This window comes from Microbulbifer donghaiensis (assembly GCF_900129095.1).
GTDB lineage: Bacteria > Pseudomonadota > Gammaproteobacteria > Pseudomonadales > Cellvibrionaceae > Microbulbifer > Microbulbifer donghaiensis.
The window spans coordinates 461,372-519,042 of the sequence record NZ_FQVA01000001.1; the positions used below are offsets into that span (position 1 = coordinate 461,372).

Genomic DNA, 57,671 nt, shown 5'->3' on the forward strand with positions numbered 1-57,671 from the left:
CAACTGCTGGCCGGTGAATATCGCAACGGCGTCGCGACGCTCACCTTTGATCGACCCGCCGACAACGACAGTGAACTTTGGCCCCTGAACCGCTGGCCGGAACGGGAGCAGGCAGAAGAATGACAGAAGTAGTGATTCCAACCTCGATCCGCCAACCCGTCGATGCCGAGGCGCGTTCGCGCGCACTGGATATTCGCCGGAGTTTCGCCGTATCCGCCCCGGCCGGTTCCGGCAAGACCGGCCTGCTGACCCAGCGCGTACTGAAACTGCTGGCCAGTTGCCAACAGCCAGAAGAAGTGCTGGCGATTACCTTTACCCGCAAGGCCGCCGGGGAAATGCGCGAGCGATTGATCGAGGCCCTGCACAAAGCCCGCAACAGCGAGCGACCCGACAACCCGCACGATGCGATCACCTGGGACCTGGCCAATCAACTGCTGCATCGCGATACGGAACAGAACTGGCAACTGCTGCAGATGCCGCAGCGCCTGCGCATCCAGACCATTGATGGCCTGTGCCGCAGCCTCGCCAGCCAGCTGCCGATCGAGAGTGGCCTGGGGGCACCCGGCGAACCACTGGAGCAGACGCAGATCGCATTTGAAATGGCGGTCGTGAACCTGCTCAAGCATCTGGACGGCGAGACCCCGGACGGGGATCTGCAGCAACTGCTGCTGCACCTGGACAATGACCTCGGCCAGTTAAACAAACTGCTGCAGATACTGCTGGAAAAACGCGAGCAGTGGCTGGGCCCGCTGCTCAGCGTCGGCCACGAAGGCGCGCAGGATTATTTCCATTTCGCCATCGACGAACTGGTGGCGGAAAACCTCGCTGACCTCGCCAGCGCCCTGCGCGGCTACGCCGGCGAGCTGATCGAGCTGGCGCGCTATGCCGGCAAAAACCTGCAGCGAGACAATCCCGGCCACCCACTGTGCAGCTGCGCGGAACTGGACGCCCTGCCCGAAGCCGACAATAGCGCCCTACCCGCCTGGCTGGCGCTGACCGAATTACTGGTGACCGGCAAGGGCGATATCCGCAAGGCAGTCGACAAGCGCGTGGGTTTTCCGGCGGTCGACAAGAAAGACCCGGAAACCGCGCTTGCCAATGAATACAAGGCGCGCATCAAGGATCTGCTGGCGGAACTCAGCGAAAATCGGACCCTGCTGGACACCATCAACGAGGTGCGCAAACTGCCCTCGGGCCTGCAGGAAGACCAGTGGCTACTGCTACAGGGGCTCGCACAGGTTCTTCCCAAACTGGTCGCCGAACTGAAGCTGGTATTCCAGCAGCTCGGCGCCACCGATTACACCGAAGTCGCGCAGGCCGCGTTGATTGCACTGGGCAGCAGCGATGAACCCACCGACCTGGCGCTGAAGCTGGATGTGCAGACGCGGCATATTCTCGTCGACGAATTCCAGGATACCTCGCAGATACAGCTGCAGCTGCTGGAGAAACTCACCGCCGGCTGGGAGCCGAATGACGGCCGCACGCTGTTTATCGTCGGCGATGGCATGCAGTCCTGTTACGGCTTCCGCAATGCCAATGTGGGCATCTTCCTCGATGCGCGCTCAAGAGGCATCGGCGAAGTGCCGCTGGAGGCACTGGACCTGCAGGTAAACTTCCGCTCCGAAGGTGCCGTGGTGGACTGGGTCAACCGCACTTTCCTGCGGGCGTTTCCGGCCGAGGACAATATCAGCCGCGGCGCCGTGCGCTACCTGAGTTCCCATGCGTTCAAGGACACCAAATGGCCGGCGCCGGCGGTGAATTTTTACGGTTGTATCGACGACAATGCGCGCAGCCGCGAGGCGCAGCAGGTTGTCGAGCTGGTCAGGGACCTGCAGGCCAGGGACCCCGGCGGCCGTATCGCCATTCTGGTGCGCAAGAAGAAACACCTGGGCCGTGTGCTGCCGGCACTGAGTGCCGCCGGTCTCAGTTACCAGGCGCCCGACCTGGCACCGCTGGCCAGCAAGATGGTGGTACTTGACCTCCTGAGCCTGACCCGCGCCCTGCTCGACCCGAGCGACCGCATCAGCTGGCTGGCGCTGTTGCGTGCCCCCTGGTGCGGACTCCAGCTGCCGGATCTGTATACGCTGGCAAACTGGGGCAACGGCGACCTGGCACCCACCGATCCCGGCGCGCGTCCTTTGCTGTGGGCACTGCAGGAAATTGCCGACATTCAGCTATTGAGCGACGACGGCCGCGCACGTCTCCAGCGCGCTGCCGGCCCAATTCTGCGGGCCTGGCAACAGCGCGGCCGCAAACCGCTGCGCGCCTGGATAGAAGGCCTGTGGCTGGCACTCGGCGGCCCCGCAGCGGTCACCCAAAAGAGCGATCTCGACAACGTACAGGACTTCTTCCAGCTATTGGAGCGATTCGACAGCGGCGGCACCATCGCCGACTGGCAGCAATTCTACAACGCACTGGAAAAACTCTTTGCCCGCCCCGGCCAGGATGCATCGGTGCAGGTAATGACCATCCACAAATCCAAGGGCCTGGAATTTGAGCACGTGCTGATTCCCGGCCTGGACCAGGGCGGCAAGCCCGGTGGCGACCAGCTGCTGCGCTGGGCGGAATGGCTGAATCGCGACGGCGACAGCCGCTTCCTGCTCGCGCCGAAAAGTGCCCGCGGCGACAGCGACCCACTGTTCGATTATCTCCGCTATGACAACAGCGAGCGCGAGCGCCTGGAGGGTACCCGCCTGCTCTACGTCGGCTGCACCCGCGCGATCCGCTCACTGCACTTGCTCGCGTGCGTCGCGCGGGACGAAAAGAAGGGCGACCTGAAGGCCCCCGGAGCCGCCGCCCTGCTGGCCAGCATCTGGCCGACGCTTCGCGCCGATGAGGCGAGCGACTGCTGCCACTGGCTGGAAGCGGTGGAAGGCGAAGATCCGGTGCAGAGTGCGGCCGGCAACCGCGACTACCTGCTGCGCCTGCCGCAGCAGTGGCAGGTGCCGACCATACCGAAGCAGGACTGGCTGGTGCAGTACCGCATGCCCGACTATCTGCCAACGGAAACCGACGAGGCCAATATTCCCGAGTTGGGCCAGGTGGCGTTCCGCTGGCTACGCCATGCCGGCACCGTCGCCCACGAGACGCTGGCCGCGATCGCCGAATCCGACCTGCACGACTGGAATTACGAGCGCGTACAACAGCAGCGCCCGCTGTGGCAGCTGCGCCTCGGCCAGCTGGGCCTCTACGGCAGCAGTCTGGAGAAGGCCAAGACCAAGGTCGAGCAGGCAGTATTGAATGCCATCAACTGCGATAGCGGGCGCTGGCTCCTCGACAGCAGCCACAGCGAGTCCGCCTGCGAACTGGAGCTGCACAGCGGTGGCCGCCAGCTGCGCCGCTCCATCGTCGACCGGACCTTTATCGACGCAGACGGCGCGCGCTGGATCGTCGATTACAAGACCGCCGAACCAGCGGCGGAGGAAGACCCGGACGACTTTATCGCGACCCAGCTGGAGCGCTATCGCGGCCAGCTCGAGGCCTACCGCAAGCTGTTCTACGCCCGCGGCGAGCGCAATATCCGCTGCGCCCTCTACTTCCCGCTGCTGCAGAAGCTGGCGGAACTGAACTGATCCGTCGGCAAAAGGGCTCCTACAAACCAGCGCACTGTAGGAGCCCCTTTGCCGACTCCCAACTTGGCGCGAAATAGCCCTTTTGGTTACAAATGAAACCCTCGCCCTGCCCCTGACTGCTGGGTAGGATAGATGCCCCGATTTGCGCGCCACGCGCAGCGGCGAGTTGGACCAGAGTAACTAGTGAGCGCCATGACCACACAGCAGTTCGACGACTTGAATGTCGTCTCCCAGGAAGTACTGATCAGCCCCGAGCAGCTGAAGGGTGAACTCCCGATCAGCAATGCCGCCGAGGCCACCGTGGCCACCGGCCGCGCCGCGGTACGCGATATCCTCGACCGCAAGGACCACCGCCTGATGGTGGTGATCGGCCCCTGCTCCGTACACGACGTGGACGCCGCCATCGACTATGCGCAGCGCCTAAAGAAAATCGCGGACCAGGTGTCCGACACCCTGCTGATTGTCATGCGTGTCTATTTTGAGAAGCCGCGTACCACCGTCGGCTGGAAAGGCCTGATCAACGACCCCTTCCTGAACGACTCCTTCAAGATTGAGGACGGCCTGCATATCGGCCGCAAGCTGCTGCTGGACATCGCCGAACTGGGCCTGCCCACCGCCACCGAGGCGCTCGACCCGATTTCACCGCAGTACCTGCAGGACCTGATCTCCTGGTCCGCCATTGGCGCCCGCACCACGGAATCCCAGACGCACCGCGAGATGGCCAGCGGCCTCTCCTCCGCCGTGGGCTTCAAGAACGGCACCGACGGCAGCCTGGACGTGGCCATCAATGCGCTGCAGTCCACCGCCAATCCGCACCGCTTCCTCGGTATCAACAAGGAAGGCCAGGTCGCCATCATCCACACCGCCGGCAACAAGTACGGCCACGTGGTACTGCGCGGCGGCAACGACAAGCCGAACTACGACTCCGTCAGCGTCGCCGTATGCGAACAGGAGCTGCGCGGCGCCGGCCTGACACCGAACATTATGGTCGACTGCAGCCATGCCAATTCCAACAAGAACCACGAGCTGCAACCGCTGGTGGTCGACAATGTCACCCACCAGATCCTGGACGGCAACCAGTCCATTATCGGCATTATGGTGGAGAGCAACCTGAAAGCCGGCAGCCAGAAGATTCTGGAGGACCACAGCCAGATGGAGTACGGCGTATCGGTAACGGACAAGTGTATCGACTGGGAGACGACCGAATCGCTGTTGCTGAAGATGGCGGAGCAGTTGCGGGATACGCTGAAAAAACGCAGCAACTAAGCACTGCCAGACCTGTCCCCGCGTAGAGGCCGAACTGGCGGCCTCTACCCCATTTGCCGTTCGACAATACTCCCCCTTTTATCGCGCCGGTTATTGAACTGGCACAAAGCGCTACTACCCAGCATGGTTGATTTAAAAGAGAGCGAACATTAGCTCTACAAGTGCGGCACGAGTGCAAAAACGCGATACATCGCGTCCGGAGCCCACCATCGCAGAATCCCTCGATCTAAACTAGAACTATTGTCAGCAATACAACTGACTTCTCCACACCTACAAGGGCATGGTCAGTGTTACCATTGAGAAATACTATTTGCCCCTTCTTTATGGGCTTTTCGGAATCGGCTGTTTGTAGCTTGATCTCCCCCTCGATACAGTGGATTACCACGGCTCCTTTCACACTGCAGTAGCCTGCGCGATGCATATTGACACCAGCATCGATTACTAGACGCGCAAGTTCTAGTCCCTCTGTTTTTGCTATTACTTTTGACTTCTCGGTTTCTAAATCATTCGCCCAAGTCTTGAGGTCTACTACTTCCCCCGCCGAAGCATGATGTGTCGCCATACGTTTTCACCAGTTCCTGAATGTCAAATGAACCTATTTTGCGCCCCTCATACAGATCGGTTTCCCGTGACAAAGTGCGGAGCACAACGAGCAGAACGAAAAATTGTTATGAGTTTGCCGACAACAGTCGAGCTGAACCATTCTTCAACCTTGCATAAATACGGCGAGACAGACCCGACATCAAGACTCGACAGAGACGCTGTTTACCGCCGATTTAGACCTATTGTTTCGAGTCGACTAGTGTTCATGTGCGCGCTTCCCATCAAATGAGAAGTTTGGAAACTTTGATGTTGCATATATCGAGTGACAGGCTGTACAGGTCTCTATTAGGCGGTAGTAGTAAAAGGTTGAAAGATCCGCATCGTGGTTCATTGCCGCATCTTCAAGTTTCATTGCCTGAAGATGAAAATAGGAGTCCATTCTCTTAAAGTGTTCAGGCAATGAACTGGCGAGCTCCTTCTTCTGATCCGGAGTGATCTTCTGATTAAGAATGTAGCTCCCCCTTATCTGCGCACTCGTATCTGCTACAGTTTCCCAATCAGCCGTTGCTATACCCACAGGTATTATCTGAACAGCGCCGAGAAGTGCGCGCATTTCAGCGCGTAGTAATTCCATGAGTTCAGGTGATAACTGAATATTATCTTTCTCCGCAGACGCTTCTTTTGATGTATCAGCCCCCACAGCAAAGGTCAACACGGTAAGAAAAAAGAAGATAATACGGCTCATTTTAACCATAATCACGCTGTCCCGGCATCGTCAGACACCTCTCTTTCTGTTTCGGCTAGACTTCTTTCTTCTTCTGCGCTGGTCGACCCGACCCAGGCAGCATCAATAAAAGCTGCAACATTCTACCCTCAAGTACTCTGTATTTTTCCCACACTTCATCAGTGATGCTTGTAACCACGCTCCAGCTCTACCAAATGCGGCAATAGTTCGGAGTGTTTTTGCACATGAAAAATGAAACGCGGGACGTCTCGCTCTGTTGATTGCGCCATGAAAGGCTCACCCCAGAAACTTAGCAGTGCTTCGGTTTCGCCGCTGTGCGCACTTTCAGCCAGAATAAATGAAATGGTTTTACTCAACCTGCACCAATGGGGCTCCCTCACCTTTGGGTGTCCTGAACAAGCTAGAATCCTTGGCTGCACCACCTCCGTCCATAAACTTTTCTGACTTTCATCCAGAACAAACTGTATGGAGGTGATCATAGGGTTCTCTACCGCAGATCTTAGTAACGAATCAAATAGCGGTTCTGGTCTATACATCGATAGACAGACATTGAACCAAATGGCATCACCTGCCATTTGGCGAGAAAACCGCTCACTCTCGGACCGCAACTCGCGCGGACCGACAAGAATCACATCGGGCGCCCTAATCGCCGCCCGTATTTTGTCAACCGTGTTTTCAGTCCGTTCGACTTGCTCGGCGGTAATTTCATTATTCCTTGTATGACGCATAAAGTTGATAAACAAAAGTCCCAGCAGGGCAAGTACGATAGGGAATATGACGTGCTCATCCACAATGTGGAGTAAATGTAAGACGATAGCGATAACGGCCGCAAGAATACCCGCTATCGCATCCCATTCATAACCCAGTAGTTTCTTAAGTTTCACTATTTGCCTAACGTTCAACGTTCGTATCGGATCATCCTGAGCCTGTTGATCATCGAGTTTTCCAAACTACTTGTTTTTAATTATTCGTAAGAATGGCATTACCAGAAGTAAAACCTACAACTTAAGACGTCGCACAGCACATATACAGGAAATCCTAATTAGAGTAGAGAAATAAAGCGAAGTGAAAAGCTGATAAAATTGAGCCTACTTCAGCAGCATCAAAAAGCTATCCCTCTGTCCGGGTGATTGACGCTTAGTATATCCTCGGCGGTTATGCATATTCGCGACAACCTGTACATCACGGGCCCCGATTTACAACTGATAGTCGATGCATTGCAATTTTTTGTTGATGCAAACTTGACCGTCGATATCACCAATCCCCCAGACCGTCCACCTGTTTGATATCACGCTGGCCCGACCACTCCGGATTCACTGCGAAGGCAATGGCCAACCCGTGTACTCGCAGCGATTTTCAATCTAACGCGGCCTGCTTAGGATAGTCCTAATGGAGTATGGGATAGAAATACAGCCTGCTCCGAAGGGAATGGCGGGAAACACCTTCCATCCCAGGTTTTCGAAGAGTTGCAGGTCAACCAGTCCAACGACCTGCCATAATGCCGCCGCATGGACTGGAACTACGCGACAAGCTAACGGTGCCGTTTAGCCGCCCTTGATGGCCAAAGCGACATAGGAGAAGACACCGTAGACTTTCGAGTGAAGCAGCTTGCTAGGCGCAAGATCCTGTCAGTGGGGGTGTGGGGCAGATTGGGGGTGTGGCCCCTTCGCTGACGACTTGGTTGCCGCCTCCCATAGTCCCTCTACATAGTGGACGTAGGCCACATACGCTTGGACATGGCGACGACCCGCCACGACATCGTCTGGATCGAAGTCTTTGTGGGTCATTGCAGTATGAAAATGCTCGTGCAGACCCTTGCGGATTGTATCTGTGAGGAGCTCCTCCACGGCCTCTTTCGAGCCACTATCGAGCGCTTTGTCGGCTGCAGGAATGGCGGGACCAAGGTCACGACCTGCCGCTTTCAAACCGGTATAGGGCGCACCTTCGGACCCACGATGGACGCGGACAAGAGTCTCAAAAAAGAACGTATCTGCCAGACTCATTGCCCTCGGCCCGAGTTTACGGACAGACAGCGTGTGATCGAAAGCGCGACGAATTTCCGGTTCATCGTTCTTTGGAACCCATGGCAGTACCAGATTGACGTTACCTGTATCGAGTGCTTTCTTCGCGAGTGTTACTACCGGCCCGTCCAAGGCATCGCAGTGGGCTGTGGCCGGGCTAGGCAACAACACCAATGTTATCAACAGGCTGAAGAATACGGTCGGCACCAGATAAGCTGGTCTGTGCGAAATCATGTGTTTTTCCCTTCGGATTGATAGCCCCGCGGTAACTAGCGTTGCCGTTTTCGGCCGAAAAATCGCGCCGCGACCTGGCGGCGACATTAGCTTTCTGGCGGGATGTAATACTAACTTTGTTGAAGTGGCGCTAAAGCTCGCACTATAGAGTTTTAAGTGGGTATGTGGGATACCACCAAATGGTTATCAGGACCCCGACTGGAAGTTCCACCCAGGGTGAAATACCGTTTGTTCAGGGGGCTTGATTTTCCAAGAGCGAAAGATCATGTAAGAATGCCCGATGCGGTTACCAGACAAGCTTTCTTCTGACATTTATGACACTCTGATTTGCTAAGAACGGCACCGAGCGGCGTAGAGTTTTACAGGAGAACATTCTCGATTGAAGCTCAACAACTTTTTCCTGCAAATAGAGTTAAAAAGGGGCGACATTTCCGCCCCCTCTTCACTTGTCTAGCAATAATCTAAAAAGCAACGCCAACGAAAATCGCAAGCGTCAGCAGTCCCCGCGCGTTCTGATTCAGCCATCTGGGCATTGACGATGCCGCTGATTAACCAGCACCGTCGTCGGGTAAACACACAGTACCGGTGCTATATCGCGGCTTCCGCCGCCAATTCGCCGGCGCGCGCATGCAGAGCAGACCGCTTTTCCTTTCAGCATCGTCGCGATGTCCCGCGTTATCCCTATCCGCTCACCAAATATTCGATCAGCCGCGAAAAACCAAAATTTGGCGTGTTTTGAATCGAAGAAGGCGCGTTGCTTACCCTGTGTGCGACCTGGGCCTATTAAGCTCAATTATCTTTACTGCTGCACTCGTTATTCACGGGAGGTGACTTCAATGCTGAAAAGAATCCTGTCCCTTTGGTCCATCACGGCAATTGTCGTGGCGACACTGGCCGCACCGGAGCCCACAATAGCGCAGGAAGAGCCCCCACTGGCAGGTATGGATAACCCGGAGGGGCCACACGCGCTGACTCGGAATCAGCCGAAGTCGAACCAGTTCTGGTGGCCAAACCAGCTGGACCTGTCACCGCTGCGGGACCACGGCGCCGCGTCCAATCCGCTGGGTAACGATTTCAACTACGCCGCGGCATTCAAGAGCCTCGACTACAGCGCATTGAAGAAGGATATCGAGACCGCCTTGAAGACCTCCCAGGACTGGTGGCCCGCCGATTACGGCCACTATGGTCCGCTGATGATCCGTATGGCCTGGCACAGCGCCGGAACCTATCGCATCGGTGATGGCAGGGGCGGTGCCGGGGGTGGCCAGCAGCGCTTCGATCCCCTGAACAGCTGGCCGGATAACGCGAGCCTCGATAAGGCCCGGCGCCTGCTCTGGCCGGTCAAGGAGAAATATGGCGATGCGATCTCCTGGGCCGACCTGATGATCCTGACGGGCAATGTGGCGCTGGAATCCATGGGCTTCAAGACGTTTGGCTTCGGCGGCGGTCGTGTGGATGACTGGGAGCCGGATCTCGTCTACTGGGGGCCTGAGACCAAAATGCTGAGCGCGGACAAGCGCTTTAAGGGAGACAAGCTGGACAACCCGCTGGCCGCCACGGTCATGGGCCTGATCTACGTCAATCCGGAGGGGCCGAACGCCAGTGGCGATCCGATGGCCGCCGCGGAAAGGATTCGAACGTCTTTCGGGCGCATGGCCATGAACGACGAAGAGACGGTGGCGCTGATCGCCGGCGGTCACGCTTTCGGCAAGAATCACGGCGCCGTCAAGGCCGATTGCATAGGGCCCGAGCCCGCCGCCGCGCCCCTCGAGGAGCAGGGGTTTGGCTGGAAAAACAAGTGCGGCAAGGGCAAAGGACCCGATGCATTTACCAGTGGCCTGGAGGGCGCCTGGACCGTGACCCCGGTCCAGTGGAGCAATAACTACCTGCAGAACCTGTATAACTTCGAGTGGAAACAAATCAAGAGCCCGGCTGGCGCGATTCAGTGGATACCCAAAGAGCCGAGCGCGGCGAACCTGGTACCCGACGCGTTCGATCCCCAGAAGCGGCATGCGCCGGTCATGCTGACCACCGATCTTTCACTGAAGATGGATCCCGCCTATCGCAAGATTTCCGAGCGGTTCAAGGACAACCCGCAAGAGTTGGCGGATGCATTCGCCCGGGCCTGGTTCAAACTGACCCACCGCGATATGGGGCCAAAATCACGCTATCTCGGCCCGGAAGTGCCCAAGGAGGATTTGATCTGGCAGGATCCCGTGCCCGCCGTGGATCACAAACTGATTGATGGCGGGGACGCCGACCAGCTTAAGGCGAAAATCCTCGCATCCGGATTGACCGTGCCGCAGCTGGTCAGGACTGCTTGGGCATCCGCCTCCACCTTCCGCGGCAGTGATCTGCGCGGGGGCGCAAACGGCGCGCGCATTCGCCTGCTACCGCAGAAAAACTGGCCGGTGAACGATCCCAAGGAGCTGGCCGCTGTCCTGAACAAGTTGGAGTCCGTCCAGTTGGATTTCAACAAGTCCCTGTCTGGCGGCAAGAAAGTCTCACTCGCCGATGTCATCGTATTGGGCGGCTCCGCCGCAATCGAGCAGGCCGCGCAAAAAGCGGGGCACAAAGTGAAGGTTCCGTTCAACCCGGGCCGGACGGATGCAACACCAGAAATGACGGATGCGGCATCGTTTACCTATATGACGCCGACAGCAGACGGCTTCCGGAACTATTACGGTGGTGGTAATACCATGTCTCCTGCGCAGGCGTTAGTCGACAGGGCCGACCTGCTGACCCTGAGCGTGCCTGAAATGACGGTGCTGGTCGGCGGCATGCGTGCGCTGGACGCCAATACCGGGGGTTCGAAACATGGCGTGTTTACCGATAGCCCGGGGACATTGACCAACGATTTCTTCGTCAACCTTCTGGATATGTCCACGGACTGGCAGAAGTCTGCAAAAGGTGCCGGTATCTACGAGGGCCGCGACCGCAAGTCCGGCCAGCAGAAGTGGACCGCTACACCGGTGGACCTCATTTTTGGCTCCAACTCGGAACTCCGCGCGGTGGCCGAAGCCTATGCGATGAATAGCGGTGAAGAAAGGTTCGTCAATGACTTCGTGAATGCGTGGGTCAAGGTAATGAATCTCGATCGCTTTGACACGCCCGAGGCACGGAGCAGGTAGACACCAACAGGCGAATTACTTTCTCGCCAGGAGCCACGGCGGCTGGCTCCTGGCGCGTGTCGCGAGTGACTAAAATCAATTGAAATACATTGAATACCATCGTTAAAAGCCATCGTTAACTGCTGCCAACCACCCTCCCTTCCCTCGCCAGATTTACGTCCATGCTTTCTGGAAAATCGGGAAGAGAACGACTGTGGAGCAACACAGTATCAGAGTATCGGTGATGGCCTACCTAATGGTGATCAAGTCTGCGCTACAGCGCGGACTTCTACCGCGGCGAATCTCTGAAATCGACGATAGACCGGCGCTGCGCGATCTAGAATTCTGTATTAATGCGAAGTTTTGCCTGCCGTCCTTTGCCCGGGCGCCACCCAACAACCCATGTAACTGTTCGCTGCGTCGATGGTTGCAATGGAGTACAGGTAATGGAAAATCCATCCGGACCTTCTAACCGGTAGTCACCACATGCGTCTCCCTGATTGCCTCGGCGCGCCCTATCCGCGGCTGGCACTGTACCTGCCCCACCGCCCGAACGACTTGGCGCAGCTTTTAGATGCGCCCAGTGCCTCGGCTCTTATCGCTGCCAACTCAAACCATTGGCGCAAGATAGTGACCTTGCTCGCGAAGATCGCGAGCCCCGTTGCCGACGACTGGCGCAACTTCAGGGATCAAGCGTTGTTCCAACAGACGGCCCTCTGCTTTGCACCGCAGCTCAGCGACACCGCCGCGTGGCACTGGATCGGTGGCAAGGACAATCTGCAGCGTTTCGCTAATTTGCACCACAATGCGCAGCCTTTGCCCAACAGCCCCGAGGTTCTCATCGATCCGGAGAAGCAGCTACTGCTTACTCCCTACCCTGATTATCGGCAACTCAGTAATGCGTTAGTGGCGCAAATCCGCACCGTCTTGGATGACGAGGGCTTCTACAGGACCTAAATCCCCCGTAGCGTAATTTGCCGGGGAACTCGCGAATCGGAGGGACGGAACAAATTTTACTCAGCCAAATCTGCGCCGATATTCACCGGGCGTCATACCGGTGATCTGTTTAAAGCTTCGGCGCAAGCTGGTGTCATCGGCAAATCCAAGTTCGTCGCTGATCGCATAAATTGATTTGCCCGTACTGATGAGAAGGTCGCTGACCTGGTTGAGCTTGATCAAACGTAATAATCGGGAACAGCTATGCCCGGTCATGGTGGCAATCTTGCGACTCAGAGTACGGGGAGTTGTTTTTAGGTGCTCCGCCAGTGCTGTAGCCGTCATCTCGGTGTAGGAAGCCTGCTCCACCCAATAGAAAACGTCCCGCAGGAATGTGTTCTGTTGCATCAGCTGGGGCAACTCTCGAAAGGGCGTGTTCCGCTCGAGCGGACGCGGCAATACCATGTATTGCTGGATGTCGGTGGCGATATGCTTCCCGCAATGCCGCTCTATCAGCGACAAGGCCATCGGGAGATAGCCATTAACACCTGCCGCGGTCGAATTGCGACGACTGTCCATGAAAGTGCTGTTGATTTGCCAGCGAACTTTCGGAAAACGCTCACGAATTGACTGCAGTAACCACCAGGTTGTTGTGGCGACCTGGCCGTCAAGCCTCCCCGCCCTGGCCGCGAGGTAAACGCCGGTGCAATAGCTCATTACTGGGATACTTCTATCCAGCCTGGCAATGGACTGAACCAGAGCACTATCCTCTTCGGTGTGGATATTGGAACTGTCGCGCCAGGCACCTGGTATCAGCAGCCCGTCTATTTTCGCCCCACCCAACCTGACGGAGGGTAGCTCCACGCCGTTGGCGCAGGAGACCGGCGCCCCCTGCTCACTTAGCCAGCAGAATTCAAATTGCTTTGTACCCGTTCTGGTATTTGCCGCCAGAAGCATATCCGAGAAAGCAAACAGCCCCGATGGAATACAGCCGGAATACAGAAGCAGACCTATTTTCATGGGCACCAAAAATGTCTGTTTAATGTCAATTATTGCCATGCTAGCAACTGCAGTGAATTCCTACAATGCGGGCCACCACTGAGGAGAGCACTATGAGAATCACGCAGCTACGCAATGCCACTGTTGTTGTAGAAGCCGGTGAACGGGTAATACTGGTTGACCCCATGCTGGCCCCAAAGGGAGCCATTCCACCCCTGAAATATTTCACTGAAACACGACGGCGGAATCCGCTCGTTGAACTACCAGATAATGCGGCAGAGCTACTGAATCGTGTCACTCACTGCCTGATTACGCACTGCCAGAAAGGACATTTCGACCACCTCGATCGAGCGGGCACCAAGTGGCTGAGAGACCGCAGCATCCCGGTTTTCTGCATGCCGGGGGATGCGGCATTCCTGGCGAAGAAAGGGCTGAATGTCTCACCACTGAAACAACAAAATGCAGAACAGGCTTTTCTGGACGGCACCATCATCCCCGTTCCGTGCCGTCACGGCAGAGGGATCGTAGGCAGCCTGATGGCACACGGCTACGGCTATTTCATCAGCCTGCCCGGAGAGCCCTCTTTATACATTGCCGGCGACACCATACTGACCGCCACAGTGGAATCCTGCCTGCGCAATCAGCGGCCGGCCATTTCGGTGATGCCTGCCGGTGGTGCCAGATTCGATATGGGCGGAGACATCATCATGGGAGCCGATGACGTTGTGAAAGCGAGTCGAATCAGCCCGGGAATCGTCATCGCCAATCACCTGGAAGCATTGGACCATTGCCCGGTAACCCGAAAAGAGCTGGAAAGAATGCGCAACGCGGAAAATCAGGCTCACAAACTGGTGATTCCTGACGATGGGGAGACGATGGAATTTGCCGCAGGTTGAGGGCCCGAGGGGGGCAGACTGCTCAAGTTGGTAGGGAAGCAGTCTGAAGCAGCCTAATGCCGCAACCATAGCGGATACGTTTGCGATTGGGTGCAGATATCACCGCATTGGTGACAAATGCACTTCCAAAACAGCTGGAACCAATCGCCACACACTGTTTCTCCACCCTAACCAACCCCAGCGGTGTGGCGACTATCCCTCGACAAATCCTCGACCAGTCCTCGACTGGCCGGCACTACCAAATAGCCGGAGCTACCGATAAGAACCGATACGCACGAGTGCACTAAAAGTTCAGCATGCGAGAGCGGCGCTGGGTTTGCGCTCTGAGACTGTCGGGCAGATCCCAGGTCATAAAATCCCGGATCGCATTACTGAGCTGATCGGGATTCACATGCACTTCTTCGAAGTAGCGGTTATAGACCGCATTGGGGCGATTCTCATCCAGGAACAATTGCGCAAATCGGCTGAACTGTGTCTTGATTTCCGGTGCTATATCGACATTGACATAGGCGCCGTATGTCGTTTCCTGCGGCTTTTGCGCGAGTGCCATCAGCTTCTCGCGGACCTCTCGGTTTGTTTTCTGGCTCCACTCACCGTTTCTGCTCATGGTCAGTACATTCAACATATCCCTGACCGTGCAAGTGGCTTTGGCATCGCGAACGGCTTTTAGACTGCTGGCGGTGGTGCTGCCCTCTCTGCGCTTCTTGCCAAGATCCTTCAGAAAGGCCTTGTAGGCATTGCTGAAGTTTTCCGCCCCGCGCGCGATGATCGGGGTATGAATGCTGGTCGCGAGCCTGTTCAGATCCGCGTTAGCCTGCAGGCCGGCGCCGGTTTTGCGCTTGTGGTTCCAGCTTTTCAGATGTGGGTAGAGGCTGCCTATTCCCGTGGTATGCCCTTCTGCCTTGAGCATCAAATAGGTCCGATCATTGGTCTCCTGCCACTGCACCAACAACTCTTCGTAGCCAACCAGGAACTTCCAGCCGCTGTGTGCCGATCGTCCAGACTTACTCAGGTGACTGCTCTTGCGTGTGGGCAGTTTTTCAAAGCCCGTTCTGACACTGGCGGCCTCGCTGGACGTCATACGCAAGAAATAGGTGCCCTTTTCCATTGGCTTGTAGATCCAGCAAGCGACGTAGAGCGCCTGGAAATCTGCAACTGACCAGGCATGTCGATTTTGGCCCTTGCTCTTCCAGACGCTGTGAATGTCGTGCTGTTGGTGGAAGTGCGTATCAAAGTAAGTACAGAAATCGCCATAGCTTTGGAAATCCGGCCCAAAGAGTCGGCGGCTAAAATCACTTTCGATAAGAAGATAAAGAAATTGGCTAATATCAGATGGACTGTTGGGCATAGCTCTCATCCCTGGTTGAACTGTTGCCGGATGTTTATTTTTACGACGAGAAATGTCAGATACAGAAGTGCGTCACCGACTTCAAAATCGGCAACTCTGAATCGCGACTCAAAATAACCCCGATGCTATTTAGTGTCCACAAAAAAGATTGTCGACTAAAACCAACAATAACTGGATATGAGTTTCCGCCGGTTAGACCGCCATTTGATTGAAAAAAAGAAATGCGAACCCGACAGCACTGAGTATGAATCTGTACCAATTAATACTCCGGCACGCCCCTGAAATTCGATTCCGACCAGAGAACTGAGCAACCGCGGCCAATATCGCCGGTTCACTGCAGATAAATGGGAATAGAGGCGATACCGTCTATTCCGCTTTTCACCAGAACAGGATTCTAACGAGCAATGAATAGGGTACTACTCACGGGATTCGAAGCTTTCGGCAACACACCGGTCAATCCCGCCGAAGCAGTGACGCGAGCGCTGGACACCGCGAGCATAGGGGGCGCTGAAGTAACCGGTATCATCGTGCCAAACAATTTTTTTGAATGCATCGATGTCGTGCGCAATGCCATCGAAGAGATCGGGCCACAGCTGGTCGTAATGATGGGCGAATACGGCGGCCGTGCCACTATCACGGTCGAGCGCATCGCGCAGAACTATAACGATTCGACGCGCTACCAGTTAAGAGATAACCGCGGCGTGGCGCTGCAGGGCGAATTGACGGCACCCGATGGCCCGGCAGCTTACCGCAGCACCCTGCCCCTGCGCGCAATGGTCGAGGCAATGCGCACTGCCGGGATCCCCGCCGACATATCTGATACGGCGGCCACCTTTTGCTGCAACCACCTGATGTACGGCATTCTCCACTACCTCTCGAGCAATGCACTGGATATTCCCGCAGGCTGGATCCATCTGCCCCAACTGCCCGAGGTCGCGGCCCTGCCGGAGAACCTGGGCACGCCGAGTATGTCCCGCGAAACCGCGACCAAAGGTGTCTGCACGGCAATAGCGGCGGCGCTAAAGAATCCACGGGATGTCGATGTGCCTATTTTGTCACGGCTGCAGATCTGAGCCTGTGTGCCATCCTTTACCGCCCGAGGGATGCCCCTTTTCGCCGCGCAACCGCTCACCGCACACAAGCCACCGACAGCCGCTCAAACTTTGAACTCCTCTGTCGTCTTTTATATCCTGTCCGACTGAACATTTGCGACCGCGCCTCTGCGGCCACATCTTTCTACAGGTTAAATGATTATGAGAACAAAATTTCGAGGGCTTGCGGTCGCCGCGCTGGTGCTGTCTTCCGGGTCCGCGGCCTGGGCGAGCGAAGATCCCTATATGTGGCTCGAGGAAGTCGATGGCGAGCGCGCTATCGAATGGGTCAAAGAACAAAACGCCAAAACCAGTACCCATCTGGAGCAGGGATCACTGTACAAGTCGCTCTACGCCGACGCACTGGCGGCACTGAATGCCGAAGACCGGCTGCCGGAAATCACGCAGAAAGGCGACTGGCTGTACGAGAACCACCACAGTAAAGCCCATCCCCGCGGCCTCTACCGCCGCATCTCCGCCGATCAGTTCAACCGCGGCGGCGAGCGATGGGAAACCGTTCTGGATATCGACGCCCTGTCCAGCACCGAGGGCAAGAAATGGGTCTTCAAGGGCATGAACTGTGAAGACGATGCCCAGACCCGCTGCCTGGTGGCCCTGTCCGCGGGTGGCGGCGATGCCGTCGAACTGCGCGAGTTCAATGCGCGCGACAAGAAATTCGTGAAGGATGGTTTCTTTGCCCCGGTCGCCAAGCAGTCGGCGATTTGGCTCGATGCCGATCGTCTGCTGATCGCCAGCGCCCTCGGCGACAACGCCGCGACCAGCTCCGGCTATGCCCGCAGCACCAAGCTGTGGCAGCGCGGCGAACCACTCGCCAAGGCCAAACCCATCATGGAAATCCCGACCGACTCCGTATGGCTGCGCCCGATAGCGATCGGCAGCGGTGATCAGCGCTCGGTGATTCTGAGTGAGGCGCTGGATTTCTGGAACAGCCGCGTCTTCGCCTATCGCGACGGCAAGGTCGTACCGCTGCCGTTGCAGCAAAGCGCCGTCATCGAGGGTGCCCTGGGCGATGAGCTGGTGGTGAAACTGAATAAAGACTGGGAAGTCGACGGCAAGAGCTGGCCGCTGGGCAGCCTGGTGCTGGTTTCCCAGGACGCGCTGCTCCAAGGGGAAGCTAAAGTTTCCGCACTGGTAACACCGAGCAAGACCGAAGTGGTCAACTCCGTCGTCGTATCCGAGGCCGGTGTGCTGGTGACTATGCTGGACGACGTCAAGGGCCGGGCCTATTTTTATCGCCGCGGCGACAACGGCTTTAACAGGTCCGCGCTCGCATTTCCCGATAACGGCCAGCTGGCGATCGCAACCTACGACGACGAAAGCGGCAATGCCTACCTGACCTGGGAAAACTTCGTCACCCCGCCGACCCTGTACCGCTTCGATACGAAGGCGGACAAGCTCGACCGCCTGTTGGTGCAGTCGCCGACCTTTGACGGCAGCAAGTTCAAGATCGAGCAGTACTTCGCCGAGTCTCGCGACGGCACCAAGGTGCCCTACTTCGCCGTCATGGCCAAGGACGTCAAGTTTGACGGCAGCAACCCGACGCATATCTTCTCCTACGGCGGCTTCCGCAATGCGCTGCTGCCGTCATATTCCGGCTCCTATGAACCGCTGAATGGTGCCTACGGCAAGCTGTGGCTCGAGCGCGGTGGCGTTTACGTGCTGGCCAATATCCGCGGCGGCAGTGAATACGGGCCCGCCTGGCACGCCGCTGCGCTGCGCGAGAACCGGGTGAAATCCTATGAAGACTTCGCCGCGGTGGCAGAAGACCTGATCGCACGCAAGATCACCAAGCCCGAGCGCCTCAGCATCGAGGGCCGCAGCAACGGCGGCCTGCTGGTCGGTGCGAGCATGACGCGCCGCCCGGATCTGTTCAATGCGGTGATCTGCGGCGTACCGCTGCTGGATATGAAGCGCTACCACAAACTGCTGGCCGGCGCTTCCTGGATGGGTGAGTACGGCAACCCGGACACCGATGACTGGAACTTCATCAAGGAATACTCGCCCTATCAGAACCTGAAGGCGGAAACCGAGTATCCCTCCGTGTTCTTCTTCACCTCCACCCGCGACGACCGTGTACACCCCGGCCACGCCCGCAAGATGGCAGCGCGGATGAAGGAGATGGGCCAGAAAGTGGAATACTTCGAAAATCTCGAGGGTGGACACAAAGGCAGTGCAACCAACGAGCAGCTCGCCCACCGCGTCGCGCTGATGTACGCGCACCTGTGGACCGCGCTCGACTAGAGCGCGTACCGATCCATCCGGCGGAGCCGAGCTTTCCGGCTCACTCCGCCGGACCTTCTGTAGCGAATCGGCCGCAAATATTAGCGGCCTCAACCCGCCATTTTCCCTGTCTCAACCCCTGGCAATATCGGCCAGTCGGTACGGCTTTGCTTGATTTGCGCAATGCCGAAAAAATCCCGAAGGCGATGGCAGGAAGACTGGGGTTTCGGCGATATGGGCACTTTCAGCTATAGAGTCACTGCCCGGTTACCCTGTCTATTGTTATCGATTTGAGTGCCGGTAGTACTGCCACAATTAACGGTAGCGACCTCTTCCGGAGTTTCCCGTTGAACACCCCAGTCATCCAGATTAGAACATTGGTGTCGATAACGACCAACGCCACAACAGAAAATGGACGTTTAGCGCACAGGAACTACATTTGATCGTGATCCATTGGTACGATGGGGGCGCACCCCGTTTTCAGAATAGGAATAATAACGATGAAATGGATTCTGATTTTGGCCGCCGTGTTGTTCTCATCCATTTGTCATGCCGCGACACTAAGTTATGCTGACAGCTTGACCATTGATTCCGCCGCGCTGGCCGAGAAGCGCGAGTTCTATATCAAACTGCCCGATTCCTATAGCGAAAACCCGCAGCGGAAATACCCGGTCCTTTATGTCCTCCACGGTCAGTGGGACACACTGCCCGCAGTGGCCACGCTCACCCTGCTGGACAACGAGATTCCGGAATTTATTGTGGTCGGAGTGCAGAGCCGAGGCCCGGAATTGCGCCCGGCCTCCGATGAGGCAACCAGTCGTCAAACACCGTTTGCGCGTTTCCTGGATAAGGAGCTGGTGCCCCATATCGAGAAACACTATCGTGTGGCCCCTTACAAGATCCTCTCCGGGCACTCCAATTCCGGCCGCTTCGTGATGAACAGCTGGCTGGATGACGGCAAGGACTTTTCTGCCTATTACGCCTTCAGCCCCTCCATGGAAGACGGCGTCATTAACAGCCGCGCCAAGGCGATTCCGAACCAGATACTGAGAAAACGTGCCCCGCTGGCAGTGACTATCGCCAGCGAGGGCGATCATATGCAGGTGCCGTTTACCGAACTCGCTAAAGAACTTCTGCCCCCAAGCCTTGGCAATACCACCTTCAAGCGCTTCCCCGAACAGACCCACAGTACCAGCCGTCACGCATCGCTCATGTTCGCACTTCAAACAACCTTTTCGGGCTGGACACCCTCGTACCAGGTCAAGGTCGGCGGCTTCGCCGGACTCAAACAGCACTACACCGAACTTAACGAGCGATTTGGCTTTTATACTGAAATTCCATTGGAGACCCTGCAGCGACTCAGCGCCCACCACGGCATGTCCGACGCCGAGGATGCGGACGAGAATCTGGCACTCATCATCGAATACGGTATCGAGCAGAAGGCCGACAATGCCGAGGCATTTATCGAGGTCGTGGATTACATGAACAACAATGATCTCAAGGCAGGTGGGGCCAGGGTGCTCAAAAATGTCTGCAGAGTTGTGCCTTCGAACAAGGCCTGTCAACTGGCGAGTAAATCCGCTCGCTAGCCGTGTGAGGGGATGGGATTGAAATCCGGCTCTGGCACATATACATATTGCCGAAACGACTCCGACGGGAATTCCGGATGAACAACACTTCCACTATACAGTTGGTCTGCCCTGAATGCGGCACCATCAATCGAGTACCCGCACAGAAGCTGGACGACCGCCCCCTGTGCGGCAAGTGTCGCAACAGGCTACTGGCAGGCCAGCCCATCTATGTAAGCGACCAGAATTTCCGTCGCTTTATCGACAGGAGCGGCCTGCCGGTGGTCGTTGACTTCTGGGCACCCTGGTGTGGCCCCTGCCAGCAATTTGGCCCTGTCTTCAGCCAGGTGGCTGCGGAGGTGGCTACCAAAGCGGTCTTTCTAAAGCTCGACACCCAGGCCAACCAGCAGAGTGCAGCAGCTTGCCAGATCCGCTCCATTCCAACACTGGCGCTGTTCTATGGCGGCCGCGAAATTGCGCGCCTGTCGGGTGCTCTGCCCAAGCCCCAGTTTCAGCAGTGGCTATATCAGCAGCTTGATACGCTGCAGTGACGATGTACCATCCTCGTTAACCGGCAAAAGGAGTTTGCCGGTTCAGGGAGAAACAATAGATAGGGAAACACATGGAAGTGAACTTCGTCAGACTTATCCTCGAACCCTCGTTTGAGTTTCCGGTGACGATTACGTTAAACCTGGATACCAACGAGTTCATCGTGGAATCACTGTCGATAATCCAATCGCGAGGTTACGAACAAGGCGATTCTCGGATAAAAGTCACCGTCGACGAGCAGTTTGTCATTCGCGTGCGCGAAGAAATTGATGCGCTCTTTCTGGAACCCAGCCAAGTCCCTGCACGTTTCGGTGTGGATGGTACTACCTGGCGCCTGGAGATTCAGTGGCACGGCCACCGTCATAGGCGCGAGCAATGGTGTCCGGATTCTGGCGCCCTGTATGACATCGGAACATTACTGCTAGACAAGGCCGGGAAATATGTGCGACTCGGCTCCCTGTGCTGAAGATAGCGTGCGGGGCCAATTCGCCGGCTCCCGCGATGAAGGCACAACCCTAAACTGTAGAAAGCCTCCGAAAAACACCTCATCCCCTCGCGCGCCATAGATCTGCCATCCTCCTGCGATGACCTGGAAAAAATGGACATGCCGGCCGACGATATAAAAGTCCCGTTGCGCGAAATCAGTGCGGACAACCGGGGCATCCGCGGCGGCCGAGCGGCCTCTGATATCGACCTCGGCTTCAAGGTGGACGTCTGAATATTTGCGCCGGCCCACGGATTCAGTAGCGTCCTCCACGGGATGACAAATCGGTATAATGCCGCCCATGTCAGAGTTACCCATTCACGCCGCCCTGCCCGAACTGCTGTCCGCCCTGAGTCGACACAACAATGTCGTCCTGCAGGCGCCGCCAGGTGCGGGCAAGACCACCGTCGTGCCGCTGGCACTACTGGACAGTGACTGGCTCGGCGAGCGGAAAATCATCATGCTCGAACCGCGACGGCTGGCCGCACGGAGTGCCGCGGCACGTATGGCGGAACTGCTCGGGGAACCGGTGGGTGAAACTGTCGGTTACCAGATACGCGCCGAGCGCAAGTCGAGCAAGCACACCCGTATTCTGGTGGTCACCGAGGGTATTCTGACCCGCCTGCTGCAGTCCGACCCCGAGCTGGCCAGTACGGCACTGGTGATCTTCGACGAATTTCACGAGCGCAGCCTGCAGGGGGATCTGTCCCTGGCCCTGTGCTTGCAGTCCCAGGACTACCTGCGCGATGACCTGAAACTGCTGGTTATGTCGGCCACACTGGAAACCGAGGCTGTCGCCGGTCTACTTGGCGATGCGCCGGTTGTCACCAGCGAGGGGCGCAGCTTCCCGGTACACATCCACTATCTGCCGCACCAGCAGGTACCGGACGACCAGCGCCAGCTGCCCGCCCTGATGGCACGCAAGATCGTCGAAATGATGGACAGCGAAAGCGGCAGTCTGCTGGCCTTCCTGCCCGGCGTCGGCGAGATCAAACGGCTGGAGGAATTACTGCGCGCAACACTCATTAGCCGCGATGATATCGATATTGCGCCGCTGTACGGCGATCTCAGCAAACAGCAGCAGGACGCCGCAATCGCACCCTCCCCGGCCGGCCGCCGAAAAATCGTGCTCGCCACCAAACTAGATCAAGCAATTGACAGCTCCGGTATTCGAACCCTGAGGCTCAGGAGAAGACGCAAGAAGCCCCAGCCATCTAGCTAGCCGATACGGTACTGAAAATAAATTTCACAAAAATGTGATTTTGTAGGTTGATTTCCCCGACTGAACCCCCATTTGGTTTCTTGCCACTTAACCAGATAGGACTTTCAACTCATGACCGATACCAGCTTTCGCGATCTGATGTACAACGCTCGCCCCAGCTCTACCGCTGATGCAGATGTAAAAAGAGCAAATGCTGTCGCAGCCGCCCTTGAAATAATCAAGGCCCGAGCAACTCAAGCTACAACACACGGCTGTCATTTAGATGTTGAATTCGATAACTTGGCGGATTACGCGACCAAAATCCAGCAGGCGCTGGAAACGAAGTAACCGTCCAAAGAGTAGAAGCGAGCCGCAGCCGGATGCTTGGGGAAGTATGCATTGCACACCTCGCCGACTGCGGTCGCAAACGCCATTCTGAAGGATTCAATCCAACAGTTACAGATGCTTGGCGCCAGAGTCCACTAGAGTTTGTAAATCACGAGAAGACGCAAGAAGCCAACACCTACCACTCCCCTGTAATCAGAGCTACAATCATATACTGTACATGCATACAGTATCCGGGTGGCTTATATGAAATACAGGCAGATCGTCATCGATGACGAAACCGTCTTATTAAGGCGCGTCAAGGGCTACTACGAGATCCAGCTACCAAAGTACTCACGTTACTGCGGCCAACTCTCCCTCCCCATTGGCCCTGACCTTAGGCACAGGCTCACCATTCAAATAATGAGTATTCGCGGTATCAGCCTAAATCATGATTGGTTAGAAAATCGCCACAAGTAGTTGCGAGGGGGGAACTCTTCTATAGATTGGCTAGCTCTCTAATTCGACCTTTGACGGCATTAAACCTACTTTTCAGCTCAACATTCTTCGCCTTCCAACGCTCTTTATGATCTATCGGCATTTTCCCCTGTTCAAATTTTTCTTTAGAAAAATCCTGAGCAAGAGAAGTATTTTTAGTAAATTCCGTTACAAAGGCAGCTAGCTCTTTTTCGATGTCAGGAAAATACAGTGTAACGGTTGCTTCTAATATGTCTATTGGTGGCCAACTCTTAATCATTGGCTCACCGTCAAGAAGGCACTGCGCTCTATATTCCTCAAGCCACAACACGCTTTTATATAAATATTGTAGAGCTTCTTCGGCCTTTACCCGCAAAATCTCGGTTCTTTTTGCTCGCTGTTGAAGAAAGTTAACCCCTAAGCTACCCGCGATACCAATGGCACCGCCAGCAGCAACAGGTATCATCGCCATAAAGGCTTTTGCAAGCTCACTTACTTCTTCCGCCATCAGTTACTCTCATTCTTTCCGCAAGCCAAGCAATGCAGATACGGGCCATATCTACCTACTTTCTGATCAACCGTGCCCCCGCAACGTGAACACAGATTCTCTCTTCCAGACCACCAGCGCCAAAGTCGGAAACTCGAATAGATCCCAGTCAAAATAGTTGCAGCCACTAGAGCCAAGCCGCCCCACCCAGCAATCCAGATTGAGCCACTGACTACTTTCTTAAACATTGGCGAATCACCGAGCACCCCCGGAATAAATTCACCAAAGACAAGTATTACCACTACGGTACCAACAAGCAGTCCCAAGGGCCACTTGAATAGCCCCAATAACATCCTGTTTTGCATACTATCCTCGCGCCTTAGCCGGTGCCGATATTGACGCTTGACAATATATCATCAAGCTACTTCTCTGGTTCACTCGGTTCTACCAAATTAACTTCAATGAGAGCCGTGAAAGTTTCTAGCTCTTGTTGACTCAATTGGAGAGCGTATTTCTCCGCTATGGCCATGAACCTTTGGACATAGATTACGGCTACCGGCGTTACTATCGATCAGCGCAGCCAGAGTAAGAGCCAATGACCGTGACAATGCTGTGATTGCCTGAGAAACCGTAGAATCAATTCTGGGAGATAGTAAGGTGGAGTGTACTGGGGGCAGCCTATCTGATCGAGTGGCAAAATATCTGTAAGCCCACCCACCAATAGCCTCTGAGATCGGGGCTATAAATACACACAATGACCGACTGGAACATAAGCTGTACGGAAAGAAAGAGTGTACACAAAACAACCACCCGATTATTTAATGATCATCTTGATAGATTTGGTCAATCCATAGTAAATGTAATAGCACTTTATGTCATAGATTACCTGTGCTAGACATGAAATAATATGTGGAGTCTGGGGATAATCCTCAGATTTACTAACACACTGGTGGCTTATGGCATAGATACACAATTTGATTACTTAAACGGGGGAAGCTCCGTGTACCACATTGTTGAAGAAAATAGGCCAGCCAAGTAGTGCTGGATTTTTTTTGTTCTAAAAAAGGGAGAAACAGAATATCTGTGAAAAATAATGAACGTGTAAAACCGATTAAAAATATCTACTTGAGGGAGTCTCTACTCTCTCAGTTGAGCAAAGTAAGAACTATTACCGGGGATTCACCCAGCATGATTATTAACGAAGCCTTAGAAATACATTTTAACCACATCTTGCAAGATCAAGGAGAAAAAATTGACACAAGTAGAAGTACAAGCAACACATAAAAATCTATTTAGTTTACCCGCTAAAGAGATATATTCTGAAGAATTTGTCTTTGAGTGGTATGGAATAGGTGATTGGGCCTACCCAATGATCTACACAGGCGACAGCACAGATATTGATAGCCTGCTAGGGGAATTGGTTGCTGATACTGGGGTGAGCCTAAAAGGCAAACGAAAAGAAGTAGTAACTGCCCTGTTGTTGAATCTCATTAATGTGCACGTTTACTATCAAGGCGAACGGGCGCTAACTGTTTTCACTGACTACCACAAGCTGAAGAAAGGTACGGAGTACCACGATATATTTCCTGTCTCTGGTCGAATTATGGGGGAATTGGTTCATCAGGTAGCGCAATCAGGAGTAGTCCAGTATAAGAAAGGTATTCCGGGGCATGGCTCTAAGCTGAAGCTCACTGAGGATGCCTTTAGCTGTTATATGGAGGCGCTGAACCTCAATAACCTGTCTGCGGCACTCCCTACCCCTGTTGTGTATAAAGATGATCAGGGACGCTTTCTGACGGCTTCTAACACCACCGCAAGGGATGCTAAAGGATCTTTGATCACTAAGGTAAATGAGTTACTCGCGGACACTGACATATCTTTAAATGGGCAATCATTTGGCCCTACACAGAAGATGCTACAGCGGAAGTTTAGCAATAAGGCATGTACGGAGAATGGTAGGCTTTGGGGCGGTTATTGGCAGTCTGGCATTGAGAGCGAAGATCGTTTGAAACTGTTGATCAATGGCAATCCCGTGTGTGAAGTGGACATTAATAGCACTCATCCCCTTATTGCGTATGCTATGAGCGGAATGGATCACACAGCGTTTGTACATGATGCCTATTGGTGCGAGTTGCTGTCGGGTGGTCATGATGAGCAGAGGAAGCTGGGGAAGCAGATAGTATTGGCTCTCTTCAATGCAAACAGTACAGATAGAGAGAGCATAGTGAGGGAAGTTGCCGGGGTTGTCCGTGATCAGAGAGAGGATAACGGAGAAGGCCGGGAACTTGAGATTCAGTGCTGTCGTTACATTCCAAAGAAAGAAATGAGTGAGCGGTTCAAGCTGGAAGAAGTTATTAACAGTTTGATTGATAGGAACAGCATTCTGTTTGATAACGGTTGGTTTGGGGGTGAAAGCTGGAAGCGATTGAACAAGATTGAGTCTGACATTCTGTTAGAAGTGATGGGGCATTTTGTGAGGCGTGGTATTCCCGTGTTACCTGTTCATGATTCTATTGTCATTGAGCGTCAGTATCAGGAAGAACTAATCAAGGTGTATCAAGATGCAATCTGTAAGGTATTGGGTAGGGAGTTTAGGCACCGGGATAAGCTGGTGTCCTGTTCATTAGGATGATAGGGATAGTCATCCGATACTAAGTGAACCCTGAGTATAGCGTGGCGTTATCTACCAGACGCAGAGTGGCGTCTATATAAGGCCACGATACTAAGCTACCCAGTAGAACTACCCATATACCTACCCATAAGACCCCCCCCCTTCCATATACACAACATTTGGCCCTTTTTGAGCTCTAAGCCATTGCTTTATAAGGATTTTTACCTTCCGAAAATGCTCCGATTCTGTACGTTCTTGGTGGGTGAGAAAGTCACTGAGTGCAGGTGAGAGGCATAGTAGCTAATAACACTTGTCGCTAACCCTCCATATGCAGAAAAAAACAGCCTAAATCGGGCTACAGCCCCCGTCATTACTCACTTTCAGCTTCCGAAAATACTACGGATGGCCCCTTATTGCATAACTAAAGGAGATGAATCATGAAGAATCCAAACGCCAAACTCGCCGCTCTCTGTCGATACCTGGCACTGAACACTGAAACACCAGCTCACTACGTCTCTACCTTATTCCGAATTCCAGAACGTGAAGTGGTGAAGATCAAAGGCCGAATCAAGGTACGCCGAGAGAATCAGTTTTAAATAGCCTTAGAAAGAGATACAGCGCTTCTAGCCTTTTCCCGGTACGTTGGGATGGGTAAAACTTCAATGCACTAAAAACCTATAGATTTTCTTATCTCACATTCCAGTCTCCATTTCATACAGGTGGGAGCTTGCTAAACAAACACTTCTCTCCCTCCTCCTGCCTGCTCCTCCTCTTTCAATTTTAAAGACTTGGTTGACGATTATTTGGTCAGGTTGATATCTCCTATTTTTAGCTATTGATTAGGATGGAAACCCTAGTTATCTCTAGGGTCTACCTCTCTAGCCTGATAAATATCCAGCATCTAGCCGTACGGGCTGGGTATCCTTCCGGTGGACTGAAAAACAGGGGGAATTAATAAGTGTTTTTTACAGGACGAAATGCGTCTCAGATGGGAAGCTACTCCCCGGGAGCGAAACGGGAAGCAAGATATGGCGGGGGCTTAGAGCGAATTGGAGCGTATCTCCCGCTAGCTTCCCACTCTTGCTGTTACTGCCTGTTTTTTGTTCATCGTTCGATCCTGAAAGTGTTAAAACCTCCATTGCGATATGTTATATTTTCCCTGTCGGAAATCAGGGGGGGTTATGTAATGATCAAATATGTAATTTACTACCGAGTCAGTACGAAGCGACAGGGGGACAGCGGCTTAGGTTTGGCGGCACAGAAGCGAGACATTAATCTCTTCCTCGAAAACTACTCTTCTACCCCTTATGAAGTGCTCCAGGAATTCACAGAGATTGAATCGGGGACGAATAGCGATAGACCGGAGCTACAGAAGGCAATCAAGCTGGCTAAGGCTCAGAGGGCTATTCTGTTGGTTTCTAAGCTGGACAGACTGAGCCGCAAAGTATCGTTTATCGCTTCTCTACTCGATGACAAGAAATTGGAATTCAAGGTGGCTCAGATGCCGCACGCTGATAAATTCCAACTACACATCTATGCGGCTCTTGCTGAACAGGAAAGGGATTTTATCTCTACTCGCACCAAGTCAGCATTGAAGGCCGCTAAGGAGCGTGGCGTAAAGCTGGGAAGGCCAAACGGTACAACTACTGAAGCGAACATGAAGAGACAGAAACACGCTCAGGAAGCCGCTCAGAAGCTTTCAGGCATACTTAAGCCAATGATTGGCAATTACTCCCTGCAAGAAATGGCCGATACTCTCAACAATGCTGGTATCCAGACAGCCCGAGGTAGCGAGTTTAAGCCAATGACTGTTAAGCGTGTGTTAGATAGGTTAGAACTTGTGCCGAAATGAAGAGTATGTAACAACACATATACTCTTCTATGCCAGAGAGCCTTTCCCCTACCAACAGTGGGGAGTGGCTTTTTTATGCCTGTTGATATTTCAAAGTTATAAATACCGCCAGAAGGATGGCTATCCGCCCCATCTAGCAGCTACGCACCGGCATCAGAGAAGTCACCCTATGATATTTCTGATAGTGATATTTGAGATACAGAACCCCATCATTACCTCCCTATTTTAGGGAAGGGTAAAAATACAAAAGGGGCCACAATGGCCCACGCCGATAAATTCCAGCTTCACATATACGCCGCACTGGGTGAGACTTTATCAGCGCGAGAACCAAGAACCAAGGCAGCGTTAGCAGCTGCTAAGGAACGTGGAGTGAAGTTAGGGAGCCCCATTGAGTGTTGCTAACAAAACCAGACGTGAGAAGGCTAAGAAAGCGACTTCACCACCTAAACTGGTGTCCGGGTTTAGTAGACCACTACACAAAGGACTATTGGAACCCATTGTAGGTCATCACTCGCTAACTTCACTAAACCCAAACACGTCATAATCCACAGATCCGTTGCTCTCCTTCGTATAGACGGTAACTATATTAGCCGTCGTTTCAAATGTTACTTTTGAATCTGAAGGGTGCACTCTCATTCTGCCACCGTTAAAAGACCAGATTATTTTATTCCCGCTGATATTACATTTTCCTGTCCATCTTGTGTTATCGCGCTGGCGAATATATGTAAGATGAGCCACATCTCCATCAACCTTATCTAATCGTATAAGTTTAGGGGACACCGCGTTAACAGCAGCAAAACCAGCTTTGCACACATGAGCTTTCGTAAATGGAGGGGTGATAGCATTAGAAGATGACGCGGAAACTGAGGAGCCATTATTAAAGATCTTGGAAGCAATGATAATAATTAGAATAGTTCCGCCAAAGAATTTAATATTGAAACTTCTTGTTTCTTCTTTCGTCCAACCACCTTTAGATTTCTGTCCCTCTATTGTTGAGGATTCAGATAGTTTGGCGGAATTGTTGTTCGTTGGTAGAGTAAAATCAACAACTATTTCGTCAACATCTTGAGACACCCAAGGATTATTACTCCCTATTCTATATTCATTATTTGAATTCAATTCAGATGCGATTTCTTCACTACTTTTACCTTGTTCGTAAAGATCCAGTATTTTTGCAATTTGCTTATTAGCGCCAGAGTGTTCTACATATATTGGGGTGACCGCCGCACTACAAAAACGGCATACTTTAGCTTTGCGCTTGATCGTTTCAGCACAATATGGACATTCTCTTTGATCCATAGAGGTATTTCCATGTTGAATTGATGGCTCAATACTTAAGAATCTATAGTTGAACCTAATAAAGTGCACATCCTTGTGCGGAATAAAGTATTACCGAGTATTACAGGCTGGTGCACAATGCTTGCAACCGTCCGCCTTGTAAGGTGACCAAGTTAATTTACTGTCTGCTTCCTTTACAGCTAATTTACAGTTGCCGTGATAACCAAGATCAATGCGATTTTCTACATCGGGCAAACAACCATTTGCCTCATCTACATTGTGTACTTCGTGGGCAAAGTCGCTTCCGTTGTAGTCTTGGTATGCATTGCGATTAACAATGAATTTAGGCATGGGAAAAATCCTCTGTTGATCATTAAATGTCTCAACGAGGAATAGGAGAACTTGGCTATATCGCAGACAGGAAGTGCAGTCTGTGAACCTCAACACCCAGATTTCGGCCACCTATTCGGGTTGAGCATTAACTGCTATAAACTACGAACAGTGTCACAATTTTATCCTGACCGAATGCCTGAGTAAACATCCAGTAATGTCGTTGATCGATTATCGCCTAAATCTTAATCCATGAGTTCCCCGAAAAGGTACGAGCGTTCTGCTATGGCGGTCATCGTGTAATTGCGTGTAATGAGAACAGTCAAAAATTCGGGAATGCGCTGAAATTTCTATATCTCCAAATTCACCGCAGCCCCTAACTCCAAGCTAAAAGCCTTCCTTGTGGTTTCCTGTATTATCATTATTGTTGTATTTACTACTTTTCTAATGGTTCGCTTGAGTAGAACTTTGCCCATACAGGAAAATGATCTGAGACTTTCTTCGATGAAACTGTGTCAATATCCCAGTCTCCGGTAAAGTACACAGACGTTTCTGGTGTCATCACTATGCGATCATAAGCACAAGCAGTATTTGCGGAGAAATTAGTATCAGCGTCATGGGGAACGATCCATTCAAAACTATCGAGAATTACTGATCCAATAAAGTCATCCGGCTCAGCATAATCACAAGAAGCATTAAAGTCGCCAAGAACTATGAAGTCCGTTTCTTCAGGAAGATGAGTCTTCGCATAACTAACACTATCAGGGAGCGCAAGAATTTCCGATACAGCCTCATCGGGATTTGTGTGAACTGTTATCAGAGCAAAATCAAATTCGCCATTTTTGGCTTTAAACCGAGCGATATAAGGCTCTCTTTGGAAGTGGTCATTCTGTGAGTCATTGTACAGCCCAACGTCCTCTAGGACTGAAATGGCATCCTTGTTATAGAAATACGCATATTGCTCTACCCCTGAGCCCTGATCGTCCGGCTGTAATCCTCCTCGCTCACTAATTACAAAATCGTAGTTTGATCCATCTTCATTTATTGCGGATTTAAAGGCTGGAGCCACTCGCCCCTGAATGTCTCTGATCTCTTGAATTGCGACTACATCATATTTTCTAACAATACTTGCCAGCTCTTGCATCACTTCTGGCTTGCCGATTTTTGTCTTTCCGAAGATCTGAATATTAAAAGTTGCTATCGTGATGGTATTTTCAGGCAGCTCTACTAACTGAGTCCACCGCTTACTAACAAAGCCGCGACCACCGGTATCCAAGGTAACTTCATAATATCTAGGTACTGATCTAATAAAGTTCAGCTCTTCTCCGGGGTATAGACGTCCAACTACTGGGCAATCTCCACAGCTTCCTGATCGAACATTTACCCACCGAGTTACATCGTCAATAGGGGCGACAGATTGAGCCCAAACGGTTTTAGAAGTGAGGAAAAACAGAAAGATCAAAAGCAACTTCTGATTTATCTTGGTCATCTTTATTACTTTTTATCCAAGGTTGATGTTATACAGACTATCGTCTAGTAAGTCTTTTTACGGCCACAACTGTTTGCCAAATTAATATACCAAACGCAACATGAATAATTAGACTAAAAAATTCCATCCCTTCATGTAAAAATTTTGAAAATGGACCTAGGTGGCGTGCCCAGCCATTCACATGGGTGAATATCCAATCTATTGACTCACCATCAGTTGGGAGAATCTTATAAAGCCAATTATCTTGTTGACCTAAAACCAAACCATAATAGATTAAAGCTAGCAACATCATTAACCAAATTGGCCGCACATAGTTTTGGCCAAAGGCTGATATCTTTTCATTCATCGAAAGTATTAGTTTCTCTCTCCAAGTTCCATTCTTAGTAACTTCCTCTTTGTATTTCTTCATCTCAAAGGCAAAGTACTTATTGGCCTCAATATGATTCCCAATACTGTCAAAGGAATCTTTTATTATGCGATAAGTTTCTCTTTTCGTATCGTCGCCAAATATTTCCGCATTTAGGAAGTTCGGCGCCTCTTTGAGATTTGCATCTTCAAGGCTAAGTCCACCGAAGAACTTCGTATTCCTAAAATTTATGAAGCTTAGGAATGTAACATGCCTAAAAACAGCTTTGCTGTCTTGGTTTTTTGACAGCTTACTACTCTCTGCGCCACTGTAATCCAAGCCAAACTCACACTCCTCAAATGCTGCAAAATCATCAAATATGCTCTTTCGTGCATCAAAAAATAAAAATTGTGACTTATAGAAATCAGCAAGCTTTAGAAAGTTAGTATTGTAAACCCTAATTTTTTCTACCCGATTTTCTTTAAATTCAACCTTACCCTTAAATTCAGTGTCGGTGAAAGCGGCAACCAACAGTGTCTTACAATTATTGAGCGCAAAACGATTTAGAAACGTACAGCCAGAAATTTGCAAACTATGCAGTTCGGCATCTACATCTGATGAATTTAAAAATAGCTCATCACTAAATGTCGATCCGGAGATGTTTAGATCTCCTTCAAAGCTGCAGTCACTAAACAGCGGACCATCAATGTCTCCTTCACCCAAGTGCACAATTAGGACATCTTTTCTAAAGTCACAATCACAGTAGATGGCTTCAAGGGGGTTCACCAGGATTTCGACGGGACGTATAAACCAGTCACAGCAAAACGTACACTGATCAAAATGAATCTTAGTGTTCTGATGGCCAAAGTCTTGCATGTAAAAATTGCAGTGCAAGAGGTGAACCCCGTAAAAATTCATTAGACGCTGCGCGAGATGTATTTTGTAGCCAGAATCTAGATTTGGAAATGATAACCCTTCTACTTCAAGGATAGACTCATTAACTATTTCCTTGAGTCGCGCTGTAGCGGGCGTAGACCTGCCAGCAAGAATTTTTTCAATTGTTTCCAATGAGAATTCCGATACTGGCGCATCGACTTTTATGATCTTTGCGCATTCTCTATATAGATAGCTGCAAAACGCTTCGTAAAATTGCCTTTGATATTCTTCTTCACTGGGGTCGCCCGGCCATTTGTCTTTCCTGCAGTGTAGGATGCATGTATCTTCATTTAAGTGAACTGGCCGCTGGCAGTGCTCTTCAGCACACAGCTGAACTGTTGGTGCAGCCTTATTATTAGACTTTAATTTTTCTTCTTGCATCTATCCCTCCCCCAATCCACAGCAACCAGAGTGAGCATCTATAGTACAGCTTGAACCACTGCTGAAATTACCACCCCTAAAACTACCCCAGTGATGAGAGTTAAGGGTCGCAATGATTCCATAGAATGAAGCTTGCTTCCTAATTTTGTCAAAGAATTTAAGACAACCTCTTTGAATCTTTCTTCTCGATCTTTCGATTCTATTTCCTGAAAACGTATATCACTGAGCGGGAAGCAGTAGTCTATGAATTCGGTATCTTCGGCATCTTGAATGCCTCCCAATCGTCCTTTAGCTCTTTTCCATCCAACCCGTTCTGCTTCTTCAATCAGAAACTTCATGTCGATAAATGAGTCAAAAGCGTTATGTTCAACCTGAACAATATATGCTCGGAAAGTATTCTCTTCTATGTCCCACTCGATATCATGTATGGTGAAGTAATTAGTATCAGATACGATTCTCATTCCTTTCAGCGGTTGAAATCTGAGTGTAACACTGCCTCTATAGAGTGTTATGTAGCGATCCCTATCTACACTCCATATGTGAAGAACAAGAACACCGGAAAACTCATTGGTTTGTTTAAGCTCTGCTTCTGTTTCCATTATTGTTTTCGTCCATTGAGTTAGATTGAAGATTAGCTGGTGCGCCTATATTGGCAGCTTCATTAGCGGCATTGGCACTTCTAACCAGTGGGCTAATGCATATATGCCCATCACTGTTAAACCAACTATTGCAGTAGTAAGGAAGCGATATAAAACAGCGCGACGATGTGCCTTCGACTCAGCCCGATCAAATATTTTCTCTTCCGAAATTATACGTTCATATATACCGTGCAGCCTTCTATAGTTGGACTCCAGCTGTCGAAAGTCATTTGCCCAGCCATTATGAGTATTAGTCTTTCCATCCAAAATGTCCTGAGGGGTGATGCTATTTCGAATCAACTCATCATGAAGCTTTTTCAGTACAAAGCTTGATGAATTGTTGAAATCAGTTGGTGTAGAGATTCTTATGACTGCTCTATCTGGCAAAAGGTCTACAATCTTCTTCTGTAACTTCTCTGCCTTATCTCTGAATGGTATATTTGTCATACTCTCTCCCCCTATCTATTCCCCACTTTTCTAAAGGGGCTACAAGCCCACTTCTACAGTAGTTCCAAGTTCCAAACTGAATGTATTACGTGTAGCTTCCTGCATTATCAGGCTAGGCAAATCATACCCTTCCAGCTCTTCAGGAGTACACAAAATCCCATCTTTGTTATAGAAATTAATCATTATTGCCCCCTTCCCTTTCAGCGTTATCGTTAGCTGATCCTTATGTTTCAAGTGAAGAGATTCCATGTACTGCTTCAAGAATCTGTTGAACTTCAATCGGCTGTCATAGCTGGACAAATCAAGATCACTGATATTCGTATCTATTGGCTCTACAGTCTTAGCCTGTGTCCTAAGCTCCGATATTTGAGATTGGATCGATTCTAGTTCTGTCTCTATCTCACCCACCTTCCCCATAATAATTTGAGTGGCTCTCTTCCCTTCTGTCATTGCAGCTAGCTCAATCTGCTTCTCTAGCTGAGTGTTCAATGAGTCTTGCTTTATAGAGAGTCCCTGAATCTCAGCTTCTATCTTGTCTGTGTCCGTACCATTTACAAGCTTGCTGTAATCCAAGCCGGACAGAATAGATATCAGGTTATGCTCTAAAACGTCATAAGGGAAGCTAGGTTCACTACATCCCCTACCCCCTCTTAGAGCATCCTTGCAACGTAAGTATTTATTCCTGTTACCCGCTGTGCTGATGTTCGAGTTATAAGCCATGATCCCGCTACAGGCTCTACAAAACACAAGCCCCTGAAACAGGTTAGCGAAATTACCCTTTCTACCTGCCGTAGCTTTCTTGAATGTCTGCTGTGTTGCATGGAATAAATCAGGATCAATCACACAGGGATAGTAGTCCTCCACCACTGCCCCCAGATCCTCATATATCCGCTTCCCGTGCTCTTTCCGTACTGTCTGAGGCTGGTAGTGCCCTATCACCTTAGGCTCTGTCAGGTAGCTTCTGATAACGGTACGCGACCAAGGCTTACCAGTGAAAGACAACAGCCCTTCCTCATTAAACACTCTGGCTATCTTGTCTGGCCCCATACCATCGTGATACTTCATCTCAAACATACGCTTAAGAAGCTCTACACGCTCTGGGATAGGTTTAAATGTCTTTCTATCCTCACTCAGTTCTAACCAAGCTGGGGCCACTTGTGTTCTTTTCTCGCCGCCAGTGATAGCTGTCTTACGTTTAGCGTCTATCGCTTTCTTGATTCGTTCTGACTTTTGGTCACTCTCTAAGGCACCAAGATAGAAACCGATTGTAGCTATTAGATCAGATAAATTATTCCCATCATCTGCATAGAGGATCAGGCCAAAGCGCACTAGGGCTATATCTATCCCATATGAGAAGATTTCATTTACTAGTTTCTGGCCTTCCCTGATTCCCAAACGCGACAATCTATCTGGCGCTTCTACAACAAGTAAACTATCGGGAGGTATCTCCCCCGTCCTACACGCAGCCAGAAACGAACCAAGACCAGCATTCTCCTGTATGTTTGCCCCTGAGAAGGCAGATACCCCACTGTCAGTAAAGGAGAGGTCTGACAGGGTATACTCTGGATATCTGGACAGGAACTCTATAGCGGCTTGCTCCTGTCTCTCTAAACCTTGTCCGCTCAACTGTTTCTCGCTGGAAACACGTGAATATAGAAACGCCTGCTTAGTTGTTTGATTTTTAGCCATATGCGAAAACTTCGAATAGATGAACGTTTCCTAGGTACTGACTCTGATGACTGGGAATATGAGATATATGACCCAGAGACAGCCACAGAGGAAGACGGTTATGAATATGAGTACGACCTATCCCCAGAGCTGCTAGAGCGAGAGATAGATCTTACCTACCATAGGCGGAAAATTACACTAGCAACCAACGTGGCGGAGACCAGCCTCACGATTGAGGGGATCCGCCTGGTAGTGGACTCCGGGCTGATGCGGGAGTCGCGCTTCGATCCGAACACCGGCATGAACCGCCTGGTAACCACCAGCATTTCCCAGGCCTCCGCGATACAGCGCTGTGGCCGCGCCGGCCGCCTGAGCGAAGGCTTCTGCCTGCGCCTGTGGAGCGAGTCCCGCCAGGATGGCCTGGCCAGCAAGAACACCCCGGAGATACTGCTCAGCGATCTGGCGCCGCTGACCCTGGAACTGGCGCAGTGGGGCGCGACCGATACCGGCGAGCTGCGCTGGCTGGATGTACCGCCTGCCGCTCCATTCGCACAGGCCCAGGAGCTGCTGCAGCAACTGGGCGCACTGGATGGCAATCACCGCATCACCGGACATGGCGCCGCCATGCTGGCACTGGGCACCCATCCGCGCCTGGCCCATATGATGATTCACAGCCTGGCGTTGGGGCTCGCGCACGAGGCCTGCCTGCTGGCAGCGCTGTTGTCGGAGCGGGATATCTTCCGCGGCGAGGCGCGCTGGGACCGCGACATTCAAAAGCGAATGGAGGTTCTGCAGGGCCAGGCGAAAGATGCGGGAGCGGACCGGGGCGCGGTACAGCGTATCCGCCAGCAGGCAAAAACCTGGTTGGCGCAGCTGGAAAAATACGCCGGTGCGGACAAACCCGTCGACGCGGACGTGACAATCGACGAGCTGGATCGTGTCGGCATACTGCTGGGCCTCGCCTACCCAGATCGCATCGCACAGAACCGCGGCGACCGCGAGCGCCGCTTCCTGCTCGCCAGTGGCCGCGGGGTGCATTTCTCCCACGAAGACGAGCTGGCGCTTGCAGGCTACCTCGTTGTAGCCGAACTGGACGGCCAGGGCCGCGACGCGCGCATTCAACTGGCCGCGCGTATTTCCGAAAATGCCCTGCGGGACTACTTTAGTGATCTGATCGAACAGTCCGAGTCGGTGCGCTGGGATGACAAGGCCGGCCGCGCCGTTGCCAGCGAGCGCACCTCGCTCGGTCGTATCGTTCTGGAAGAGCGGCCGGCAAAAAGCATCTCGCCGGACATGCTGAGCCGCGCCCTGCTCGACGCCGTGCGGCAGAAGGGCTTGCAGGCACTGCCCTGGACCAGGGAGGCAAACGGGCTGCGCGCGCGAGTGCAGTTTCTGTCGCTTATCGCCGCCGAGCAGCCGGACCTGCTGGCGGATCTCCCGCTGCCGGACTGGAGCGATGCGACACTGCTAGCCACTATGGAAGACTGGCTGCTGCCACACCTGCAGGGTTGCAGCAAGCTGGATCAGCTCAAGCAGCTGGACCTGCACAGCATCCTGCAGAGTCGGCTCGACTGGTCGCTACAGCGGCGGATAGAAGAGCTGGCGCCAAGCCAATTTCAGGTACCGAGCGGCTCGCGCATACAGATCAACTACGCAGAGCAACCGCCGGTCCTGGCCGTGCGCCTGCAGGAGATGTTTGGCCTCGCGCAGACACCGGCAATCCTGCACGGCCGCTATCCCCTGATGATTCACCTGCTCTCACCTGCCCAGAGACCGGTGCAGGTTACGCGCGATCTCGCCAGCTTCTGGGCCAACACTTATCAGGAAGTTAAAAAGGAATTGCGCATCAAGTACCAGAAACACTACTGGCCCGACGATCCTCTCACCGCACAGGCGACCAGCAAGACCAAGAAACGCATGGGCTCGCCGTAATCCCGATATCACACTGCCGGTTGAGATCCGAACGACCCCCATCGTTTTCACACCGGTGGATCAAAGTGCTGTCTATGCTGGAAATGGTATCGAGCCCGCTTCAGTGCCGGCCACAACTTTTCAGGAAAAGCTTTATGCGTCGGACTCTGCTCGCCGCTCTCGCTGTTACGGCGTTGTCTAATTACGCACTTGCCCAGTCGGCCACCGGTGGCAACAAGGTGACAGTACTGACGGAAGGTTACGTCAGGCCGATCGAGGGGCGCGAATTTATCCCGGGAAAAAGTGCCGACGGCGCGCGCAATGTCGCGGGCACGGTGGTGCTGGTCCGGGGTGAAGACGTCACGCTGGTCGCCGATCCCGGTATGGTGAAAGACCGAACGAACATACTGGCTGCACTAAAAGAACAGGGGGTGGCGCCGGAGGATGTCACCCATGTGTTTATCAGCCACCACCACCCGGATCATACGGTTAATATCGCGCTGTTTCCCAATGCCGAAGTAGTGGATTTCTGGGGGCGTTATCGCGATGACCTGTGGCAGGACCATGCCGATGGCTACGAGCTCGCTCCGGGCATCAAAGTCCTGCGCACCCCCGGGCACACCGACGAAGACGCTACTCTCCTGGTGGAAACGGCCGACGGTACCTATGCCCTGACACACCTGTGGTGGTTTCCGGATATGACTCCGGCGCAGGACCCTCTCGCGTCGAGCCAGGCCGACCTCGACAAACATCGCCAGCAGATTCTGGAGATCGCCGACTGGATTGTCCCGGGCCACGGCCAGATGTTCAGGAATCCGCAGAAGTCGGGGCGTTAACCCAGGATCCCGCGACGTCAGCGCCTGCAAGACTTCAACTCAACCCGGCGAAGTGGACAGATCCGCCAGTTGCCGCCCAACGGCAACCTTGCTAACTTCCATCAGACCGGGTTTTGTTACTGGAGATGGATTTTGAGACGAGCCCTCACCGTTCTACTGCTCCCGCTGCTGTTTATCGGCTGCGATTTCGATGAGCTTCCCGAATTTCCTGTCGGACGCGCGATCGACGTCCAGCAGGAGATGCGCGATTTCATTCGGGCTATCAGCCTCTATGCCAAAGGTATCGACCAGGAGTTCCTTATCATTCCGCAGGGTGGCGTCGAACTCGTCACCATCAATGCGCGGGAGAGCGGCGCCGCCGATTTCGACTACATTGACGCGGTTGACGGGCTCGCCCAGGAAGCCCTGTTCTTTGGCTTTAATGGCATCGATCAGCCGACACCAGTTACAGAGCAACTTCGGCTACAGACTTTCCTGGATCTCGCCAGGGACAACGGCAAGGTCGTTCTGGTAACGGACTTCGCCACAAGCCAACGCAATATCGACGACTCCTATGCGCTGAACGAAGAGGCCGGCTACATTTCTTTCGCCGCCGATCAGGCCGAACTGGACGACATTCCCATCTATCCGCCGCAGATTCACAACCGCAATCTCGATGATATAGACCGCCTAGCAAATGCCCGAAATTTCCTCACGCTGATCAACCCTCGCCTCTTCTCAACGCGCCAGGAATTTGTCGATGCGATCAGCGAGACCGATTACGACATCGTCATCATCGATTTTTTCTTTAATGGTCTGGAATTTACCGAGGAGCAGATCGCGCAACTGAAGGTGAAGGAAAATGGCGGCCGGCGGCTGCTGATCGCCTATATGAGTATCGGCTTTGCACAGGACAACCGTTTCTACTGGCAGTCCTTCTGGTTCAGCAACCCACCCTCATGGCTCGAGGATGAGGTCCCGGGATTACCCGGCAACTACCAAGTAAAATACTGGCGGAGTGAATGGCAGGACATCATCTTCGGCAATAGCGACTCCTACCTTTTCCGGATTATTGATACGGATTTCGATGGTGTCCTGCTGGACAATGTCGATGCATTTGAGCTCTTCGAAGAAGCCGACATTTAACCGGAACTAACGCACAGACCACCCAGGCCAGGCTTATATCCGGCAAAGCCAGGCATCTACTGGGCACGCACAAAAAAGGCGAACCTGTGGTTCGCCTTCTTGCTTTGACTGCCTTGGGACGGCGATCAGTAGTATGCCTGCGATTTGTCCGAATGGTCGGTGATATCCTTCACACCCGCCAGCTCCGGCACCTTCTCCTTCAGGGTCTTCTCCACACCCTCTTTCAGGGTCATGTCCACCATGCCGCAGCCCTGGCAGCCGCCGCCAAACTTCAGCACCGCATACATATCCTCGGTGACCTCCACCAGGCTCACCTGACCGCCGTGCGCGGCGAGCCCAGGATTGACCTCGTTGTAGAGTACGTAGTTGATACGATCCTCGATCGGACTGTCATCGGTGATCTTCGGCATGCGCGAATTGGGCGCGCGGATGGTCAGCTGGCCGCCCATCTTGTCGGAGGAATAGTCGACCCGCGCGTCATCCAGGTACGGAACGCTGCGACCCTCAAAATAGGCCTTGAACCCGTTCATCTCCATTACCACATCGTCCTCCTGCTCCTCGCCGGGACGGCAGTAGGCAATGCAGGTTTCCGCATTCGGGGTACCGGGGTTGGAGACGAACATGCGGATAGCGATACCTTCGCAGTCCTGCTTCTCCAACAGCTCGCGCAGGTACTCCTGGGCGGATTCGGTGATGGTGACATTCAGTGCAGACATAACGATTCTCTAATAACCGAGCAAATAACCGAGTTTCCTTGTCGGGTATTTTACTCCCTGTTGCGGTCAAGTTAAACCTGCGCGATAGCGGTGGCATCCTGCCGGCCCCAGCGCCCCTGCCATCAATCCCCCGCCGGCTCCTTCACAAAGCCCAGCAGCGTCTCGGCCGTCTCCTCTGATGACTGCGGATTCTGCCCGGTGACCAGCTTGCCATCGACGACCACATAGGGATGCCAGTCGTCGGCCTTGGAAAATTTACCGCCGTTGGCTTTCAGCATGTCCTCCACCAGGAACGGCACCACGTCGGTCAGCTCCACGGCGGCCTCTTCAGAATTGGTGAAGCCGGTGACGTTCTTGCCGTGCACCAGCGATCTGCCGTGCACCTTGGTGTGGCGGAATACGGCGGGGCCGTGGCAGACAGCCCCCACAGGCTTGCCGGCCTTGTAGAACGCCTCGATCAGCCCGATCGAATGCTTGTCTTCCGCCAGATCCCACAGCGGGCCGTGGCCACCCGGATAGAAAATCGCATCGTAATCGGCTTCAGTGACATCGGCGAGCTTCAATGTATTCGCCAGCGCCTGCTGGGCATCCCCGTCTTGGCGGAAGCGCACTGTGGAGGCCGTCTGGAAGTCCGGTTCGTCGCTCTTCGGGTCCAGCGGCGGCTGCCCGCCCTTCGGCGAGGCCAGGGTGACGTCGGCACCCGCATCCTTGAAGATGTAATAGGGTGCGGCGAATTCCTCCAGCCAGAAGCCGGTTTTCCTGCCGGTATCCCCCAGCTGGTCGTGGGACGTGAGAACCATCAAAATCTTCATCGCTGTCTCTCCTGCGCTGATAGATGTAACAATAAGATCAGTCGTCGGCGCCGACGCGCACGACCAGCTTGCCGAAGTTCTTGCCCTCCAGCAGGCCCATAAAGGCCTCAGGCGCCCGCTCCAGGCCCTCGACAATTTCTTCCCGGTATTTGATCTGGCCACTGGCCAGCCACTCGCTCATCTGCGGGAAAAATTCCCCAAAGCGATCCTGGTAATCGATGATGATGAAGCCCTGGATCTTCAGTCGTTTGACCAGTGCCTGGCCCATCAACAGGCCCATGCGGTCGGGCCCTTCCGGCAGGGACGAGGCGTTGTACTGCGACACCAGGCCGCATACCGGAATACGCGCAAAGGTATTCAGCAGCGGCAGCACCCCATCGAGCACCTTGCCACCGACATTTTCGAAGTAGACATCAATGCCATCGGGACAGGCCGCGGCCAACTGCGCGTCAAAATCGTCCGCGTAATGGTCGATACAGGCGTCGAAACCCAATTCCTCCACCGCGAAGCGACATTTTTCCGCTCCGCCGGCGACGCCGACCACGCGACAGCCCTTGATCTTGCCGATCTGGCCGACAGTCGCGCCCACCGGCCCGGTCGCGGCTGCGACCACCAGGGTCTCGCCGGCTTGCGGCTGGCCGATATCCAGCAGCCCCATATAGGCCGTGAAACCGGGCATGCCCAATACTCCCAGAGTGTAGGAAGGATGCTGGGGATTGCGTCCCAGGTTCACGAGGCCGGTGCCGTCGGACAGGGCGTAATCCTGCCAGCCGCAATAGGCCAGCACCCAGTCACCCTCGGTAAAGTCAGGATGGCGCGATTCCACAACCCGGCTGACAGTCCCGCCCACCATGACCTCGCCCAGCTGCACCGGCTCGGCGTAAGACGGCGCGTCGCTCATGCGCCCGCGCATGTAGGGATCCAGGGACAGGTAGACGCTGCGCAGCAGCAGTTCACCATCGGCGGGGGCCGGCAGTGCCACCTCTTCCAACCGGAAGTTTTCTGACGTCGGTGCAGCACTTGGCCGGGATGCCAGCACAATGCGTCGGTTTTTATCACTGGGCTGATTCATTACTCACTCCTGGTTGGTCAAAGACAGACTAGCCGCGAACGGCATCCCTACATGGCGCGCTATTAGACCAGTCGTCTAGTCGCACCTTATAAAAATACCCGCTGGATGGCGGGTAGTGAATATCGGTTTCAGGTCAGGCGGAGCAGGTCCCTGGTAGTTGCCATCGCCTGTTCCATGGCCTCACCGCTGCGGTGGAGTTTGGCCAGCAGGCTGGCGCCCAGCCACAACTGGTACAAGCGGGCGGCCGTCTCGCGGGCATCCAGTGACTGCGACAGCGAGCCGTCTGCCCCGCCCGCCTCGATACATTCGGCGAGACGCGCGATGATGCGGTCAGTGCCATCGCGCAGTGTCAGGCGCATCGGCTCGGACAAATCGGCGACCTCCGCGCTCAACTTCACCACGAGGCATTTCTGCTCGTCGCAGGGCTCACAGTAGTCCTTAAGCCAGTCCCGCCAGTAGCGCATCAGCTGCTCCGCCGCGCTGCCGCCCTCGCCGGAAAAGCAACGATCCATATCTTCCAGATACCTGCGGAAGTAATCCTCCAGCAGCGCCTGGCCGAACTGCTCCTTCGACTTGAAATAGTGATAGAACGACCCCTTGGGCACGCCGGCCGTATTCAGGATCTCACTCAGGCCGACACCGGAAAAACCCTTGATAGACATCACCTGGTGACCGATATCGAGCAGGTGCTGGCGTGTATCTTCGTAGCTGGATTTCATGGCGGGCATCCTATCGAATACTAGACCGGTCGTCTAGAACAATTAGTTACCACCATATTCCCTGCAGCAGTTGGGCCGAAACCGACCACAAATCACTTTGATAGTGTCCCCGGGTACATGTGCGCCAGGATGAGTAGCCACAACAGCAGGGTGATCACCGAAGCGGCAGAACTGGCCGAGATTATTGCGGCAACGCGCGCTGGGTGCTGCTGATACTTAGTGGCCAGCACAAAGGTCGTCTTGCCTACCGGCACGGCGGCGCAAACGACGGCCGAGATTGTCATGATGGGGGTCAGGTCGACCAGGAAAGCCAGAAGCAGTACCAGAACCGGCAAGACGATCAGTTTCACCAGCGAAACACCGACGATCGCACTTAGGTCCTTGCCAATGTCCTCGACCTTAATCGACAGACCGATGGCAAAAAGCGCGCAGGGAGTCACGGCCGCGCCCAGGAGGCTCAGATACTGCTTGGCGACCGCGGGGAGCGACCAACCGGTAGCCGCGTAGGCAACGCCCAGGAGGGTCGACAGAATTACCGGGTTCAGTAGCGCGTGCCGGACACCGGATAAAACTCCCGAACCTGCACTCGAACCCGACTCCGTCGACTGCGCCCGCTCGAGCAGCACCGTAGTGACCAGAATAACGACGATCAGGATTACCGTCGCGATGGCTGCCGGCAACACAGCCTTGTGGCCGAAAACCGAGTGCAGCACCGGTAACGCGACGAAGGCGGTGTTCGAGAAAACCCCCATAACCGACAGCATCGTCGCATCGCCCAGCGACTTATGCCGCCAGTGCCGCAAGTAAAAGAACCCGATGGCGAAAAGGATCGCCACCGCCCCGCCAAAACTGACGTAGAAGCCCGGGTCCAGCAGCCTCTTCATCGACTCTTCGGCGAGGATTGAGAACAGCAGCGCCGGAATGGCGACCCAGAACGCGAACTGTATCAGCACATCAGCCGTGCCATCCGGCAGGATCTTGAAGTGGGCGAAAACGATACCGGTGACAATGATTGCGAATATGGGAACCAGGAGCCCTAAGATTTCCACCGATACACCACCTTTCCCCAGTCTCTGATTGGGTGTCCCATCCGCCATGCTGCTTCATGACGGTCCCCAGCTTCCACCGGGCGGCTAGCGTCTGTGCCCAGCGCGTGCACAGTCTTCCGGCAGGCCCGGGCACCCGTGTGATGGATTCAAAATAGTGCGTGAAACCGGGTCCAACCAGCCGATTGTGCTAAGATTCCCGCCCTCTCGCCTCCGGCAATAGTTAAAGGTAGTCCCATGTCCCAGCAGTCCCGCAGCCAACGCCTTCAACAGCTTCAAACCGCGCTCGAGCAGCGTATTTTGATCCTGGACGGGGCCATGGGCACCATGATTCAGCGGGAGAAGCTGGAGGAAGCGGACTATCGCGGCGAGCGCTTCGCCGACTTTCACCAGGACCTCAAGGGCAATAATGACCTGCTGAGCCTGACCCGGCCGGAACTGATCGAGCGCATCCACCTGGACTACCTCGAGGCCGGTGCCGATATTATCGAGACCAATACTTTCAATACGACGCGACTGTCCCAGTCCGATTACGACCTCGAGGACCTGGTACCGGAACTGAATCGCGTCTCCGCCGAAATCGCCCGCCGCGCGGCGGATGCGCTCTCCACGCCGGAAAAGCCGCGCTGGGTCGCCGGCGTGATCGGCCCGACTTCGCGCACCGCGAGCATCTCCCCGGACGTGAACGATCCGGGCGCGCGCAACGTGACCTTCGCGCAGCTGGTGGACAACTATGTCGAGGCTGGCCGCGCGCTGATCGAGGGCGGCAGCGACCTGATCCTGATCGAAACCATCTTCGACACACTGAATGCCAAGGCGGCCATCTACGCGCTGCAACAGCTGTTCGAGGAACTCGGCTTCGAGCTGCCGATCATGATTTCCGGTACTATTACCGATGCCTCCGGCCGCACCTTGTCCGGCCAGACGACCGAGGCTTTCTACTATTCGGTGGCCCACGCCAAGCCCCTCTCCGTGGGTCTGAATTGCGCTCTCGGCGCCACCGAGCTGCGCCCCTATATCGAGGCGCTGTCCGGGGCCTGTGCCCAGCACGTGTCCGCTCACCCGAATGCCGGTCTGCCGAATGAGTTCGGCGAATACGACGAGACGCCCGAAGAGACAGCCGCGATTGTCGCCGAGTTTGCGCGCAGCGGCTTTATCAATATTCTCGGCGGCTGCTGCGGCACCACCCCGCAACATATCCGCGCGATCGCCGACGCGGTGGCCGACATTGCGCCGCGCAAGCTGCCGGAAATCAAACCGGCCCTGCGCTTGTCCGGTCTGGAACCCTACGTCGCCGATGAAAACTCGCTGTTCGTCAATGTCGGCGAGCGCTGCAACGTGACCGGTTCCGCGGCGTTCAAGCGCCTGATCCTGAATGAAGACTACGATACCGCCCTGCAGGTCGCCTCCACCCAGGTGGAAGACGGGGCCCAGGTGATCGACTTCAACATGGACGAAGCGATGCTCGATTCGGTCGTCGCCATGCGCCGTTTCCTGAACCTGGCCGCCACCGAACCGGATATCGCCAAGGTGCCGTTCATGGTGGACTCGTCGAAATGGGAAGTTATCGAGGCGGGCCTGCAGTGTATCCAGGGCAAGCCGATCGTGAACTCCATCAGCCTCAAGGAAGGCGAGGAAGACTTCATCGAGAAGGCGCGCCTGTGCCTGCGCTACGGCGCCGCCGTGGTGGTAATGGCGTTCGACGAGGACGGCCAGGCGGATACCTTCGCGCGCAAGATCGAGATCTGCAAACGCAGCTACGACATTCTCGTCGACAAAGTCGGCTTCGCGCCGACGGATATTATTTTCGACCCGAATATCTTCGCCGTCGCCACCGGTATCGAGGAGCACAACAACTACGCAGTCGACTTTATCGAGGCCACTCGCTGGATTCGCGAGAACCTGCCCGGTGCGAACATCTCCGGTGGCGTATCCAATGTGTCCTTCTCATTCCGCGGCAACAACCCGGTGCGCGAGGCGATTCACTCGGTCTTCCTTTACCACGCCATCAAGGCCGGCCTGAATATGGGTATCGTCAACGCCGGCATGCTTGAGGTGTACGACGAACTCCCAGAAGAGCTGCGTGAGAAAGTTGAGGACGTGATCCTGAACCGCAGCCCGGACGCCACAGAAGCGCTGCTGGACATCGCGGAAAAATACCGCGGCGACGGCAGCGGCCAATCGCGCAAGGAAGACCTGAGCTGGCGCGAGCTGCCGGTAAACAAACGCCTGGCGCACGCGCTGGTTAAGGGCATCAACAACTATATCGTGGAAGACACCGAAGCCGCCCGCGCAGCAGCCACACGCCCGCTGGACGTAATCGAAGGCCCGCTGATGGACGGCATGAACGTGGTCGGCGACCTGTTCGGCGAGGGCAAGATGTTCCTGCCGCAGGTGGTCAAGTCCGCGCGGGTGATGAAGCAGGCGGTCGCCTACCTGCAACCGTATATCGAGGCGGAGAAAACCGAGGAGAGCAAGCCCAACGGCCGCATTCTGATGGCCACGGTGAAAGGTGACGTGCACGATATCGGCAAGAATATCGTCGGCGTGGTATTGGCCTGTAACAACTACGAGGTAATCGACCTGGGCGTGATGGTGCCCTGTGAGACGATCCTGCAGACAGCCAGAGACAAGCAGTGTGACATTATCGGCCTGTCCGGCCTGATCACGCCGTCTCTCGACGAGATGGTACACGTGGCCGCGGAAATGGAACGCCAGGGCTTCGATATCCCGCTGTTGATCGGCGGCGCCACCACATCCAAGGCACACACCGCGGTAAAGATCGATCCGCAGTTCAATCGCAACCAGACAGTCTATGTGGCAGATGCTTCCCGCGCGGTGGGCGTAGCCAGCAGCCTGATCTCCGACGAATTGCGCCCGGCGTTCGTGCAGGGTGTGCGAGAAGAATATGAAAAGGTCCGCACCCGCACCGCCAACCGCAAGCGCAACGACACCCGCCTCAGTTATCAGGAGGCACTGGGCGCGGCACCGCAATTCGACTGGCAGGGCTACAGCGCAGCGGTGCCACTGAAGGCCGGTGTCACCGTGATCGAGGATTTCCCACTGGAGAAACTCGTCGACACCATCGACTGGACGCCCTTCTTCATCTCCTGGGATCTGGCCGGCAAGTTCCCGGCGATCCTCAATGACGAGGTGGTCGGCGAAGCGGCCACCGATCTGTACAAGAATGCCCAGCTGATGTTGCAGCAGATTATCGACAGGAAACTGCTGCGCGCCCGCGCCGTGTTCGGCCTGTGGCCGGCCAATAGCGAAGGCGACGACATCATCGTCTACAAGGATGAGAGCCGCACCGAGGAACTGGCGCGGCTGCACCATATGCGCCAGCAGATCCAGAAACGCGGCGGTGACGGCCAGTGTCGCTCACTGGCGGACTTCGTCGCGCCGGTGGACACTTTTAGGGCTGATGGCTCTCGCGTTGCCGATTATGTGGGCGGTTTCGCGGTGACGACAGGACTGGGCGCCGACGAGCTGGCGGCTGAGTATGAGGCGAAGCACGACGACTACAACGCGATTATGGTCAAGGCGCTGGCAGACCGGCTGGCGGAGTCCTTCGCGGAATACCTGCACAAAGCCGTACGCCGGGAATACTGGGGCTATGCGCCGGACGAACAGCTCAGCAACGAAGAGCTGATCAAGGAAGCCTATCAGGGAATCCGCCCTGCCCCCGGTTATCCGGCCTGCCCGGACCACTCGGAAAAGGCGACCCTGTTCAAGCTGCTGAACGCCGAGCAAAATGCCGGTGTGAGCCTGACGGAACACTTCGCCATGTTGCCCGCGGCCTCCGTCAGCGGCTGGTATTTCGCCCACCCGCAGGCCAAATACTTCAATGTCGGTAAAATAGGCCGCGATCAGTTACAAAGCCTGGCGGAGCGCAAAGGAGTCAGCGAGCAGGAACTGGAGCGCTGGCTGCGCCCGAATCTGGAAGACTAATATTTGCGTATGCGCTAGCAAGGGACACAAATCTGTGGGAGCCTGCTTGCAGGCGAATAAGGCCTAGCTCCGGAGCCTTTCGCCTGCAAGCAGGCTCCTACAAAGCGGAAGTGAGAGTCCACATGACGGAAAAAGAACAGCCCCAAAAACCCTCTTTCGGCCAGGTGGTGCTGAGCACCCTGGCCGCCGCCATCGGTGTGCAGAGCAACAGGAACCGGGAGCGGGACTTCCAGGGCGGCAGTATCAAGACCTATATCGCCGCCGGCGTGATCTTTACCACCCTGTTCGTGCTGACGCTGGTACTGGTCGTGAAAACGGTACTGGGCAATATGGGTTGATCGCTATTTGCGTCGGCGCGCCAACAACAGGCGCAGCCCGGATACACCTGAACACCCAAAGTGTGGCGGAAAAACGATTCTGAAAAGGGGGAGTCCCGCCCGGTACCGCTCAGCTCCGGGTCCGGGGTAAATTACTGAGTGGCTACCCAGTAAATGCAGGTCACAACAAAAATGGCCACCAGAGCCACCGCGGCAAATGCATCCGCCGCGTTGTCGTCTTTATTGGATACAACTACTTCTTCACTCATCGAAATACTCCGATTGCTCATTATTGTTATTCAAAGTAGATGGACCGTGCGGAACGGCAAGTCAAGTAGAGCAAATCCGGATCTGTGGCGCAAGCGACGCCCTCTCAGCAATTTCCCCGACTTATAACCAATAGTTACAGCTATAGCGAAAAATATTGTTATTTTTTGCATAAGGCCGCTGGTATGTTAGGCGCCACCGGAGACTTTGCGGAGCCCTGCCCTGTCTCCTCGATCAGCGCAAAAAGGCAATGGAATCAAGCTGTTATGTATCGATATGACGACCGGGACCGCGCCATCATTTCCGATCGCGTTGCCCAGTATCGCGGCCAGACCGAACGCTACCTGGCCGGAGAACTGAGCGAAGAACAATTTCTGCCGTTGCGCCTGCAGAACGGCCTCTACATTCAGCGGCTGGCGCCGATGCTGCGCATTGCCGTGCCCTACGGACTGCTGAACAGCACCCAGCTGCGGCGCCTGGCGCGTATCAGCCGCGACTACGACAAGGGTTACGCCCACTTCACCACCCGCCAGAACCTGCAGTTCAACTGGCCACAGCTGGAAGACGTGCCCGATATCCTGGCCGAGCTGGCCGAAGTGGAAATGCATTCGGTCCAGACCAGCGGCAACTGTATCCGCAATACCACTTCGGATCCCTATGCCGGTATCGCCCGCGACGAGATCGCCGACCCGCGCCCCTACTGCGAACTGATCCGCCAGTGGTCTACCTTCCACCCTGAATTTGCCTTCCTGCCGCGCAAGTTCAAGATCGCCGTCAGCGGCTCCGAACAGGATCGCGCCGCCATCCGCCTGCACGATATCGGCGTGCAGATTGTGCAGCGCGGAGAACAAATCGGCTTCCAGGTTCTGGTCGGCGGCGGCCAGGGCCGCACGCCGGTCATCGCCGAGCAGATCCGCGAGTTTCTGCCGGAGGAAGACCTGCTGTCTTATCTGGAAGCGATCGTCCGCGTCTACAACCAGCTGGGCAGGCGCGATAACAAGTACAAGGCGCGCATCAAGATTCTGGTGAAGGCGCTCGGCGCCGAGGAATTTGGCCGCCGCGTGGAGCGGGAGTGGGAGCAGATCAAGGATGGTGTCGACCGTCTGACTCCGGAGGCACTGGCCTGGGCTAAAGGCTTCTTCACCGAACCCGCTTACCAGGCCTTTGACGGCACTGCCAGCGATGCCGCGCTGCAGGCCCAGGCCGAGAGTGACAAGGCGTTTAGCCGCTGGCTGGAGCGCAACAGCTTCCCGCACCGGGTGCCGGGCTACCGCGCCATCAAGCTGTCCACCAAACCCACCGGTGTGCCGCCGGGGGATGTCACCGACCGCCAGCTGGAAGCCATTGCCGACCTGGCCGACGAATTCAGCTTCGGTGAGGCGCGGGTCACGCACGACCAGAACGCGGTGCTGGCGGATGTGCAACAGGACCGCCTGCTCGAACTCTGGCAGGCCGCGCGCAAACACGGCTTCGCGACACCCAATATCGGCACCCTGACCGATATGATCTGCTGCCCCGGCGGCGACTACTGCTCGCTGGCCAACGCCAAGTCCATACCGGTGGCGGAAGCCATCCAGCGCAAATTCGACGACCTGGATTACCTCTACGATCTCGGCGACCTGAACCTGAATATCTCCGGCTGCATGAACGCCTGCGGCCACCACCATGTCGGCCATATCGGCATTCTCGGCGTGGACAAGAAAGGCGAAGAGTTCTATCAGGTGCAGCTGGGCGGCAGTTCCTCGGAAAATGCCAGTTTGGCCAAGGTGCTGGGGCCCAGCTTCTCGCGCGCGGAAGTCCCCGAGGTGATAGGCAAGATCCTCGATATTTACGTTAGCCAGCGTCAGCCGGAAGAACTCTTTATCGATACCTACAACCGCATCGGCCTGCAGCCCTTCAAGGAGAGCGTCTATGCCAAAGCCAGCTAACTCACCGCAACCGGAGAACCCTGCCCAGGTAATCATCGACGGCGCGGTAATAGAGAACGCCTGGCGCCTGCTCCCCCAGGCCGACGACGACGTGGAAATTACCGCCGACTCCCTGGCGCCCGGCAACGTGATCCTGCCGTACAAACTGTGGCGCAGCCTGCGCGATGATCTCGCGGAGCGCGCCCACGAAATCGGCGTGTGGCTGGACAGCGACGAGAGTGCCGAGCTGCTCGGCGAAGATGCGAAGTCGCTGCCACTGATCGCGGTGCACTTTCCCGCTTTCGCCGACGGCCGCGGTTTCAGCACCGGCAGGCTGCTGCGGGAACGCTACGGTTTCGAGGGCGAACTGCGTGCGGTGGGTGCCTTTATGCGCGACCAGCTCACCTATCTGCGCCGTTGCGGCTTCAACGCGTACGCCTACGAGGGCCAGCAGCCCCTGGCGGGCCTGCTGGAATCCCTGCGCGACTTCAGCGACAGCTATCAGGCCGCGCTGGATCAACCGCTGCCACTATTCCGCCGCCGCGGGCTCGCTTAACACACCAAGACTTTCACACCCATCATTCCTGCGCAGACCGAGACCCGGCCTGCGCAGGGATGTCGCGTCCGTGCAGCTCCCAGCGCCCTTGGGACTGGATTTCCCCCGGCCAAAACGTCAATATGCCCGCCGTAAACGAACGATGGCGAGCCGCTCACTTTTTCGGCAATTGCCGGGCGCCCCGCCCAATGACCAGCGAGAGCTCAGACAAGCGATGACAGTAAAAGTCGAATCCGTAGACAGCCTATTGAAATCCAGCGGCCGCGAGGGCGACAAGACCCGCGTACAGGGCTGGATCCGCACCCGCCGCGATTCCAAAGCCGGCCTGTCCTTCCTGGCCGTGCACGATGGCAGCAGTTTTGACCCCATCCAGGTGGTGGTCGAGGCCGGCCTGCACAACTACCAGTCGGAAGTGCTGCGCCTGACCACCGGCTGCGCCGTGGATATCGAGGGCACCATCAAGGCGTCCGAGGGCAAGGGCCAGGCCATCGAGCTGCTGGCCAGTGAAGTGCATGTGCTCGGCTGGGTCGAGGACCCTGACACCTACCCGATGTCACCCAAGCGCCACACGATGGAACACCTGCGCGAGCACGCCCACCTGCGCCCGCGCACCAATGTCAGCGGCGCCGTGGCCCGCGTGCGCAACTGCATCGCCCAGGCGCTGCACCGCTTCTTCCACGAACAGGGCTTCAACTGGGTGCACACGCCGATCCTCACCGCTTCCGACTGCGAGGGCGCCGGCGAGATGTTCCGCGTCAGCACCCTCGACCTGGAAAACCTGCCGCGCACCGACAAGGGCGACATCGACTTCAGCAAGGACTTCTTCGGCGAGGAGAGCTTCCTGACCGTGTCCGGCCAGTTGAACGTGGAGAGCTATTGCCTGGCGCTGTCGAAGGTATACACCTTCGGCCCGACCTTCCGTGCGGAAAACTCCAATACCACCCGCCACCTGGCGGAGTTCTGGATGGTGGAACCGGAAGTGGCCTTCGCGGACCTGGCGGATATCGCCGACCTGTCCGAACAGATGCTGAAATACGTATTCAAGGCGGTACTGGAAGAGCGCCCCGATGATATGGCCTTCTTCGCCCAGCGCATCGACAAGGACGCCATCAGCCGGCTGGAAAACATCATCGACAATGACTTCGCGCGCATCAACTACTGCGAGGCTATTGAGATCCTGGAAAACTGCAAGGAGAAGTTCGAGTTCCCGGTGTCCTGGGGCATCGACCTGGCCTCCGAGCACGAGCGCTACCTGGCCGAACAGCACTTCAAGAAGCCGGTAATCGTCATGAATTACCCGAAGGACATCAAGGCCTTCTACATGCGCATGAACGACGATGGCAAGACCGTGGCAGCGATGGACGTGCTGGCGCCGGGCATCGGCGAGATTATCGGCGGCTCCCAGCGCGAAGAGCGCCTGGAGAAGCTGGACGAGCGCATGGACGAGATGCACATCCCGAAGGAACACCTGGACTGGTACCGCGACCTGCGCCGCTACGGCACAGTGCCGCACGCCGGCTTCGGCCTGGGCTTTGACCGTATCGTGGCCTACGTGACGGGCATGGGCAATATTCGCGATGTGATTCCCTTCCCGCGCACACCGAAGAACATCGCCTTCTAAAAATAAGCCCCGCGCCGCGGGGCTCAGACTACTGATAAACCAGCAATCCGTTCTGAGCTGGTGCGGTGGCGGCCAAGCACTAGGACGAGTATTTCGAAACGCTGTGAATACATCCCTGTAAGCTCCGGCGGCGACGGTCCGGCCGCTCTAGGTATTCGCGGCGCCTTCGGCCCTGTCGCCGACGGTTCGAAACACTCGTCCTGGCACTTTGCCTTAACTTTTGACTGCATTACTTTGTCAGCAACCTGAGCCCGCACCGCGGGGCTTTTTATTTTCCGCAGCGTCCGCCTGCCGCGCAAAACCTAACTGCCGCCAAATACGGCCATCAGCGCGATCAACACAACCCACAGCAAAATCAGGTACCACTGCACCGCCTGATTACCGGAATTCTTGGAAGCTTTCTGTTGCGGCTGGATCTTGGCTTTCACCTTGGCGTAATCGAAGGTATGCCGGGTCAGTTCCTCCCCCTGATAGACCTGCACCTCCCGCGCACCAGCACCGAGCGCCAGTTCCTTGAAAGCCCGCACCTCGACGTCTGTCAGCCCGCCCTGGGTTTTCTCCATCGGCTGCAGTACAACGATCGGCGAAGGCGTGAAAAGTGTTTGGTCGGTGAGCTTCTTAAAAATGTGTTGCAACAGCTTTTCGCCGGCAGTGAAATCGCGCAGCAAGGAACGCGGGTGGGAGAAAGGGTTGATCACTTCGATATTTTTGCCGGCTACCGAGGAAGCGCGATTGCCAACCGCGACGACAATGCGCCGCCTGTTGCGCTGCTCTATGGCAACCAGCGGAGATTCATCGAAAATTTTACCATTCTCGATATTGGTCACCCTGATGCGCTTCTCCCAGATCTGCACATACAGTGTGGTCCCCAGCTGACCGACGAGTTTATTGAGCACGCCAAGCTCCCTGCCCGGTTATCTCCAAAAAACTACTGGCTCGAATTGACTTCAATCCCCGTACCGGCAGGATCCGTGAAAAATACCTGGCGCAGGTCACCGCCGGGTACATGTGTCTTGGTATAGCTAACACCCAGTGATTCCAGCTCGTCGACCACGGCCTGGAGGTTCTCCGTGTGGAAAGCGGTGTGGTCGAGATAGCTGGGCGCTTCTGTCGCAAAGCGCACATTGCTTTCCACCAGGTGTACCAGCGGCCGCTCGCCCGCGTAGAGCCAGAATCCGCGGCGCGCGAAGTCCGGCCGGAAACCTTCCTGCAATCCGAGTACGGCACAATAGAAGTCCCGTACCTCCAGCAACAGCTCCATCGGCGCGCTGATATTGATGTGATCCAGCCGCATGGGATGCACTCCAGTAGCTATTAGCTATTAGCTATTACTTTGGTCTGTTACCTTATCGGCCCGCCGCTTCGCGGGACGAATCCAATTTCGCCCGGGCCTGCGCCGCCTGCTCCAGCATGGAATCCAGCTTCGGCCGCCGATACAGCGTGCCACCAGAAATGACGCTGTCGATATCCTGCGTCGCCCGTATATCTTCGAGCGGGTTTCGGGTCAGGACCACCAGATCGGCGCGTTTGCCCTCCGCAATACTGCCGTAATCGCGCCACTGCCCCATAAACCTGGCGCCGTTTACCGTGGCGGCCTGCAAGGCCTGCAGTGGACTCAGCCCGGCCTCCTGAAACAATACCAGCTCGGTGTGCAGCGCCTCGGCGGGATAAACATAGGTGTTCAACGCCGCCGAGTCGCTCCCTGCCAGCAGCACGACACCGGCGTCAGCCAACAGTGGCAACTGGCTGGCAATCAGCTGGTAGCGTGCCTTGCGGGCCTCGCGTTCCTTGTCGCCCTCGCCCGCCATGCGATCGATACGCCACTGGTATTTGCTCATGAACCTCTGGGTCAGGTAGCGCTGGAAAGCATCGTCGCTGTGGTCCGTTTCCGCGAGATAGGCCAGCTGCCGGCCGCCAATCAGTGTCGGCGTGACGGCGACACCTTTTTGCGCCAGCATCCGGTAACCCTCGATCGCTTGCCGTTGATCAAAGCCCGCGCGGTAGCGCTCTGCTGCCACCTCTTTCGACAATTCGCCCGCACGCACTGCTTTGGCAATGGCCGCCTCGTCGGCATTGCCCAGGCGCAGTACATAGGATGCGTGCTCGATACTCGACAGGCCGGCATCTGCCAGTTCACCGATACTCACGCCATAGGGTACGTGTGTGGACACGAGATGCCCGCGGTGGTTCGCCTCGGCGACAGTGTCGATGAACAGCTGCGGATCCATGGTGTTTTCGGTGATCTTGATGAAATCAACGTTCATCTTTTCCAGCTTGTCCATACCCGCCAGCATAGACGCGCGGTCACCGACTTCGAGATCGCCTTTCCAGATAGAGTCTATGCCCTCAAACTTTTGCCCGGCGGTGAAAATGCGCGGACCGAGCCGCTTGCGCTCCGCCACTTCCGTGCGCCAGTTCAGGACCTCCGGCGCCAGGTCACTGGCCGCATCGCGCACTGCGGTGATGCCGTACGCCAGATACACCGGAAACAGCAGCGCGTTGTCTTCGATCAGGTCCCGACCTTCAAAGTGGACATGCATGTCCCACAGGCCCGGTATCAGGTAGTTGCCCCCCAGGTCCACGACCTCCTTTGCGGCGACCTCTGCCTGTTGCGCCGCCGGCAAAATTGCCGCAATTCTGTTGCCTTCAATCAGCAGCAGTTGTCCGTCGCGCACCTGCCCCGATTCCACGTCCACCAGCCGGAAATTTTTCAGCAGCAGGTCGTAATCCCGCTGCGGGCCATCGGCAGCCAGGGAAAGAGAGGCAAGAAAGCCGGTAACAACAAAAACAAACTGGAAAAGGTTGCGAAGCATAAATTCCCTCAATTCTTAAACCGGGCCCATGTAACCGGGCCTCTCGTTATTCGACACCACCACTCTGACAGCCGAGCCTGGAACTGTTTCAGACAACGCCCTTACCCTGCAGCGCCTCGATTTCCTCATCGTTCTTGCCCAGCAGGTTTCGCAATACCTCTTCGGTGTGTTGGCCCAGTACGGGAGGACCCTGCTCATAGTCGAGCTGGGTCCTGGAGAATACCACCGGGTTGCGCACCGTCTTTACCTTGCCAGCGGTCGGGTGCGCCTGTTCCAGCACCATGCCCCGGGCCTGAACTTGAGGGTCCGCAAACACTTGATCGAGGGTATTGATCGGGCCGCAGGGCACGTGGGCATCGCTGAGTTTTTCCAGCCACCAGTCGGAATCCCGTTGGCGTGTTGCCGCCTCGATTTGCGGGACCAGCTGCTCCCGTGCCTGTACCCGCGCGGCATTGGTTGCATAGGCCGGGTTTTCGGCGATTTGCTCGATGCCGGCGATATGGCAGAAGCGTTTGAATTGCTCGTCATTGCCGACTGCGAGCATAAAGTAACCGTCGCGGGAGGGTACCGCCTGGTAGGGCACGATGTTCGGATGGCCAGTGCCCTGGCGCACAGGGGCCTTACCGGAAGTGAGATAGTTCTGTGCCTGGTTGGCGAGCCAGGCCACCTGGGTGTCCAGCAGTGCCAGGTCGATATGCTGGCCGTCGCCGCTTTGCTGGCGATGGATGACCGCCGCCAGCACCGCCGATACGGCGTACATGCCGGTCATCAGGTCGGCGACGGCAACACCGACCTTCTGCGGGCCGGCACCGGGCAGGCCTTCCGGCACGCCGGTAATACTCATCAGCCCACCCATGCCCTGAATCATCGCATCGTAACCGGCGCGATTCTTGTAGGGGCCGGTCTGCCCGAAGCCGGTGATGGAACAATAGATAATGCCGGGGTTGATCGCCCTGATGGAGTCGTAATCCAGGCCGTATTTTTTGAGCCCACCCACCTTGTAGTTTTCCAGCAGAATATCGCACTGCGCCGCCAGCTCTTTTAACAGCTGCTGCCCCTCTTCCGTGGTGATATCCACGGTGACGGATTTCTTGCCCCGGTTGGCGCTGAGGTAATAGGCGGCATCGGCGGTATCCGCGCCCTGCTCGTCCTTCAGGTAGGGAGGCCCCCAGTGGCGGGTATCGTCACCGCGCTCGGGACGTTCGATCTTGATCACCTCGGCACCGAAATCGGCAAACACCTGACTGGCCCAGGGGCCGGCCAGAATTCGGCTGAGATCGAGTACCTTCAAATGCGCGAGCGGACCTGCCATAACTTCCTCGTCTTGGTCTTGTGCGGGTTGAAGCCCCGGGCAAATTTTGCGGCAGACTATCAGATTTGACCGGTCGGTGCTCGACTTGGACACAATAGAAAATGCCCGTACACTGACGCCAATATTAGAAGAATAAGGAGCTGCGGAATGACCGCCGCACAGACAAAAAAGTTTGCGTCCTTTAGCGACTTTTACCCCTACTACCTGGAAGAGCACCGCAACCTGACCTGCCGCCGGCTGCACTTTGTCGGCACCACCATCGTTATCGCACTGGTTGTCTCAGCCATTGTGACGGGCAAGCTGCTGTTAATGGCTGCCGTGCCTGTGGCGGGCTACGGTTTTGCCTGGGTCGGCCACTTCTTTTTCGAGCACAACCGGCCTGCCACCTTCAAACATCCCTTCTACAGCCTGTTGGGGGACTTCGTCATGTTCAAGGACATGCTGATTGGCCGCATCGATCGCTAACCCTTGGGCTTTGCCAGGCCAAACTTGCGCAGCTTGTTAGCCACCGCGGTATGGGAGATACCGAGGCGCTTGGCCAGCTCCCGGGTTGAGAGTTGTTCGGCGACCAGATCGCCGAGCAGTGCCCGCTCCAAGCGTTCCATCATTTCCCGATAAGTCA

At 55.0% G+C, this 57,671-nt stretch carries 49 protein-coding genes (2 of these 49 running past the window's edge); 25 read left to right on the plus strand and 24 right to left on the minus strand.

Annotation, left to right across the window (positions count from 1 at the left end; genetic code table 11):
- From BUC36_RS01935 to BUC36_RS01945, 3 genes are all read left to right on the plus strand, one after another.
- Positions 1 to 123, plus strand: partial view of a PD-(D/E)XK nuclease family protein gene (locus BUC36_RS01935; RefSeq protein WP_073270911.1) — the end only. Its footprint begins 2,577 nt before the window's first position; 123 of the gene's 2,700 nt are visible here — the last part of the coding sequence; its start codon lies off the left edge, out of view; the stop codon is at positions 121 to 123.
- Entirely contained in the window at positions 120 to 3,572 is a 3,453-nt protein-coding gene (locus tag BUC36_RS01940; RefSeq protein ID WP_073270912.1) for a UvrD-helicase domain-containing protein, read from the plus strand. The genes BUC36_RS01935 and BUC36_RS01940 overlap by 4 nt, the downstream gene beginning before the upstream one ends.
- 192 nt (positions 3,573 to 3,764) lie before the next feature.
- Entirely contained in the window at positions 3,765 to 4,838 is a 1,074-nt protein-coding gene (locus tag BUC36_RS01945; RefSeq protein ID WP_073270914.1) for a 3-deoxy-7-phosphoheptulonate synthase, read from the plus strand.
- A gap of 226 nt (positions 4,839 to 5,064) precedes the next feature.
- Here BUC36_RS01945 and BUC36_RS01950 read toward each other — a convergent pair whose 3' ends face one another.
- The 4 genes from BUC36_RS01950 to BUC36_RS01965 all read right to left on the minus strand — a co-directional run bounded on the left by BUC36_RS01950 (position 5,065) and on the right by BUC36_RS01965 (position 8,381).
- Positions 5,065 to 5,400, minus strand: a complete 336-nt coding sequence (locus tag BUC36_RS01950; protein ID WP_073270916.1) for a cupin domain-containing protein — start codon at positions 5,398 to 5,400, stop codon at positions 5,065 to 5,067.
- Positions 5,401 to 5,637: 237 nt separating this feature from the next.
- Positions 5,638 to 6,135, minus strand: a complete 498-nt coding sequence (locus BUC36_RS01955) for a hypothetical protein (RefSeq protein ID WP_143186851.1) — start codon at positions 6,133 to 6,135, stop codon at positions 5,638 to 5,640.
- 149 nt (positions 6,136 to 6,284) lie between these two features.
- A complete protein-coding gene (locus BUC36_RS01960; RefSeq protein WP_073270920.1) occupies positions 6,285 to 7,010 on the minus strand; it encodes a hypothetical protein in 726 nt (241 codons plus the stop codon).
- A gap of 744 nt (positions 7,011 to 7,754) precedes the next feature.
- Positions 7,755 to 8,381 (minus strand): DUF6448 family protein, encoded by a 627-nt coding sequence (locus BUC36_RS01965; protein WP_073270922.1) that lies wholly within the window; start codon positions 8,379 to 8,381, stop codon positions 7,755 to 7,757.
- Between the two features lie 941 nt (positions 8,382 to 9,322).
- On the opposite strand from BUC36_RS01965, the gene katG reads away from it, so the two are divergent.
- Complete coding sequence (katG, locus tag BUC36_RS01975; RefSeq protein WP_073270927.1) at positions 9,323 to 11,512, plus strand: catalase/peroxidase HPI; 2,190 nt, start codon at positions 9,323 to 9,325, stop codon at positions 11,510 to 11,512.
- Between the two features lie 465 nt (positions 11,513 to 11,977).
- Entirely contained in the window at positions 11,978 to 12,448 is a 471-nt protein-coding gene (locus tag BUC36_RS01980) for a DUF6942 family protein (protein WP_073270929.1), read from the plus strand.
- 60 nt (positions 12,449 to 12,508) lie between these two features.
- Here the strand turns inward: BUC36_RS01980 and BUC36_RS01985 are convergent, their stop codons facing one another.
- Positions 12,509 to 13,486, minus strand: coding sequence for a GlxA family transcriptional regulator (locus BUC36_RS01985; RefSeq protein WP_084535476.1), 978 nt, complete (start codon positions 13,484 to 13,486; stop codon positions 12,509 to 12,511).
- 53 nt (positions 13,487 to 13,539) lie between these two features.
- Between BUC36_RS01985 and BUC36_RS01990 the strand changes: the two genes are divergently transcribed.
- Positions 13,540 to 14,322, plus strand: a complete 783-nt coding sequence (locus BUC36_RS01990) for an MBL fold metallo-hydrolase (protein ID WP_073274433.1) — start codon at positions 13,540 to 13,542, stop codon at positions 14,320 to 14,322.
- A gap of 283 nt (positions 14,323 to 14,605) precedes the next feature.
- Here BUC36_RS01990 and BUC36_RS01995 read toward each other — a convergent pair whose 3' ends face one another.
- Positions 14,606 to 15,670 (minus strand): hypothetical protein, encoded by a 1,065-nt coding sequence (locus BUC36_RS01995; protein WP_143186852.1) that lies wholly within the window; start codon positions 15,668 to 15,670, stop codon positions 14,606 to 14,608.
- 404 nt (positions 15,671 to 16,074) lie between these two features.
- Here BUC36_RS01995 and pcp point away from each other — a divergent pair, with 404 nt between their 5' ends.
- From pcp to BUC36_RS02030, 7 genes are all read left to right on the plus strand, one after another.
- Positions 16,075 to 16,743 carry a pyroglutamyl-peptidase I gene (gene pcp / locus BUC36_RS02000; protein ID WP_073270933.1) on the plus strand — a complete coding sequence of 223 codons (669 nt, stop codon included), beginning with the start codon at positions 16,075 to 16,077 and terminating at the stop codon, positions 16,741 to 16,743.
- Positions 16,744 to 16,923: 180 nt separating this feature from the next.
- Positions 16,924 to 19,023 (plus strand): prolyl oligopeptidase family serine peptidase, encoded by a 2,100-nt coding sequence (locus tag BUC36_RS02005; RefSeq protein WP_073274435.1) that lies wholly within the window; start codon positions 16,924 to 16,926, stop codon positions 19,021 to 19,023.
- A gap of 479 nt (positions 19,024 to 19,502) precedes the next feature.
- Positions 19,503 to 20,591 (plus strand): alpha/beta hydrolase, encoded by a 1,089-nt coding sequence (locus tag BUC36_RS02010; protein WP_073270936.1) that lies wholly within the window; start codon positions 19,503 to 19,505, stop codon positions 20,589 to 20,591.
- A 77-nt stretch (positions 20,592 to 20,668) separates the two neighbouring features.
- Positions 20,669 to 21,121 (plus strand): thioredoxin TrxC, encoded by a 453-nt coding sequence (trxC, locus tag BUC36_RS02015; protein WP_073270938.1) that lies wholly within the window; start codon positions 20,669 to 20,671, stop codon positions 21,119 to 21,121.
- Positions 21,122 to 21,192: 71 nt separating this feature from the next.
- A complete protein-coding gene (locus tag BUC36_RS02020; protein WP_073270940.1) occupies positions 21,193 to 21,585 on the plus strand; it encodes a hypothetical protein in 393 nt (130 codons plus the stop codon).
- 319 nt (positions 21,586 to 21,904) lie between these two features.
- Positions 21,905 to 22,825, plus strand: a complete 921-nt coding sequence (locus BUC36_RS02025) for a DEAD/DEAH box helicase (protein ID WP_073270942.1) — start codon at positions 21,905 to 21,907, stop codon at positions 22,823 to 22,825.
- A 111-nt stretch (positions 22,826 to 22,936) separates the two neighbouring features.
- Positions 22,937 to 23,152, plus strand: a complete 216-nt coding sequence (locus tag BUC36_RS02030) for a hypothetical protein (protein ID WP_073270945.1) — start codon at positions 22,937 to 22,939, stop codon at positions 23,150 to 23,152.
- Positions 23,153 to 23,627: 475 nt separating this feature from the next.
- Here BUC36_RS02030 and BUC36_RS02040 read toward each other — a convergent pair whose 3' ends face one another.
- Positions 23,628 to 24,113 carry a hypothetical protein gene (locus BUC36_RS02040; RefSeq protein WP_073270949.1) on the minus strand — a complete coding sequence of 162 codons (486 nt, stop codon included), beginning with the start codon at positions 24,111 to 24,113 and terminating at the stop codon, positions 23,628 to 23,630.
- A 1,231-nt stretch (positions 24,114 to 25,344) separates the two neighbouring features.
- On the opposite strand from BUC36_RS02040, the gene BUC36_RS02045 reads away from it, so the two are divergent.
- The 3 genes from BUC36_RS02045 (at position 25,345) to BUC36_RS02050 (ending at position 28,555) form a co-directional block, all read left to right on the plus strand.
- Positions 25,345 to 26,724, plus strand: a complete 1,380-nt coding sequence (locus BUC36_RS02045; RefSeq protein ID WP_143186853.1) for a hypothetical protein — start codon at positions 25,345 to 25,347, stop codon at positions 26,722 to 26,724.
- A 416-nt stretch (positions 26,725 to 27,140) separates the two neighbouring features.
- A complete protein-coding gene (locus BUC36_RS18940) occupies positions 27,141 to 27,299 on the plus strand; it encodes a hypothetical protein (protein WP_159435967.1) in 159 nt (52 codons plus the stop codon).
- Between the two features lie 590 nt (positions 27,300 to 27,889).
- A complete protein-coding gene (locus BUC36_RS02050) occupies positions 27,890 to 28,555 on the plus strand; it encodes a recombinase family protein (protein ID WP_200797168.1) in 666 nt (221 codons plus the stop codon).
- Between the two features lie 507 nt (positions 28,556 to 29,062).
- On the opposite strand, the gene BUC36_RS18695 is transcribed toward BUC36_RS02050, so the two are convergent.
- From BUC36_RS18695 to BUC36_RS02080, 7 genes are all read right to left on the minus strand, one after another.
- On the minus strand, positions 29,063 to 29,854 hold the full coding sequence (locus BUC36_RS18695) for a hypothetical protein (RefSeq protein WP_143186854.1): 792 nt from the start codon (positions 29,852 to 29,854) through the stop codon (positions 29,063 to 29,065).
- A 90-nt stretch (positions 29,855 to 29,944) separates the two neighbouring features.
- Positions 29,945 to 30,184, minus strand: a complete 240-nt coding sequence (locus BUC36_RS18700) for a hypothetical protein (protein ID WP_073274439.1) — start codon at positions 30,182 to 30,184, stop codon at positions 29,945 to 29,947.
- A 415-nt stretch (positions 30,185 to 30,599) separates the two neighbouring features.
- Positions 30,600 to 31,652 carry an endonuclease/exonuclease/phosphatase family protein gene (locus BUC36_RS02060; protein ID WP_084535487.1) on the minus strand — a complete coding sequence of 351 codons (1,053 nt, stop codon included), beginning with the start codon at positions 31,650 to 31,652 and terminating at the stop codon, positions 30,600 to 30,602.
- A 37-nt stretch (positions 31,653 to 31,689) separates the two neighbouring features.
- Entirely contained in the window at positions 31,690 to 33,315 is a 1,626-nt protein-coding gene (locus BUC36_RS02065; RefSeq protein ID WP_143186855.1) for a hypothetical protein, read from the minus strand.
- 38 nt (positions 33,316 to 33,353) lie between these two features.
- Entirely contained in the window at positions 33,354 to 33,914 is a 561-nt protein-coding gene (locus BUC36_RS02070; protein ID WP_073270957.1) for a hypothetical protein, read from the minus strand.
- Between the two features lie 45 nt (positions 33,915 to 33,959).
- Entirely contained in the window at positions 33,960 to 34,400 is a 441-nt protein-coding gene (locus BUC36_RS02075; protein WP_073270959.1) for a hypothetical protein, read from the minus strand.
- A gap of 39 nt (positions 34,401 to 34,439) precedes the next feature.
- Entirely contained in the window at positions 34,440 to 36,089 is a 1,650-nt protein-coding gene (locus BUC36_RS02080) for a recombinase family protein (protein WP_073270961.1), read from the minus strand.
- On the opposite strand from BUC36_RS02080, the gene hrpB reads away from it, so the two are divergent.
- From hrpB to BUC36_RS02095, 3 genes are all read left to right on the plus strand, one after another.
- The gene (hrpB, locus tag BUC36_RS02085; protein ID WP_084535489.1) at positions 36,090 to 38,000 is read left to right on the plus strand and encodes an ATP-dependent helicase HrpB; all 1,911 of its coding nucleotides are present in this window, start codon (positions 36,090 to 36,092) and stop codon (positions 37,998 to 38,000) included.
- A gap of 134 nt (positions 38,001 to 38,134) precedes the next feature.
- On the plus strand, positions 38,135 to 38,815 hold the full coding sequence (locus BUC36_RS02090; RefSeq protein ID WP_084535491.1) for an MBL fold metallo-hydrolase: 681 nt from the start codon (positions 38,135 to 38,137) through the stop codon (positions 38,813 to 38,815).
- Between the two features lie 69 nt (positions 38,816 to 38,884).
- Positions 38,885 to 39,940, plus strand: coding sequence for an endo alpha-1,4 polygalactosaminidase (locus BUC36_RS02095; RefSeq protein ID WP_143186856.1), 1,056 nt, complete (start codon positions 38,885 to 38,887; stop codon positions 39,938 to 39,940).
- Positions 39,941 to 40,065: 125 nt separating this feature from the next.
- On the opposite strand, the gene nfuA is transcribed toward BUC36_RS02095, so the two are convergent.
- The 5 genes from nfuA to BUC36_RS02120 form a co-directional block, all read right to left on the minus strand.
- A complete protein-coding gene (gene nfuA, locus BUC36_RS02100) occupies positions 40,066 to 40,656 on the minus strand; it encodes a Fe-S biogenesis protein NfuA (RefSeq protein ID WP_073270965.1) in 591 nt (196 codons plus the stop codon).
- A 122-nt stretch (positions 40,657 to 40,778) separates the two neighbouring features.
- Positions 40,779 to 41,468, minus strand: a complete 690-nt coding sequence (locus BUC36_RS02105) for a type 1 glutamine amidotransferase domain-containing protein (RefSeq protein ID WP_073270967.1) — start codon at positions 41,466 to 41,468, stop codon at positions 40,779 to 40,781.
- Positions 41,469 to 41,505: 37 nt separating this feature from the next.
- Entirely contained in the window at positions 41,506 to 42,540 is a 1,035-nt protein-coding gene (locus BUC36_RS02110; protein WP_073270969.1) for an NADP-dependent oxidoreductase, read from the minus strand.
- Positions 42,541 to 42,668: 128 nt separating this feature from the next.
- On the minus strand, positions 42,669 to 43,259 hold the full coding sequence (locus BUC36_RS02115; protein WP_073274443.1) for a TetR/AcrR family transcriptional regulator: 591 nt from the start codon (positions 43,257 to 43,259) through the stop codon (positions 42,669 to 42,671).
- A 92-nt stretch (positions 43,260 to 43,351) separates the two neighbouring features.
- Positions 43,352 to 44,308 carry an AEC family transporter gene (locus BUC36_RS02120; RefSeq protein WP_073274446.1) on the minus strand — a complete coding sequence of 319 codons (957 nt, stop codon included), beginning with the start codon at positions 44,306 to 44,308 and terminating at the stop codon, positions 43,352 to 43,354.
- 234 nt (positions 44,309 to 44,542) lie between these two features.
- On the opposite strand from BUC36_RS02120, the gene metH reads away from it, so the two are divergent.
- The 5 genes from metH (at position 44,543) to asnS (ending at position 52,924) form a co-directional block, all read left to right on the plus strand.
- Positions 44,543 to 48,256, plus strand: coding sequence for a methionine synthase (gene metH / locus BUC36_RS02125; RefSeq protein ID WP_073270971.1), 3,714 nt, complete (start codon positions 44,543 to 44,545; stop codon positions 48,254 to 48,256).
- Positions 48,257 to 48,378: 122 nt separating this feature from the next.
- The gene (locus BUC36_RS02130; protein ID WP_073270975.1) at positions 48,379 to 48,594 is read left to right on the plus strand and encodes a DUF2970 domain-containing protein; all 216 of its coding nucleotides are present in this window, start codon (positions 48,379 to 48,381) and stop codon (positions 48,592 to 48,594) included.
- A gap of 512 nt (positions 48,595 to 49,106) precedes the next feature.
- Positions 49,107 to 50,768, plus strand: coding sequence for a nitrite/sulfite reductase (locus BUC36_RS02135; protein WP_073270977.1), 1,662 nt, complete (start codon positions 49,107 to 49,109; stop codon positions 50,766 to 50,768).
- Positions 50,752 to 51,303 carry a DUF934 domain-containing protein gene (locus BUC36_RS02140; RefSeq protein ID WP_073270979.1) on the plus strand — a complete coding sequence of 184 codons (552 nt, stop codon included), beginning with the start codon at positions 50,752 to 50,754 and terminating at the stop codon, positions 51,301 to 51,303. Before BUC36_RS02135 ends, BUC36_RS02140 begins: the two co-directional genes overlap by 17 nt.
- Positions 51,304 to 51,517: 214 nt before the next feature.
- Positions 51,518 to 52,924: an asparagine--tRNA ligase gene (asnS, locus tag BUC36_RS02145; protein ID WP_143186857.1), complete on the plus strand. Its 1,407-nt coding sequence runs from the start codon at positions 51,518 to 51,520 to the stop codon at positions 52,922 to 52,924.
- A gap of 302 nt (positions 52,925 to 53,226) precedes the next feature.
- Here the strand turns inward: asnS and BUC36_RS02150 are convergent, their stop codons facing one another.
- From BUC36_RS02150 to BUC36_RS02165, 4 genes are all read right to left on the minus strand, one after another.
- A complete protein-coding gene (locus tag BUC36_RS02150; protein WP_073270981.1) occupies positions 53,227 to 53,820 on the minus strand; it encodes a rod shape-determining protein in 594 nt (197 codons plus the stop codon).
- Between the two features lie 32 nt (positions 53,821 to 53,852).
- Positions 53,853 to 54,218 carry a VOC family protein gene (locus tag BUC36_RS02155; protein ID WP_073270983.1) on the minus strand — a complete coding sequence of 122 codons (366 nt, stop codon included), beginning with the start codon at positions 54,216 to 54,218 and terminating at the stop codon, positions 53,853 to 53,855.
- Positions 54,219 to 54,270: 52 nt separating this feature from the next.
- A complete protein-coding gene (locus tag BUC36_RS02160) occupies positions 54,271 to 55,737 on the minus strand; it encodes an amidohydrolase family protein (protein ID WP_073270986.1) in 1,467 nt (488 codons plus the stop codon).
- Positions 55,738 to 55,825: 88 nt separating this feature from the next.
- Entirely contained in the window at positions 55,826 to 57,049 is a 1,224-nt protein-coding gene (locus tag BUC36_RS02165; protein ID WP_073270988.1) for a CaiB/BaiF CoA transferase family protein, read from the minus strand.
- Positions 57,050 to 57,196: 147 nt separating this feature from the next.
- On the opposite strand from BUC36_RS02165, the gene BUC36_RS02170 reads away from it, so the two are divergent.
- Positions 57,197 to 57,514, plus strand: coding sequence for an Mpo1-like protein (locus tag BUC36_RS02170; RefSeq protein ID WP_073270990.1), 318 nt, complete (start codon positions 57,197 to 57,199; stop codon positions 57,512 to 57,514).
- Here the strand turns inward: BUC36_RS02170 and BUC36_RS02175 are convergent.
- Positions 57,511 to 57,671: the final stretch of a TyrR/PhhR family helix-turn-helix DNA-binding protein gene (locus BUC36_RS02175; protein WP_073270992.1), read on the minus strand. Its footprint extends 1,216 nt past the window's final position; only the last 161 of its 1,377 coding nucleotides appear in the window; its start codon lies beyond the right edge, outside the window — the gene reads right to left on this strand; the stop codon is at positions 57,511 to 57,513. The two genes, BUC36_RS02170 and BUC36_RS02175, sit on opposite strands and share 4 nt — an antisense overlap.

What these genes read in the sequence shown, in the direction of transcription:
- BUC36_RS01940 (WP_073270912.1), top strand. Translation starts at nt 120, where the DNA reads ATGACAGAAGTAGTGATTCCAACCTCGATCCGCCAACCCGTCGATGCC.
- BUC36_RS01945 (WP_073270914.1), top strand. Translation starts at nt 3,765, where the DNA reads ATGACCACACAGCAGTTCGACGACTTGAATGTCGTCTCCCAGGAAGTA.
- BUC36_RS01950 (WP_073270916.1), bottom strand. Translation starts at nt 5,400, where the DNA reads ATGGCGACACATCATGCTTCGGCGGGGGAAGTAGTAGACCTCAAGACT.
- BUC36_RS01955 (WP_143186851.1), bottom strand. Translation starts at nt 6,135, where the DNA reads ATGGTTAAAATGAGCCGTATTATCTTCTTTTTTCTTACCGTGTTGACC.
- BUC36_RS01965 (WP_073270922.1), bottom strand. Translation starts at nt 8,381, where the DNA reads ATGATTTCGCACAGACCAGCTTATCTGGTGCCGACCGTATTCTTCAGC.
- katG (WP_073270927.1), top strand. Translation starts at nt 9,323, where the DNA reads ATGGATAACCCGGAGGGGCCACACGCGCTGACTCGGAATCAGCCGAAG.
- BUC36_RS01980 (WP_073270929.1), top strand. Translation starts at nt 11,978, where the DNA reads ATGCGTCTCCCTGATTGCCTCGGCGCGCCCTATCCGCGGCTGGCACTG.
- BUC36_RS01985 (WP_084535476.1), bottom strand. Translation starts at nt 13,486, where the DNA reads ATGGCAATAATTGACATTAAACAGACATTTTTGGTGCCCATGAAAATA.
- BUC36_RS01990 (WP_073274433.1), top strand. Translation starts at nt 13,540, where the DNA reads ATGAGAATCACGCAGCTACGCAATGCCACTGTTGTTGTAGAAGCCGGT.
- BUC36_RS01995 (WP_143186852.1), bottom strand. Translation starts at nt 15,670, where the DNA reads ATGCCCAACAGTCCATCTGATATTAGCCAATTTCTTTATCTTCTTATC.
- pcp (WP_073270933.1), top strand. Translation starts at nt 16,075, where the DNA reads ATGAATAGGGTACTACTCACGGGATTCGAAGCTTTCGGCAACACACCG.
- BUC36_RS02005 (WP_073274435.1), top strand. Translation starts at nt 16,924, where the DNA reads ATGAGAACAAAATTTCGAGGGCTTGCGGTCGCCGCGCTGGTGCTGTCT.
- BUC36_RS02010 (WP_073270936.1), top strand. Translation starts at nt 19,503, where the DNA reads ATGAAATGGATTCTGATTTTGGCCGCCGTGTTGTTCTCATCCATTTGT.
- trxC (WP_073270938.1), top strand. Translation starts at nt 20,669, where the DNA reads ATGAACAACACTTCCACTATACAGTTGGTCTGCCCTGAATGCGGCACC.
- BUC36_RS02020 (WP_073270940.1), top strand. Translation starts at nt 21,193, where the DNA reads ATGGAAGTGAACTTCGTCAGACTTATCCTCGAACCCTCGTTTGAGTTT.
- BUC36_RS02025 (WP_073270942.1), top strand. Translation starts at nt 21,905, where the DNA reads ATGTCAGAGTTACCCATTCACGCCGCCCTGCCCGAACTGCTGTCCGCC.
- BUC36_RS02030 (WP_073270945.1), top strand. Translation starts at nt 22,937, where the DNA reads ATGACCGATACCAGCTTTCGCGATCTGATGTACAACGCTCGCCCCAGC.
- BUC36_RS02040 (WP_073270949.1), bottom strand. Translation starts at nt 24,113, where the DNA reads ATGGCGGAAGAAGTAAGTGAGCTTGCAAAAGCCTTTATGGCGATGATA.
- BUC36_RS18940 (WP_159435967.1), top strand. Translation starts at nt 27,141, where the DNA reads ATGAAGAATCCAAACGCCAAACTCGCCGCTCTCTGTCGATACCTGGCA.
- BUC36_RS02050 (WP_200797168.1), top strand. Translation starts at nt 27,890, where the DNA reads ATGATCAAATATGTAATTTACTACCGAGTCAGTACGAAGCGACAGGGG.
- BUC36_RS18695 (WP_143186854.1), bottom strand. Translation starts at nt 29,854, where the DNA reads ATGGATCAAAGAGAATGTCCATATTGTGCTGAAACGATCAAGCGCAAA.
- BUC36_RS18700 (WP_073274439.1), bottom strand. Translation starts at nt 30,184, where the DNA reads ATGCCTAAATTCATTGTTAATCGCAATGCATACCAAGACTACAACGGA.
- BUC36_RS02060 (WP_084535487.1), bottom strand. Translation starts at nt 31,652, where the DNA reads ATGACCAAGATAAATCAGAAGTTGCTTTTGATCTTTCTGTTTTTCCTC.
- BUC36_RS02065 (WP_143186855.1), bottom strand. Translation starts at nt 33,315, where the DNA reads ATGCAAGAAGAAAAATTAAAGTCTAATAATAAGGCTGCACCAACAGTT.
- BUC36_RS02070 (WP_073270957.1), bottom strand. Translation starts at nt 33,914, where the DNA reads ATGGAAACAGAAGCAGAGCTTAAACAAACCAATGAGTTTTCCGGTGTT.
- BUC36_RS02075 (WP_073270959.1), bottom strand. Translation starts at nt 34,400, where the DNA reads ATGACAAATATACCATTCAGAGATAAGGCAGAGAAGTTACAGAAGAAG.
- BUC36_RS02080 (WP_073270961.1), bottom strand. Translation starts at nt 36,089, where the DNA reads ATGGCTAAAAATCAAACAACTAAGCAGGCGTTTCTATATTCACGTGTT.
- hrpB (WP_084535489.1), top strand. Translation starts at nt 36,090, where the DNA reads ATGCGAAAACTTCGAATAGATGAACGTTTCCTAGGTACTGACTCTGAT.
- BUC36_RS02090 (WP_084535491.1), top strand. Translation starts at nt 38,135, where the DNA reads ATGCGTCGGACTCTGCTCGCCGCTCTCGCTGTTACGGCGTTGTCTAAT.
- nfuA (WP_073270965.1), bottom strand. Translation starts at nt 40,656, where the DNA reads ATGTCTGCACTGAATGTCACCATCACCGAATCCGCCCAGGAGTACCTG.
- BUC36_RS02105 (WP_073270967.1), bottom strand. Translation starts at nt 41,468, where the DNA reads ATGAAGATTTTGATGGTTCTCACGTCCCACGACCAGCTGGGGGATACC.
- BUC36_RS02110 (WP_073270969.1), bottom strand. Translation starts at nt 42,540, where the DNA reads ATGAATCAGCCCAGTGATAAAAACCGACGCATTGTGCTGGCATCCCGG.
- BUC36_RS02115 (WP_073274443.1), bottom strand. Translation starts at nt 43,259, where the DNA reads ATGAAATCCAGCTACGAAGATACACGCCAGCACCTGCTCGATATCGGT.
- metH (WP_073270971.1), top strand. Translation starts at nt 44,543, where the DNA reads ATGTCCCAGCAGTCCCGCAGCCAACGCCTTCAACAGCTTCAAACCGCG.
- BUC36_RS02130 (WP_073270975.1), top strand. Translation starts at nt 48,379, where the DNA reads ATGACGGAAAAAGAACAGCCCCAAAAACCCTCTTTCGGCCAGGTGGTG.
- BUC36_RS02135 (WP_073270977.1), top strand. Translation starts at nt 49,107, where the DNA reads ATGTATCGATATGACGACCGGGACCGCGCCATCATTTCCGATCGCGTT.
- BUC36_RS02140 (WP_073270979.1), top strand. Translation starts at nt 50,752, where the DNA reads ATGCCAAAGCCAGCTAACTCACCGCAACCGGAGAACCCTGCCCAGGTA.
- asnS (WP_143186857.1), top strand. Translation starts at nt 51,518, where the DNA reads ATGACAGTAAAAGTCGAATCCGTAGACAGCCTATTGAAATCCAGCGGC.
- BUC36_RS02155 (WP_073270983.1), bottom strand. Translation starts at nt 54,218, where the DNA reads ATGCGGCTGGATCACATCAATATCAGCGCGCCGATGGAGCTGTTGCTG.
- BUC36_RS02160 (WP_073270986.1), bottom strand. Translation starts at nt 55,737, where the DNA reads ATGCTTCGCAACCTTTTCCAGTTTGTTTTTGTTGTTACCGGCTTTCTT.
- BUC36_RS02165 (WP_073270988.1), bottom strand. Translation starts at nt 57,049, where the DNA reads ATGGCAGGTCCGCTCGCGCATTTGAAGGTACTCGATCTCAGCCGAATT.
- BUC36_RS02170 (WP_073270990.1), top strand. Translation starts at nt 57,197, where the DNA reads ATGACCGCCGCACAGACAAAAAAGTTTGCGTCCTTTAGCGACTTTTAC.